Consider the following 57,671-nt stretch of genomic DNA (forward strand, 5'->3'; position numbering starts at 1 on the left):
AAGAGCAGTTGCAACGCGGCTTTACGCTCACCGTTGCGAGGTGGCGTATAATACGCTTTCCTCCTTCAGAGTCAAGCGCTTATTTTCGCTTTTCTCTGGCGGCGTTCCCGAAGGAAGCCTGCTAACCCGGCGGCTTAGAAGCCGTTGTTCCGTGTCAGTGGAGGCGCATTATAGGGAGTTATTTCAGGCAGGCAAGCGTTTATTAAAAAAAAATTACAGTTCGTGCTTTTTTTCACCAATACACATGGTAATACGCCATAAAATGCACTCTTTGGCCTTTTTGCAGCCGATTTTTATCGGTGAATGGCATACTAGAACCAATAACAAGATACAGGACACCTTTATATGTCTTTAAGCGCACAGCAATTAGCAGCTCAAAAAAACATCTCATGGGTATTAGCAGAGAAGTTAGCCCAGAAAATCCTTAAGGGTGAATATGCGCCGGAAAGCATTTTGCCGGGCGAAATGGAATTAGGTGAGATCTTCGGCGTTAGCCGTACCGCCGTTCGTGAAGCGGTCAAAACCCTTTCCGCTAAAGGGATGCTTCTGCCGCGCCCACGTATTGGCACGCGCGTTATGCCCCAATCACACTGGAACTTTCTCGATACCGAGTTGCTTGCCTGGTGGCTGACGGAAGATAATTTTCAGGAAGTGATGAAACACTTTCTGGTACTCCGCCACAGCCTTGAGCCACAGGCCTGCTTACTGGCCGCTATGTTAGGCACTGCAGAGCAAAAAGCGGAGCTCAATACGTTAATGAAGGAGATGGCGATTCTGAAAAAGAACTTCGATCGCCAACGCTGGATTGATGTGGATACCGCCTGGCACGAGCATATCTACGAAATGACGGCCAACCCGTTCCTCATATCCTTCGCTAAACTTTTCCATTCGGTCTATCACACATACTTTACCTCGATTACTCAGGATGAAGTGATCGAACTGGAAAAGCATCAGGCAATTGTTAACGCTATTCAGGAAAGCGATAGCCAAAAAGCGTTTATTGCCTGCCAGGCGCTATTAAGCGCACCGCATATTCGACCTGGAGTATAAAAGCATCGCATGATAAAGAAAAAAGCGCGGAGTATGGCCGGGTTGCCGTGGATAGCCGCCATGGCATTTTTTATGCAGGCCCTGGATGCGACAATACTGAATACCGCGCTCCCCGCCATCGCGCACAGCCTCAACCGTTCACCGCTCGCCATGCAGTCCGCTATTATCAGTTACACCCTGACGGTAGCCATGCTGATACCAGTAAGCGGCTGGTTGGCCGACCGTTTCGGTACCCGCCGCATCTTTATGATTGCCGTGACGCTTTTCACGCTGGGTTCGCTGGCCTGCGCCCTCTCAACATCATTATTAGAGCTGGTTATCTTCCGCGTCATTCAGGGCATCGGCGGGGCGATGATGATGCCCGTCGCGCGTCTGGCGCTCCTGCGCGCGTACCCACGCAGCGAACTCCTGCCGGTGCTTAACTTCGTCACTATGCCGGGACTGGTGGGGCCGATACTCGGTCCGGTACTTGGCGGCGTGCTGGTCACGTGGGCCAGTTGGCATTGGATTTTCCTTATCAATATTCCGATTGGAATTACGGGTCTCTTCTATGCCCGCAAATACATGCCTAACTTCACCACGCCGAAGCGCAGCTTTGATATGTCAGGATTCCTGCTGTTTGGCCTGAGCCTGGTGCTGTTCTCCAGCGGGATGGAGCTGTTCGGCGAACGTATTGTGGCAAGCTGGATAGCTTTCGCGATTATCGGCATCAGTATTCTGTTGTTGATGGCTTATATTCGCCATGCCCGCCGTCATCCGACGCCGCTTATCTCTCTGTCACTCTTTAAGACGCGCACGTTTTCCGTCGGCATTGCCGGAAACCTGGCTACGCGTTTAGGCACCGGCTGCGTGCCCTTTCTGATGCCCTTGATGCTGCAGGTCGGTTTTGGCTATCCGGCGCTAATTGCTGGTTGCATGATGGCCCCGACCGCGCTCGGGTCTATTCTGGCAAAATCGACGGTTACGCAGGTACTGCGCTGGCTCGGTTATCGGAAAACACTGGTGGGAATTACGCTATTTATCGGCGTGATGATTGCACAGTTCTCGCTGCAATCACCCTCAATGCCGATTTGGATGTTGATCCTGCCGCTGTTTGTGCTCGGGATGGCGATGTCAACGCAGTTTACGTCGATGAATACCATTACGCTTGCCGATCTGACGGATGAGAACGCCAGCAGCGGCAACAGCATGCTGGCCGTAACGCAACAGCTCTCAATCAGTTTGGGGGTGGCGATCAGCGCCGCCGTGTTAAGGGTGTACCAGGGAATGGAAGGCTCGAACACCATCGAGCAGTTCCACTACACCTTTATTACGATGGGCGGGATAACGGTAGTGTCAGCCTTCATGTTTATGCTGCTGAAGCCGAAAGATGGCCGCAACCTGATTAAGGAGCGGCACAAAGCTTAAACGGAGCCGCGAACCACCAGCTCGGGCGTCAGCTGTACACGCTGCTGTTTTTGTCCGGGCTGGGCCATACGGTGGATCAACACATCAATCGCCAGTTCGCCCAGTTCATCTTTGGGCTGATGAATGGTGGTGAGCGGCGGCGTCATGTAGCGCGCCAGTTCAATATCGTCATAACCAATCACCGCCATATCCTGCGGAATGCGCAACCCGGCCTGATAAAGCGCCTGATAAGCCCCGACCGCCATCGCATCATTACCGATAAATACCGCCTGCGGCAATTCTGGTTGCGCCAGCAACTGCTGCATGGCATCAAAGCCACCGCCAAATTCAAAGTTACTGATGATCACATAACCGTCAGGAACATCCAGCCCGGCATGCTGCATGGCAGCCTGATATCCTTCCAGACGCAAACGTGCAGGCGTTTTATCCAGCGGCCCGGCGATACAGGCGATGCGGGTGTGGCCCTGTTCGATGAGATAGCGTGTCGCCATGTCACCGCCCAGCAAAGAGTTATCCTGAATCAGATCGCTGTCGCCATCAAACGGTGCCCAGTCCATCATCACCGTCGGAATGGACGGATAACGCTGCATAATCTCCTGCGACGGCTGGTGCGTTTCGGTGCATAACAGCAATAACCCATCAACGCGTTTTTGCATTAGCGTCTCAAGATTGCGGTTCATCCGCTGCTCGTCACCTTCGGTATTACACAGCACCAGGCTGTAGCCGCGTTCAAAACAGCTGCGCTCGACGCCGCGCACCAGCTCCGAATAGAACGGATTGGTACTGGCGGTGATCAGCATGCCAATAGTGCGGGTTTGATTCAGTTTGAGACTACGCGCTATCGCAGATGGCGCGTAGTTCAGGCTTTTGATGGCCGCATCGACTTTTTCAGTGATTGCTTCACTGACGTAGCGGTCTTTATTAATGACGTGAGAAACGGTAGAGGTTGAAACGCCCGCCACGCGAGCGACATCTTTCATGGTAGCCAAACATTACCTCTGCTGATTCAGAAATTCGTCGATCTCTTCACGCCAGGGAACGGAAGGCTGCGCGCCTTTGCGGGTAACGGCAATGGCCGCCGCCGCGTGCGCGAAACGAATCGCCTCGTTCAGCGGTTTTTCTTCCAGCAGTGCGGTGATCAGCGCGCCGTTGAAGGTATCTCCGGCGGCGATGGTATCAATGGCCTGCACTTTAAAGCCAGGCACGCGTTGACCTTCGCCCTTCACGCTTGCCCATACGCCACGGCTACCCAGGGTGATGATAACGGTGTCGATGCCTTTGGCATGGAGTGCCTGCGCCGCTTTCGCCGCATCGTCATCATTTTCCACGCGGATACCCGTCAGCTTCTCGGCTTCGGTTTCATTCGGCGTGATAATGTCCACCAGCGCCAGCAGTTCATCAGAAAGCTCACGCGCCGGGGCCGGGTTTAAAATCACCTGCGTCTGGTGCTGATGGGCAATTTTAGCCGCCAGCAGGACGCTTTCCAGCGGTGATTCAAGCTGCATCAGCAGTGCATCCGCCTGCGCAATACGCGTTTTCTGTGCTTCAACCAATGCAGGCGACAGCGCTGCATTGGCGCCCGCGTGAATACCAATGACGTTTTCGCCTTCGCCGTTAACGAAAATCAGCGCCACACCGGTCGACTCACCGGGGATAACACTGACAGGAGCAACGTCGATACGGTCGCCAGCTAACTGTTTACGTACTCGCTCGCCAGTATCATCTTCGCCTGTACAGGCAATAAACGCGATATTTGCGCCGCTGCGCCCGGCAGCCACCGCCTGGTTTGCACCTTTGCCACCAAACGCGACCTGATACTGGTTACCGGTGACGGTTTCACCCGGCGTCGGGAAGGATTCGAGATTAAGGATGTGATCGGCATTGATGCTGCCAAGAACGACGAGTTTGCCTGCGGTTTTCATTTCAGCGTGTCCGATAAGTGCGCCACCCGTTGCCGGGTGGCGCGTGCCCTGCTTTTCTTTATAGGTTGTCCCTCAAGCCTTTTGTGGCCCGATGGTGACTTATTGCTTAATGACCAGTTTCAGGTCAACCGGATATTTAGCCTGAACTTTCTGGCCTTTCAGGACCTTATCCGCAGTTTCAACGCCTTTCGCGCCGATCTGCTCTGGCAACTGAGCAATAGTCGCTGACAGTTTGCCATCATTTACTGCTTTTTCGCCATCTGGCGTGCCGTCAAACCCGACAACCATCACATCAGATTTACCTGCGGTTTGCAGCGCACGCAGTGCACCCAGCGCCATTTCATCGTTCTGAGCAAATACCGCCTGTACATCCGGATGAGCGGTCAGCAGGTTCTGCATGACGTTCAGGCCCTTGGTGCGGTCGAAGTCAGCCGGTTGGCTCGCCAGCACGTTAAATTTGTGCGCGGCCACAGCCTGCTGGAAACCTTCACCACGCTCACGCGCGGCAGATGTTCCGGCGATACCTTGTAATTCAATCACCTTCGCGCCTTCACCGGCTTTTTTCGCGATGTAATCACCGGCGATTTTCCCGCCCAGCACGTTATCAGACGCGATATGGCTGACCACTTCGCCTTTCGACGCTACGCGGTCGAGGGTGATAACCGGGATTTTAGACTGGTTAGCCATTTTGATGGCGTTACCCACTGCGTCGGAATCCGTTGGGTTGACCAGCAGAATTTTCGCGCCGCGCACGGTCAGATCCTGCACGTTCGCCAGCTCTTTCGCCGGGTTGTTCTGCGAATCCAGTACCACCAGGTTGTAACCCAGTTTGTCGGCTTCTTTCTGCGCGCCATCTTTCAGGGACACGAAGAACGGGTTATTCAGGGTAGAGATGACCAGCGCGATAGTGTCTTTCGCCATCGCGTTTGCGCTGACAGTGGCGCTCAGCGCAACAGCAGAAACCAGGGTAGCCAGTTTTTTCATATTCATAGTTAAGATGTCCTGTAGAGTCGTGAGTTACTGCTTTTTGTTGTCTACCAGCACCGCCAGCAAAATCACCACTGCTTTAACGATCATCTGGTAATAGGAAGAAACACCCAGCAAATTCAAACCATTATTCAGGAAACCGAGGATCAGTGCGCCGATCAGCGTCCCAACAATACGACCTTTACCGCCCGCAAGGCTGGTGCCACCCAGCACAACCGCCGCGATAGCATCCAGCTCGTAGCCGGTACCCGCTGTCGGCTGCGCAGAAGAGAGACGCGCCACTTCGATAACCCCCGCCAGCGACGCCAGCAAGCCGCACAAAGCGTAGACGATAATTTTGATTTTATTGACGCTGATACCAGAAAGACGCGTTGCCGCTTCGTTACCGCCCAGCGCATAGATATAGCGACCAAGACGCGTGTGATGCAGCATGTACCAGGCCGCCAGGAAGACAATCGCCATGATCCACACCGGCGTCGGGATGCCCAGCGGGCGGCCAATCCCGAACCAGCCGAACAGATCGGCGTTATCGGTAAAGCCGGTGTTCACCGGGCTACCGTTGGTGTACACCATCGTTACGCCGCGCAGCAGTAGCATCATCACCAGCGTGGCGATAAACGCCTGCACGCGACCTTTCGCCACAATCACCCCGGTCACCGCGCCAATAGCGCCGCCTAACGCCAGCGCGACAGCCACCGCCACCAGCGCATTGACTTCAAGGCCGACAATCGAGGCGGCGACAGCGCCGGTGAGCGCCAGCAGGGAACCGACGGACAGGTCAATCCCCGAGGTCAAAATCACCAGCGTCATCCCCACTGCCATAATGGCGTTAACGGAGGTCTGTTGCAGGATGTTGAACAGATTATTGACGGTAAAAAAGTTGGGACTCATGGTCGAGACGATGGCAATCAGCACCAGCAAAGCGATCAGCGATTTTTGCTCCATCAGCCATGCTTTGGTGAAATAGCGGCGACCAGCGACAGCCTGGTTTGTCATCTTCTTTACTCCTGATTCACACGGTTAAGCTTGCCCACAGCGGCAGCCATTAATACTTCCTGGGTGGCCTGCTCGCGTGTGAATTCACCGCCGAGATGCCCTTCATGCATCACAATAATGCGATCGCTCATCCCCAGAACTTCCGGCATCTCGGAGGAGACCAGAATGATGCTCAGGCCATCGGCCTTGAACTGGTTGATAAGCTGATAAATCTCTTTTTTCGCGCCAACATCCACGCCGCGAGTCGGTTCGTCGAGAATCAGCACCTTCGGGCGCGTCATCAGGCCACGTGCGATGGCGACTTTCTGCTGATTACCGCCGGAAAGCAGGCCGATAGCCTGTTCCATTGATGGCGTTTTGACGTTAAACAGACGGATAAAATCACTGACCGCCTGCTGCTCATCTTTATGCTTCAGGCTGCCGCCCGCATGGCTGAAGTAGCGCAGCGCCGTCAGCGACATGTTCTCTTTTACCGACATGCCGAGCACCAAGCCATCACGTTTGCGGTCTTCAGAGATATAGACGATGCCGTTCGCCAGCCCATCCTGCGGGGAGCGCGCCACCACTTCGTGGCCGTCGAGGGTGACATAGCCGCTGCTGCGTGGCAGCGCGCCGTAAAGCACTTTCATCAGTTCCGTACGCCCTGCCCCCATCAGCCCCGCAACGCCAAGAATTTCGCCTTTGCGCAGCGTGAAGGAGACGTTTTCAACGCCGGATCCGCACAGGTTATCGACCTTCAGGCGGATCTCACCAGGCGCTTTATCGAGGCGCGGATATTGATCTTCGAGCTTACGCCCTACCATCATTTCGATCAGCGAATCTTCCGTTAGCGAGGAAACTTCCCGCTCAGCGATAAACTGCCCATCGCGGAATACGGTCACGTCATCGCAAATCTCGAAGATTTCTTTCATGCGGTGGGAGATATAGACAATGCCGCGCCCCTGCGATTTCAGCTCGCGAATAACGCGGAACAGGGATTCGGTTTCGGTATCCGTTAACGCATCGGTCGGTTCATCCATCACGATGACCTTCGACTCAAAGCTCAGCACTTTGGCAATTTCCACCATCTGCTGATCGCCGATAGAGAGTTCCCCCACCAGCCTGTCGCTTTTAAAGCGCAGATTGAGTTTTGCCAGCAAGACATCCGCTTCAGCGTACATCTTCTTCCAGTCAATTTTGCCAAAGCGATTCACAAACTCGCGGCCCAGGAAGATGTTTTCCGCAATAGTGAGCTGCGGGATCAGGTTCAGTTCCTGGTGGATGATACCTATCCCGGCTTCCTGCGACGATTTCGGCCCGCTAAAGGTGGTTTCTTTGCCCAGCCATAAAAGCGAACCAGCATCACGAGAGTAGATACCGGTTAGCACTTTCATCATCGTGGATTTGCCCGCGCCGTTTTCGCCAACCAGCGCCATCACGCGGCCCGCATAAACATTTAACGCCGCGCCAGAGAGGGCTTTCACGCCCGGGAAGGATTTATCGATACCTTTTAATTGCAGTAATGCGTCCATGTTGGCCTCAGAAGGTGACGCCAGCACAGAGAATAATGTTCGCATACGGGGAGCACTCCCCGCTGCGAATCACCGCCTGACTGTCTGCGGTTTGTTTTTTAAACTGCTCATGGGTGGTGTAACGAATTTCTATGGTGTTTCCCTGGTGTTGTTGCAGTTGCCCGATGAATTTGAGCAACGTTTCGTGGAGTTGCGGATTATGTTGTTTAATCTCCGAGGCGAGAATGGCGGCCTCAACCTGCATTTCACGGGTCACCACGTCCAGCACCTGCATAAAAGTGGGAACGCCCTGGGTTAACGCCATATCAATACGCGTTGTACTGCGTGGGATGGGTAAACCCGCATCACACACCACCAGCGTATCGGTATGCCCCAGGCGGGAGATGACCGATGAGATCTCAGAATTAAGTACCGTGCCTTTCTTCATTTTCTTGCTCCACTAGCGAAACGTTTCGCTGATGTAAGTTTAATCTTAAGAGTGAGCAGAAAACCAACATGGCGTAACAGAATTGTGATCGCCGTCGAAACGTTTCGCTCGCGACGAAAAAGCGAAGGGTAGAAAGAGAAACGCCGGGAGGTGATAAAACGACCCGGCGTTTTGACAGCCTTTAAATCTCGACCTGGGTGCCCAGCTCGATAACCCTGTTAGGCGGGATTTCAAACTGATCCGGCGCACGCAGGGCGTTTCGTTGCAGCAGCAGATAGAGCTTACCGCGCAGGCGCAAATACCATGGGCGTTTGCCAACAATCAGCGACTCATGCGACATAAAGAACGACGTTTCCATCATTCGGCAGCTTAAACCTTCCAGACCGCAACGGTGGAAGACCTCTTCCACGTTTGGCGTTTCGCGCCAGCCGTAGCTGGCCACCACGCGCCAGAAGGTTGGCGAAAGCTGTTCAATCTGCACACGACGCACGTTATGGACGTAAGGCGCATCTTCCGTGCGCAGCGTCAGTAAGATCACACGCTCATGCAGTACTTTGTTGTGCTTAAGGTTGTGCATCATGGCAAACGGAATCACGTTCAACGCACGCGACATATACACCGCAGTGCCCGGTACGCGAACCGGCGGTGATTTCTCCAGCGAGGCGATCATCGCCTCCAGAGAGTTGCCATGCTCATGCATACGACGCAGCAGACGGAAACGTTCGCTTTTCCAGGTCGTCATCACGATAAACATCACCGTACCGAGGCTCAGCGGCAGCCAGCCGCCGGAGACGATTTTATCGAGGTTTGCCGAGAACAGCGGAATATCGATGCACAGGAAGGCGACCAGAATGAATGCCACCAGGAACTTGTTCCAGTGCCAGTTTTTACGCGCCACGGTAGTCGACAGAATCGAGGTCAGCACCATCGTACCGGTTACCGCAATACCGTATGCCGCCGCCAGATTGCTGGAGTGCTCGAAATTGATAATGACAATCACCACCGAGAAATAGAGCAGCCAGTTGATGAACGGGATGTAAATCTGCCCGGACTCCATTTCAGAGGTGTGAATAATGCGCATCGGCGAAAGATACCCCAGACGCACCGCCTGGCGTGTCAGCGAGAAGACACCGGAAATAACCGCCTGCGAGGCGATAACCGTCGCCAGCGCCGCCAGAATCAACAGCGGGATCAGCGCCCATTCCGGCGCGAGCAGGAAAAACGGGTTCTTAATCGCTTCCGGATGCTTCAAAAGCAGCGCGCCCTGCCCGAAGTAGTTCAGCGTCAAAGACGGCAGAACCACCGAGAACCAGGCCAAACGAATAGGGAATTTACCGAAGTGGCCCATATCCGCGTACAGCGCTTCTACCCCGGTGATGGAGAGGACAACCGCCCCCAGCGCCACAAACGACACCATCTTATATTCAAGGAAGAAACGCACTGCCCATATTGGATTCAGCGCCTGAAGGACTTCCGGGTTGCCCATAATGCTGCGCACGCCCAGCACCGCCAGAATCAGGAACCACGCCAGCATAATCGGCGCGAAGAGCTTGCCGACCATCCCGGTACCGTGTTTCTGAATCATAAACAGCAGCGTCAGTACCAGTATCGAGAGTGGCACTATCCAGCTATCCAGCTGTGGCGCGACGATTTCCAGACCTTCAATGGCCGACATCACCGAAATCGCAGGCGTGATGACCACTTCCCCATAGAAGAAGCTGCCGCCGATCAATCCAATTATCACCAGGAAAGAGGTCGTTTTAGCTGACGTGTTGCGCCCCGCCAAAGACATTAGCGTCAGAATCCCCCCCTCACCGGCGTTATCCGCACGCATAACGAAGGTCAGGTACTTAATAGAGACAACAAAGATCAGCAGCCAGAAGATTAATGACAGAAAGCCAAAAACCGCGTCACGTTCAACGCCAAAACCAAACTGCCCGGACAAACATTCTCGAAGAGTATAAAGAGGGCTGGTGCCGATATCGCCGTATACCACCCCAATGGCGGCGAGGGTTATCGCCGACAAAGATTGCTTCTTATCAGTGCTCATAGACTAGTCTTTCGTTTGTAAAACAAATGAGTGCCTGGTCCCTTGGCCCACGAAAAGCGCACAGTATGCACGATTAATCGCAAAATCGTACCCTTATGTGAATTCATATTAACCTGGCGCAAAGAAAATGAAGCGCTTCTTCAGCCTATTATCCTCGTCCATGAAACGTCTATACTCGCTCAGTTAGCCGTATGTTCGGCGAAAGGATGCAACTCAATTATGGCCCAATCACATTTATTAGCAGAAAGAATTTCGCGTCTGAGTAGCGCACTTGAGAAAGGGCTGTATGAACGCAGTCACGCTATCCGCCTGTGCCTGCTGGCAGCGCTCAGCGGCGAGAGCGTGTTTTTGCTTGGCCCGCCTGGTATCGCCAAGAGCCTGATTGCGCGACGCATTAAGTTCGCTTTTGAACACGCCCGCGCCTTTGAATATCTGATGACCCGCTTCTCCACGCCGGAAGAAGTCTTTGGCCCACTTTCCATCCAGGCGTTGAAAGATGAAGGACGCTATGAGCGTCTGACCGCAGGCTATTTGCCGGAAGCGGAAATCGTCTTTCTTGATGAGATCTGGAAAGCTGGCCCGGCGATTCTGAACACCTTGTTAACCGCCATTAACGAACGCCACTTCCGTAACGGCGCGACGGTCGAGAAAATCCCGATGCGCCTGCTGGTGGCCGCATCGAACGAACTGCCTGAAGCAGAAAGCAGCCTTGAAGCGCTATATGACCGCATGCTGATTCGTTTGTGGCTCGACAAGGTACAGGAAAAAGGCAACTTCCGTTCCATGCTGGTGAGCCAGCAGGATGAGAACGAAAACCCGGTATCACCAGGGCTTCAGGTCTCCGATGAAGAGTTTTTCCAGTGGCAGAAAGACATCGCCGCTATCAAGCTACCGGATACGGTTTTTGAACTGATCTTCACCCTGCGCCAGCAGCTCGATACGCTGCCCAATGCACCTTATGTCTCTGACCGTCGCTGGAAGAAAGCGATTCGCCTGCTACAGGCCAGTGCATTCTTCAGCGGGCGCGATGCCATTGCGCCTATCGATCTGATTCTGCTTAAAGAGTGCCTGTGGCACGACGCGCAAAGCCGCAACTTGATGCAGCAACAGCTCGAAATATTGATGACCGGGCACGCCTGGCAACAGCAATCGATGCTAAATCGCCTGAGCGCTATTACTCAGCATCGCTTGCAGCTTCAGCAGCAGGAAAGCGATAAAACCGCGCTCAAAGTGACGCGTCTGGGCGGTATGTTCAGCCGTAAACCGCACTATGAGCTTCCGGCGGAAGTTCAGGGCCCAATGGTCACGTTACTGCTGCAAAAACCGCTCAAATTGCACGATATCGATGTTATTCACATCACCTTCGAGCGTCAGGTGCTGGCACACTGGCTGGAGAAAGGCGGTGAAATTCGCGGCAAACTCAATGGCATCGGTTTTGCGCTAACGTTGAATTTGGAGGTTGATAACGCGCAGCATCTGGTCGTGCGTGATATCAGTTTGCAGGGCTCACGGCTGGCGCTGCCGGGAACCGAAAGCCAGCAGAACATGCCAGCAGAAATCAAACAGCAGCTCGACGAACTGGCGGAAGAGTGGCATCGACAGCATCTGAGCTTTAACGATCAGCAAAAATGCCTGTTCATTCATAGCGACTGGCTGGCGCAGATTGAAGCCAGCCTGCAGGATGTCGCGGCGCAGATCAAACAGGCTCAGCAATGCTGACTATCGATACGCTCAACGTGATGCTGGCGGTCAGCGAAGAGGGATTGATCGAAGAGACGATCATCGCCCTGCTGGCGTCACCACAGCTATCGGCATTCTTTAAGAAATTCCCGCGCCTGAAAAGCGCTATTACGGAAGATCTGCCCCGCTGGCGCGAAAACCTGAAAAGCACACTTAAAGGTACACACGTACCGCCGGAGCTGGAAGAAGAAGTGCTCTGCTATCAGCAGTGCCAGACCTTCTCCACGCCGCAAATCAATGCCCAGTTGCCGCAGATCCTGGCGCTGCTGAAGAAGGTGCGCTCACCCTACGCCGAACAGGCGCAGCAGCTGGCGGCGCATAATCCTACCTTCACCCCGGCGCTGCATACGCTGTTCCTGCAACGCTGGCGGCTAAGCCTGGTAGTGCAGGCGACATCGCTCAACCAACAGTTACTGGAAGGCGAACGGGAACAACTGCTGAGCGAGGTTCAGGAGCGAATGACCCTGAGCGGCCAACTGGAACCGGTGCTGGTCGAGAACGAAAACGCCGCCGGTCGCCTGTGGGATATGAGTGCCGGGCAGCTTAAGCGCGGTGACTATCAGTTGATCGTGAAGTACGGCGATTTTCTCAGCCAGCAGCCGGAACTGATGCAACTGGCGGATCAACTGGGTCGATCGCGTGAAGCAAAATCGGTGCCCAAAAAAGATGCGCCAATGGAAACCTTCCGCACGCTGGTGCGCGAACCCTCAACCGTACCGGAGCAGGTTGATGGCATTCAGCAAAGCGATGACATCCTGCGTCTGCTGCCGCCGGAACTGGCTACGCTCGGCATTACCGAGCTGGAGTATGAGTTTTACCGGCGGCTGGTGGAGAAACAATTACTCACCTATCGACTACACGGCGATGCGTGGCATGAGAAAGTTACTGAGCGCCCGGTGATACACCAGGACGTTGACGAACAACCGCGCGGCCCGTTTGTCGTCTGCGTGGACACGTCAGGATCAATGGGCGGCTTTAATGAGCAGTGCGCGAAAGCCTTTTGCCTCGCGATGATGCGCGTGGCGCTGGCGGATAACCGCCGTTGCTTCATTATGCTGTTTTCCAGCGAAGTGGTGCGTTACGAGCTGACTGGCCCGCAGGGGATAGAGCAGGCGATCCGTTTCCTGAGCCAGCGTTTTCGCGGCGGTACCGACATGGCGAGCTGTTTTCGCGCCATCATTGAACGCCTGGAAAACCCGACCTGGCAGGATGCCGATGCGGTGGTGATTTCAGACTTTATCGCCCAGCGTCTGCCGGATGAGGTGGTGAGTAGGGTCGGGGAGTTACAGCGAAAACATCAGCACCGTTTTCATGCGGTAGCGATGTCTGCACACGGCAAGCCCGGCATCATGCGCATCTTTGACCACATCTGGCGCTTCGATACCGGTTTGCGTAGCCGCCTGCTCAGACGCTGGCGGCGTTAAATCTTACAGCAGAGAAGAGACGCCTTCACGAACCTGTGCTGGCCACACACCGCACTGAACCTGTCCGATGTGGGAGAGTTGCAGCAGCAGCATGGTCAGACGCGACTGGCCAATCCCACCGCCGATGGTCTGCGGCATTTCACCACGCAGCAGCGCCTGGTGCCACTCCAGTTGCAGGCGCTCTTCGTCGCCGGTCAGCTGAAGCTGGTGTTGCAGCGCTTTTGCATCAACGCGGATCCCCATAGAAGAGAGCTCGAACGCATCTTCCAGAATCGGGTTCCAGACCAGGATATCGCCGTTCAGACCCGCCAGACCAGATTCCGCCTGGGTGCTCCAGTCATCGTAATCCGGCGCACGGACATCATGGCGCTGACCATCAGAGAGTTTGCCGCCGATCCCAATCAGGAAGACGGCACCCAATTCTTTGGCAATCGCACGTTCACGACCTTTCGCGTCGAGATCCGGATAACGGCTTAACAGCGTCTGGCTGTGCACAAAGTGGATCTGTTCTGGCAGGAACGGTGCCAGGCCAAACTCTTTGCTTACGGCTTCTTCTGTTGCTTTGATCCCCGCCCAAATCGCCTTCACGGTACTTTCCAGGGTACCGAGATGACGCTCGCCATCACCCATCACGCGTTCCCAGTCCCACTGGTCAACGTAAACGGAGTGGATCGGCGAAAGGCGGTCTTCATCGGGGCGAAGGGCTTTCATGTGCGTGTAGAGCCCTTCACCCGCGCTGAAGTCGTGCTGTCCCAGGGTTTGACGTTTCCACTTCGCCAGAGAGTGCACCACTTCAAACTGGGCCTCTGGCAGGGCTTTCACTTTTACCTGTACCGCTTTTTCGCAACCAGACAGGTTGTCCTGCGTCCCATCCCCTACGCGGCTCAGCAGCGGTGCCTGAACTTCAATCAGACCCAACTTTTCTTCTAGCTGACGAGAGAAAAAGGATTTTACGAAACTAATCTGGCGTTGTTTTGCGATGTAAGCGGTTTTCATTTTTTATTACTCCTGCGTCCTGTTGGTTATGATTAAGCAACAGAATGCGGGTCATATTCAATAATCAACAGATAAAAAGGCGACTTAACTTTTGATTCGTTAAAAATAGGCGCTAAAATAGAAAGAATCATCATTCTTCATAAGAAAAAGCTATGGAAAATTATCAGATCGACAATCTGGACCGCGGCATCCTTGACGCCTTAATGGCGAATGCCCGCACCGCTTACGCCGAATTAGCCAAACAGTTCGGCGTCAGCCCCGGCACCATTCACGTTCGCGTCGAGAAAATGAAACAGGCGGGCATCATTACCGGGGCCCGCGTCGATGTCAGCCCAAAACAGCTCGGATACGATGTCGGCTGCTTTATCGGTATTATATTGAAGAGTGCAAAAGACTATCCGTCAGCGCTGGCGCGGCTGGAAAGCCTGGATGAAGTCACCGAGGCGTACTACACCACCGGCCATTACAGCATCTTTATTAAAGTGATGTGCCGTTCGATCGACGCTTTGCAGCACGTACTTATCAACAAGATCCAAACAATTGATGAAATTCAGTCCACCGAAACCCTGATCGTCCTGCAGAACCCGATCATGCGTACCATCAAGCCGTGATCGGCTTTTTTAATCCCATACTTTTCCACAGGTAGATCCCAGACCGTTCACAGCGTACAATACGCCACTCTTAATAAAGGTGGCGGTTATGGCAGATATCACACTCATCAGCGGAAGCACACTTGGCAGCGCCGAGTATGTGGCGGAACACCTGGCTGAAAAGCTGGAAGACGCGGGTTTTTCGACCGAAACGCTGCATGGTCCTTTATTAGAGGATCTCTCTGCATCGGGTATCTGGCTGATTATCAGCTCCACACACGGTGCGGGTGACATTCCCGACAACCTGCTGCCTTTTTATAACGATCTCCGCGAGCAGAAACCCGACCTCTCTCAGGTTCGTTTCGGTTCAATCGGTATTGGCAGTCGTGAATATGACACTTTCTGTGGTGCCATCGATAAAATCGACACTGAATTGACCGCCTGCGGCGCGAAACAGATTGGTGAAACACTCAAGATCAATGTCCTTGAACATGACATTCCTGAAGATCCTGCGGAAATTTGGGTCGGATCATGGGCCGATCGGCTCAGAGATTTGTAAAGATCCAACTTTATTCTGTGGATAACACTGGTTAAAACCTTGGAACAACCGGTAGTTATCCAAAGAACAACGTATGGTTAGTTTTTGAGTTGTGTATAACTCCCCGTTTTGATCCCAGCTTATACGGAACAGGATCACCGATCATTCACAGATAGTGATCCTTCTTAAGCTTATGATCTTAAATACGGGATCGCACTTATCCACAGTAACTGGCGATCCTAATAAGAGATCACAATAGAACAGATCTCTAAATAAAAAGATCTTCTTTTAAATAGCAAAGATCCAGACGCTTTCTCCATCGACTAAAGTTGAGTAGAATCCACGCCCGGGCTTCAATCCATCATCAAACCGCTTTATGCGAGGCAGACCACCATGTTTTATCAGGATCCTTTTGACGTCATCATCATTGGCGGGGGTCATGCAGGCACTGAGGCCGCGATGGCCGCTGCGCGAATGGGTCAGCAGACCCTGCTTTTGACACACAATATCGACACGCTGGGACAGATGAGCTGCAACCCGGCGATTGGCGGCATTGGGAAAGGACACCTGGTAAAAGAAGTGGATGCACTTGGCGGCCTGATGGCCACCGCGATCGACCATGCGGGTATCCAGTTTAGGATACTAAACGCGAGCAAAGGGCCGGCGGTACGCGCCACGCGTGCTCAGGCGGATCGCGTGCTCTATCGCCAGGCGGTACGTACCGCACTTGAGAACCAACCGAACCTGATGATCTTCCAGCAGGCGGTTGAAGATCTGATTGTGGAAAACGATCGCGTGGTTGGCGCGGTTACCCAGATGGGGCTGAAATTCCGCGCCAAAGCAGTCGTACTCACCGTCGGGACTTTCCTTGATGGCAAAATTCATATCGGGCTGGATAACTACAGCGGTGGCCGTGCTGGCGATCCGCCGTCCATTCCGCTCTCTCGTCGTCTGCGTGAACTGCCGCTGCGCGTGAGCCGTCTCAAAACCGGTACCCCGCCGCGTATCGACGCGCGCACTATCGACTTCAGCGTACTGGCGCAGCAGCACGGTGATAACCCGATGCCCGTTTTCTCGTTCCTTGGCGATGCGTCCCAGCATCCGCGCCAGGTACCGTGCTATGTCACGCATACCAATGAGAAAACCCATGACGTGATCCGCAATAACCTCGACCGTAGCCCAATGTATGCTGGCGTGATTGAAGGAATTGGCCCGCGTTACTGCCCGTCTATCGAAGATAAAGTGATGCGCTTCGCCGACCGAAACCAGCACCAGATCTTCCTGGAGCCGGAAGGGCTGACCTCCAATGAAATTTACCCGAACGGTATCTCCACCAGCCTGCCGTTCGATGTGCAGATGCAAATCGTCCGCTCTATGCAGGGGATGGAAAACGCGAAGATCGTCCGTCCTGGCTATGCTATCGAGTACGATTTCTTCGATCCTCGCGACCTGAAACCGACGCTGGAAAGCAAATTTATCCACGGTCTGTTCTTTGCCGGCCAGATCAACGGCACCACCGGTTATGAAGAAGCCGCTGCGCAGGGCCTGCTTGCCGGTTTGAACGCCGCGCGTTTCTCCGCTGAGAAAGAGGGCTGGGCGCCGCGCCGCGATCAGGCCTACCTGGGTGTGCTGGTTGACGATCTCTGTACGCTGGGAACCAAAGAACCGTACCGCATGTTTACCTCACGTGCGGAATATCGCCTGATGCTGCGCGAAGACAATGCTGATCTGCGTCTGACTGAAGCTGGCCGTGAGCTGGGGCTGGTGGATGACGTGCGTTGGGCGCGCTTCAACGAGAAGCTGGAAAATATCGAACGTGAACGTCAACGTCTGAAAACGACCTGGATTGCACCGTCTTCCGAGTCTGCGGGCGAAGTGAACGCTCACCTGAGTGCGCCGCTGTCACGTGAAGCCAGCGGGGAAGATCTGCTGCGTCGGCCGGAAATGACCTACGAACAGCTGACCGCGCTGACGCCGTTCGCGCCTGCGCTGGGCGATGCTCAGGCCGCTGAACAGGTTGAGATTCAGGTGAAATACGAAGGTTATATCGCGCGTCAGCAGGATGAGATTGAAAAACAACAGCGTAACGAAAATACGCTCCTGCCTGCGACGCTCGATTATCGTCAGGTTAACGGTCTCTCCAACGAAGTGATCGCCAAACTGAACGATCATAAACCGGTTTCTATTGGCCAGGCGTCGCGTATTTCCGGGATTACCCCTGCCGCCATCTCGATTTTGCTGGTTTGGCTGAAAAAACAAGGTATGCTGCGCCGCAGCGCGTAATAACGGTTTTGGGCGGCGGTATTTTGCTTGCCGCCCGGCAAATTATCCCCAACAGGTAACTTTCGTGATTAACAAACTCTCTCGTCTGCTGGATGAAGCAGGTATTTCGCTCACCGATCACCAGAAAACGCAACTGGTGGCCTATGTGGATATGCTGAACAAATGGAATAAAGCGTACAACCTGACCTCCGTACGCGATCCTAACGAGATGTTAATTCGCCATATTCTGGACAGCATCGTGGTTGCGCCGCATTTGCAGGGGCAACGTTTTATCGATGTTGGTACGGGCCCTGGGTTGCCGGGTATCCCGCTTTCGATCGTGCGTCCGGAATCGCATTTTACGTTGCTCGACAGCCTGGGTAAGCGTGTACGCTTCCTGCGTCAGGTGCAGCATGAGCTGAAACTGGAAAACATCACGCCGGTGCAAAGCCGTGTGGAAGAATTCCCTGCAGAGCCGCCGTTTGACGGCGTCATCAGCCGTGCATTCGCTTCTCTGACTGACATGGTGACCTGGTGTAAGCACTTACCAGCGGAAAATGGCCGCTTCTATGCGCTGAAAGGGCAGAGGCCAGATGATGAAATCAGTCAGTTACCGACTGAATTTTCCGTGGAAAATATCGTTGAGCTACGTGTGCCACACCTGGAAGGCGAGCGCCATCTGGTGACAATTAGAGCAAACAAAAGTTAACTTTTATCAAAAAATATCGGAAAAAACCGACCTCGATTTTGTTAAAAAGAAGCGACAAAAACGATGGAACATTCAGTTACATTTAACGAGGTTTTAACTAGGGTTTATCTGGCATTTAACGTGGCTCTTTTTGTTAACAATAAAAATAGTCAACATGGAAAATATCAGTCTACTAGCAGTCGATTCGCTGAATGAAAATCGAATGTTAAATTATTATTATAAATGTCAATAAGCTGTTTTTACGGTGTGTGTGTCATTTTTGAAAAGAGTTGTCTCTAATTGCCTTTAAGATCAAAACGCTGGCAAGTTATGAATTGAGGCTAATCTTAATCGAGTATCATCAAAAATGTTTATTATGTGATCTGGAGCACGCTTTATAGTCAGCGTTTTCGCGGTATTTGCACTTTTGTTCGATCGTTCACACTTTCAGAAAAATCGCGAAAATAGAGGTGAGGAAAAATATTTAAACATTTATTCACCTTTTTGCTACTTATTGTTTGAAATCACGAGGCGTCACCGTATAATTTGACCGCTTTTTGATGCTTGACTCTGAGCCTTAAAGAACGTTTTATACGACACGCGGCATACCTCAAAGGGAGCAGGAGTAATAACGTGATGTCATTGTCGCTCGTGAGTCGAAACGTTGCTCGTAAGCTTCTGTTCATTCAGCTCCTGGCAGTAATAGCAAGTGGACTGCTGTTCAGCCTCAAAGACCCCTTCTGGGGCATTTCCTCCGCGTGCGGAGGTATGGCAGTATTCCTGCCTAACATGTTGTTTATGATTTTTGCCTGGCGCCACCAGGTACATACACCGGCCAAAGGCCGAGTCGCCTGGACGTTCGCGTTTGGTGAAGCGTTCAAGGTGTTAGCGATGCTGGTGTTGATGGTCGTGGCGTTGGCCGTTTTGAAGGCGGTGTTCTTGCCGCTAATCGTGACATGGATTTTGGTGCTGGTGGTTCAGATACTGGCACCCGCTGTAATTAACAACAAAGGGTAAAAGGCATCATGGCTTCTGAAAATATGACGCCGCAGGATTACATAGGTCACCACCTGAATAACCTTCAGTTGGACCTGCGTACATTCTCGCTGGTAGATCCGCATAACCCCCCAGCCACCTTCTGGACGCTCAATATTGACTCCATGTTCTTCTCGGTGGTGCTGGGTCTGTTGTTCCTGCTTATGTTCCGTAGTGTTGCTAAACGAGCAACCAGCGGCGTACCAGGCAAATTTCAGACCGCGATTGAGCTGGTAATTGGCTTCGTTCATGGCAGTGTCAAAGACATGTACCATGGCAAAAGCAAACTCATCGCTCCTCTGGCTCTGACGATTTTCGTCTGGGTCTTCCTGATGAACCTGATGGACCTTCTGCCTATCGACCTGCTGCCGTACATTGCTGAGCATGTACTGGGCCTGCCGGCGCTGCGCGTGGTACCGTCTGCGGATGTGAACATTACCCTGTCTATGGCATTGGGCGTGTTTATCCTGATTCTGTTCTACAGCATCAAAATGAAAGGCATCGGCGGCTTCACGAAAGAGTTGACGCTGCAGCCGTTCAATCACTGGGCTTTCATTCCTGTCAACTTAATCCTTGAAGGGGTCAGCCTGCTGTCCAAACCGGTTTCTCTCGGTCTGCGACTGTTCGGTAACATGTATGCCGGTGAGCTGATTTTCATTCTGATTGCTGGTCTGTTGCCGTGGTGGTCACAGTGGATTCTGAATGTGCCATGGGCCATTTTCCACATCCTGATCATTACGCTGCAAGCCTTCATCTTCATGGTTCTGACGATTGTCTATCTGTCGATGGCGTCTGAAGAGCATTAATTTACCAACACTACTACGTTTTAACTGAAACAAACTGGAGACTGTCATGGAAAACCTGAATATGGATCTGCTGTACATGGCTGCCGCTGTGATGATGGGTCTGGCGGCAATCGGTGCTGCGATCGGTATCGGCATCCTCGGGGGCAAATTCCTGGAAGGCGCAGCGCGTCAACCGGATCTGATTCCACTGCTGCGTACTCAGTTCTTTATCGTTATGGGTCTGGTGGATGCTATCCCAATGATCGCTGTAGGTCTGGGTCTGTACGTGATGTTTGCTGTCGCGTAGTAAGCGTTGCTTGAATTAGTAAGCAATATCAGAACGTTAACTAGATAAGAGGCATTGTGCTGTGAATCTTAACGCAACAATCCTCGGCCAGGCCATCGCGTTTGTCCTGTTCGTTCTGTTCTGCATGAAGTACGTATGGCCGCCGTTAATGGCTGCCATCGAAAAACGTCAAAAAGAGATTGCTGACGGTCTTGCTTCTGCTGAACGAGCTAAAAAGGATTTGGACCTTGCACAGGCCAACGCGACCGACCAGCTGAAAAAAGCGAAAGCGGAAGCCCAGGTTATCATCGAGCAGGCGAATAAACGTCGCGCCCAGATCCTGGACGAAGTGAAAGCTGAAGCAGAACAGGAACGTACTAAAATCGTGGCGCAGGCTCAGGCGGAAATTGACGCCGAGCGTAAACGTGCTCGCGAAGAACTGCGTAAGCAAGTTGCTATCCTGGCTGTTGCTGGCGCCGAGAAGATCATCGAACGTTCCGTGGATGAAGCTGCTAACAGCGACATCGTGGACAAACTTGTCGCTGAACTGTAAGGAGGGAGGGGCTGATGTCTGAATTTGTTACTGTAGCTCGCCCCTACGCCAAAGCAGCTTTTGACTTTGCCGTCGAACACAACAGTGTAGAGCGCTGGCAGGACATGCTGGCGTTTACCGCTGAAGTGACGAAAAACGAACAAATGGCAGAGCTTCTGTCTGGCGCGATGGCGCCGGAAACGCTCGCTAAGTCGTTTATCGCCGTCTGTGGTGAGCAACTGGACGAAAACGGTCAGAACCTGATTAAGGTTATGGCTGAGAATGGTCGTCTGCGAGTGCTCCCGGATGTTCTTGAGCAGTTTATTCATTTACGTGCCGCCAGCGAGGCGGTTGCTGAAGTCGAAGTGACTTCCGCGACAGCACTGAGTGAAGAACAGCTTGCGAAAATCAGCGCAGCGATGGAAAAACGTCTGTCACGCAAAGTGAAGCTGAATTGCAATATCGATAAGTCTGTAATGGCAGGCATTATCATCCGCTCGGGTGATATGGTCATTGATGGCAGCGTACGCGGCCGTCTTGAACGCCTTGCAGACGTCTTGCAGTCTTAAGGGGACTGGAGCATGCAACTGAATTCCACCGAAATCAGCGAACTGATCAAGCAGCGCATTGCTCAGTTCAGTGTTGTGAGTGAAGCTCACAACGAAGGTACTATTGTTTCTGTAAGTGACGGTGTTATCCGCATCCACGGCCTGGCCGATTGTATGCAGGGTGAAATGATCTCCCTGCCGGGGAACCGTTACGCTATCGCACTGAACCTGGAGCGCGACTCCGTTGGTGCAGTCGTTATGGGTCCGTATGCTGACCTTGCCGAAGGCATGAAAGTTAAGTGTACGGGTCGTATCCTGGAAGTTCCGGTTGGCCGTGGCCTGCTGGGTCGTGTGGTTAACACCCTGGGTGCGCCAATCGACGGTAAAGGTGCGCTGGATAACGACGGCTTCTCCGCTGTTGAAGCGATCGCGCCGGGCGTAATCGAACGTCAGTCCGTTGATCAGCCAGTGCAGACTGGTTATAAGTCCGTTGATGCCATGATCCCAATCGGTCGTGGTCAGCGTGAACTGATCATCGGTGACCGTCAGACCGGTAAAACTGCGCTGGCAATCGATGCCATCATCAACCAGCGTGATTCCGGTATCAAATGTGTCTACGTTGCTATCGGCCAGAAAGCGTCCACTATTTCTAACGTGGTACGTAAACTGGAAGAACACGGCGCGCTGGCTAACACCATCGTTGTTGTGGCAACCGCGTCTGAATCCGCTGCACTGCAATACCTGGCACCGTATGCCGGTTGTGCAATGGGCGAATACTTCCGTGACCGTGGTGAAGATGCACTGATCATTTATGATGACCTGTCTAAACAGGCAGTCGCTTACCGTCAGATCTCCCTGCTGCTCCGTCGTCCGCCAGGACGTGAAGCATTCCCGGGCGACGTATTCTATCTCCACTCCCGTCTGCTGGAGCGTGCTGCGCGTGTTAACGCCGAATACGTTGAAGCCTTCACCAAAGGTGAAGTGAAAGGGAAAACCGGTTCTCTGACCGCGCTGCCGATTATCGAAACTCAGGCAGGTGACGTTTCTGCGTTCGTTCCGACTAACGTAATCTCCATTACCGATGGTCAGATCTTCCTGGAAACCAACCTGTTTAACGCCGGTATTCGTCCTGCGGTTAACCCGGGTATCTCCGTATCCCGTGTAGGTGGTGCAGCGCAGACCAAGATCATGAAAAAACTGTCCGGTGGTATCCGTACCGCACTGGCGCAGTATCGTGAACTGGCGGCGTTCTCCCAGTTTGCATCCGACCTTGACGATGCAACCCGTAAGCAGCTTGACCACGGTCAGAAAGTGACCGAACTGCTGAAACAGAAACAGTATGCGCCGATGTCTGTTGCGCAGCAGTCTCTGGTTCTGTTCGCAGCAGAACGTGGTTACCTGGCAGATGTTGAATTGTCGAAAATCGGTAGCTTCGAAGCCGCTCTGCTGGCTTACGTCGACCGTGATCACGCTCCACTGATGCAAGAGATCAACCAGTCCGGTGGCTATAACGACGAAATCGAAGGCAAGCTGAAAGGCATCCTCGATTCCTTCAAAGCAACCCAATCCTGGTAACGTCTGGTGGCCTGCCTTAAGGCAGGCCGCAAGGCATTGAGGAGAAGCTCATGGCCGGCGCAAAAGAGATACGTAGTAAGATCGCAAGCGTCCAGAACACGCAGAAGATCACTAAAGCGATGGAAATGGTCGCCGCTTCCAAAATGCGTAAATCGCAGGAACGTATGGCGGCCAGCCGTCCTTATGCAGAAACCATGCGCAAAGTGATTGGTCACCTTGCAAACGGTAATCTGGAATATAAGCACCCGTACCTGGAAGAACGCGACGTTAAACGCGTGGGCTACCTGGTGGTGTCGACAGACCGTGGTCTGTGTGGTGGCTTGAACATTAACCTGTTCAAAAAAATTCTGGCGGAAATGAAAGGTTGGTCTGATAAAGGCGTTCAGTGCGATATCGCAATGATCGGCTCTAAAGGCGTCTCTTTCTTCAATTCCGTTGGCGGCAACATCGTCGCGCAGGTCACTGGCATGGGGGATAACCCTTCCCTGTCCGAACTGATCGGCCCGGTAAAAGTGATGTTGCAGGCTTACGATGAAGGCCGTCTGGACAAGCTTTATATTGTAAACAACAAATTTATCAACACCATGTCTCAGGTTCCTACCATCACTCAGCTGCTGCCGCTGCCTGCGTCAGAAGATGAGGATCTGAAGCGTAAATCCTGGGATTACCTGTATGAACCCGATCCGAAAGCGTTGCTGGATACCCTCCTGCGCCGCTACGTAGAGTCTCAGGTTTATCAAGGTGTTGTAGAAAACCTGGCCAGCGAGCAGGCCGCACGTATGGTGGCGATGAAAGCCGCGACCGACAATGGCGGCAGCCTGATTAAAGAGCTGCAGTTGGTATACAACAAAGCTCGTCAGGCCAGCATTACTCAGGAACTCACCGAGATCGTCGGTGGTGCATCCGCGGTATAACCAGGTTAATTCGTAGAGGATTCAAGATGGCTACTGGAAAAATTGTCCAGGTAATCGGCGCCGTAGTTGACGTCGAATTCCCTCAGGATGCCGTACCGCGCGTGTACGAAGCTCTTGAGGTACAGAATGGTAATGAAGTGCTGGTGCTGGAAGTTCAGCAGCAGCTCGGCGGCGGTATCGTGCGTACCATCGCAATGGGTTCTTCTGACGGCCTGCGCCGTGGTCTGGATGTAAAAGACCTCGAGCACCCGATCGAAGTCCCGGTAGGTAAAGCAACACTGGGTCGTATCATGAACGTACTGGGTCAACCGGTCGACATGAAAGGCGACATCGGTGAAGAAGAGCGTTGGGCGATTCACCGCGCAGCACCGTCCTATGAAGAGCTGTCAAACTCTCAGGAACTGCTGGAAACCGGTATCAAAGTAATCGATCTGATGTGTCCGTTCGCGAAGGGCGGTAAAGTCGGTCTGTTCGGTGGTGCGGGTGTAGGTAAAACCGTAAACATGATGGAGCTTATTCGTAACATCGCGATCGAGCACTCCGGTTACTCTGTGTTTGCGGGCGTAGGTGAACGTACTCGTGAGGGTAACGACTTCTACCACGAAATGACCGAATCCAACGTTATCGATAAAGTATCCCTGGTGTATGGCCAGATGAACGAGCCGCCGGGAAACCGTCTGCGCGTTGCTCTGACCGGCCTGACCATGGCTGAGAAATTCCGTGACGAAGGCCGTGACGTACTGCTGTTCGTCGATAACATCTATCGTTATACCTTGGCCGGTACGGAAGTATCCGCACTGCTGGGCCGTATGCCTTCAGCGGTAGGTTATCAGCCGACCCTGGCGGAAGAGATGGGTGTTCTTCAGGAACGTATCACCTCCACCAAAACCGGTTCTATCACCTCCGTACAGGCGGTATACGTACCTGCGGATGACTTGACTGACCCATCCCCAGCCACCACCTTTGCGCACTTAGACGCAACCGTGGTACTGAGCCGTCAGATCGCGTCTCTGGGTATCTACCCGGCCGTTGACCCGCTGGACTCCACCAGCCGTCAGCTGGACCCGCTGGTTGTTGGTCAGGAACACTACGACACTGCGCGTGGCGTTCAGTCCATCCTGCAGCGTTATCAGGAACTGAAAGACATCATCGCCATCCTGGGTATGGATGAACTGTCTGAAGAAGATAAACTGGTGGTAGCACGCGCACGTAAAATTCAGCGCTTCCTGTCCCAGCCGTTCTTCGTAGCGGAAGTATTCACCGGTTCTCCGGGTAAATACGTTTCCCTGAAAGACACCATCCGTGGCTTTAAAGGCATCATGGACGGCGAATACGATCACCTGCCAGAGCAGGCGTTCTACATGGTCGGTTCTATCGACGAAGCCGTGGAAAAAGCCAAAAAACTTTAACGCCTTAATCGGAGGGTGATATGGCAATGACTTACCACCTGGACGTCGTCAGCGCAGAGCAACAAATGTTCTCTGGTCTGGTCGAGAAAATCCAGGTAACGGGTAGCGAAGGTGAACTGGGTATTTACCCGGGTCACGCCCCGCTGCTCACCGCCATTAAGCCTGGTATGATCCGCATCGTGAAACAGCACGGTCATGAGGAGTTTATCTACCTGTCTGGCGGCATTCTTGAAGTGCAGCCTGGTAGCACGACCGTTCTGGCTGATACCGCCATTCGTGGCCAGGATCTCGACGAAGCGCGAGCCCTGGAAGCGAAACGCAAAGCGGAAGAGCACATCAAGAGCTCTCACGGCGACGTGGATTACGCTCAGGCGTCTGCGGAACTGGCCAAAGCGATCGCGCAGCTGCGCGTTATCGAGCTGACCAAGAAAGCGATGTAACACCGGCTTGAAAAGTCAAAAGCCAGTCTGGTTTCCAGGCTGGCTTTTTTTATAATTGCGCCCCGTTATATACATAATATTTATTAATATTCAAAAAGTTATCCAATTACTCTAACGCTAATTGTCTCCCTCTTTACGCAGTGTTATTTTGTTCGTAATGTAACTATTACAGCCGTAACTATATGAGGGATCATTAGCATGTCATTTAAACCGTTATTTGAAGGCCCACAATCTGCTCACCAGGCCGATCGTGCCACGTTTATTCGTCAAACCTACATTCACCTTGCCGTTTCGGTGCTGGGCTTTATTTTGCTGAGTGCGGTATTTATGAATCAGGGCGTGGGCGAGATGATGCTGGCAAAACTGGCGGCGGGCGGCCGGTATGGCTGGCTGGTGGTACTGGGGGCATTTATGCTGGTGAGCATGCTGGCAACGCGTATGGCCGATAACGTGGAGTCCAATAATACTCAGCAGATTGGCCTTGGGATCTACGTGCTCGCCGAAGCGTTAATCTTCGCGCCGTTGCTCACCATGGCCAGATACATCAATCCGGATATCATCCCATCCGCTGCGATTACCACGTTGCTGCTGGTGTGTGGCCTGACTTTTACCGCTTTCACCACGCGTAAAGACTTCTCTTTTATGCGCTCTTTTTTGAATATGGCGGGCTTTATCGCGTTGGGGGCGATTGTGGCAAGCGTGCTGCTCGGGTTCTCGCTCGGGATTTGGTTTAGCGCCGCGATGGTGCTGCTGTGTGCTGGATTTATTCTGTACGATACCTCTAACATCATTCATCACTATCCAACTAACCGTCCCGCTGGCGCGGCGCTGCATCTGTTCGCGTCGATCGCCACGATGTTCTGGTATGTCCTGCGTCTGTTTATGTCGCGTAACTGAGATTGTGCGGTAAATCTTGCTTAGCAGGTTTTACCGTGCTGTTTCAATTTGACTGAAACTGAAAAGCGGTTTTGATATTTTGTGATGAACATCACAAAAAATGTTGATCGATTAAAAAATGAGGCGTAGACTTCTTTTTGTGAGTTGAGTCACAAAAATTATTCTCCTACAAAGGTGCCATCATGAAACTGATCAACAAAATCATCGCTCTTTTCAGCTCTATGAATATCTCTTTCGGTACTATCAACCACTAAGGTTGCATGGCTGAAAGCCTCGTTTGCTGTGTTTCGTTTTGCGCTGTACCGCTAACTAAAACCACAACACATGCGGTGTGAACGAGAACCAAACGAAGAAGGTCGCCTGATGGCGACCTTTTTGTTTATGAGCGGCATTAGTTTTTCGTCAGAAAATCCCCGGTCTTAAAGCTGCCATCCGCGTTACGCTCCAGCGGTTGTGGCAGGTCCAGCGAGAGATACTCTTTGCTGTTAACGCTTTTCCCTTCAGCAATAAAGATGTTACTGGCATCAATATTCCCCACCACCGCGTCATCATATTTTCCGGGCGTCGTCCGCAGCGACAGGTTATCACTGAAGATACCCTGCGTTGACGCATCGCCGTAAGGGCTCGGGCGGAAAATGTAGTTGAAGCGTTGATTGTCGACGGCAACGTTGTTCACCACCACCAGCTTGCCCGGGTTAAAGTTATCGGTGAAGCCATCAAGGTGGTTACCAATCGCAATACTGTTGCGGATCTCGTGCGCGACGGGCTGCCCTTCGCCACCTAACTTGAAGCCGTTACTGGTGTTGTTACGGGCGATGGAGTTCTCAATGACCACCACCCCGTTAGCACCGTCTTCGATTTTGTTGAACAGATCGTAGCCGTCATCAATGTTGTCGTGTGAATAACATCCTTCCAGCCGGTTGCCTTCCCCCACGCGCATCTTCACCGCAAAGCCGTCGGCATTGATCTTGCCGGGATCTTCATTGCTAAACGATTCCGAATTCACGACCCGGTTGTAGCTGGCCCACAGTGGGCGACCCAGTTTATCCGGTGAGGAGATTTGAATCCCGGTATCGTCGTTGTGATAGGCCACAACGTTCTCGATAAGATTATGGCTGCCCTGAATACGCAAACTCTTATCAGTAATATCGATACCGTTGAGATGCCAGTAGTCCGCGTCCAGCAACATACCGTGGATCACGGCTTTGCCGTTGGCCGTCAGCGTTTTCGGCTTCTCCTTCAGGCCGCTGGCGCTGAGGGGAATATCCGTTTTCGGGTAGCTTCCCGCAGCAAGAATAATTGTTCCGCCTGGCGGCAGCAGACTTATGGCCGTATTGAGATCCAACGGCGATGCTTGCGTACCTTTTCCCTCTGCTTTTCCATCAGGGGAAACATGCAACGTGTTGCCCGTGATGGTCGTGACGAGCTGCACGACCATGCTCTGGGTTACCGGTTTGCCATTTACAGGCGTCCAGCTAATCTGGAAATTATTGTTCTCCTGAAGCTGAGTGGGCAGGGTAAACATCTCGCCAGCCTTCACCGCTTTATCAAGCCCGATCACCACTTCGTTCTGACGCACGGTAAAGTTTCCGTCACTATTGGCGCGTGCCTGGAGGATGTAATCCTTGCTCAGACTCTTATCCGCGGAAGCAATCTGCATCACCGGCGGCCAGCTTTTCGCCACAAAAGGCGCGGATGCTACGGTTTGCGCTGGAGACGTGGTGAGTGACGCATCGCGAACGGTGATTTTGGCATTGCGCGAGGCAAAGAATCCGACATAGTAATGTTGCTTATCCTGCACTGAAATAAGATCGGCTCGCGGCAGTTTTTCGCTGACCCACTCTTCGCTGCCCGCAGGCGCCCATGCAGTAATGAAGCCTTCGTTGGTACGCTCAAGCTTCAGGCGAAAGGTCGGCGTCTTTTGCAGATCAACTTCTTCTTTGTAGCTCACCTTATTTATCGCTGACCCGGCATTACCCCACGGTTGTGTGATGCCTTCTCGCGCGATGGCCTGTAGCTTCACACGCTGAGCATCTTTTTTGTCCTGCGTCATGATGGCATTCATCACCATGTTGGCCGCAGCCGGGAACTCCTCGTAGCCCTCTTTCAGCGGCTCCTGACGCGGAGTGCCAATTACATCGCGTACCAGTAAACCCGCACCCTCCTGTGCCGCCGGTTTGGCGCCGTTTTCCGGGCCAAACTGATCGACGGTCACCGTGGCTTGCAGCATAAAGTTTTCATCTGCAGGGAGTTGGGTGTAGAAGAACGTCAGGCCATCATGCGAGTTAGCAATCTTGCCGCCGCGGCTCTCAAGGGTAATCGGTTTGCTCAAATCCGCCGTGCTGTCCGGGCTGAGCGTTTTTCCCTCAATGGTGACGTTATTCACGCCAACTTTTTCCGGAAGGACGTTAGAGGAGAAATTGACATCGGTCGATTGCCCAAAGGCGACCGCTTTCCAGAGTGGTGTGTCTGCGGCCAGTGCTGGTAGGGTGATAGCAGCGCTGCACAGAGTTAAAGCCAGAGGTAATTTGTTTTTCATATTATGTTCCTGAATGGTTTTCCGCTGCGATTATCACCAAAATGAAATACTGTTTCTTTTTCGTGTATCACAAAACCGCTCAAATAAAACGCTGTTTTATTTCTATGCGATCTTTATTCAGGTGGCAAAAGAAGAGTCTAAGCAGTGGCATAGCGCGTAATTCGGCGTTCTGGCTAAACTTTTACAAGACAAAACGTTTTATGATGGTCGAAAATGGGCTCAGAAAGGCGCGTAACAACATACGGTTGACCGTTTTAACAGCAGACCATTTCATGATGAAAAATATGTAGAAATTTCAAGGTGAAATGGGGTTTACTTCCTACTTAATTTACAGACAGGATGCATATGTCTAACAGTACAATGAGCGTCGTGATCCTTGCCGCTGGCAAAGGCACCCGCATGTATTCCGAACTTCCAAAAGTGCTGCACACCCTGGCAGGAAAGCCAATGGTGCAACACGTCATTGATGCTGCCAATAAATTAGGCGCAGCGCAGGTTCATCTGGTGTATGGCCATGGCGGCGAGCTGCTCAAAAAGACACTCACCGACGGCAATCTGAACTGGGTGCTTCAGGCTGAACAACTGGGTACGGGCCATGCCATGCAGCAGGCCGCGCCGTTCTTTGCCGATGATGAAGACATCATGATGCTGTATGGCGATGTACCGCTGATTTCCATCGAGACGCTGCAACGTCTGCGCGATGCGAAACCGCAGGGCGGCATTGGCCTGCTGACCGTCAAGCTCGACGATCCTACTGGCTATGGCCGCATCACCCGTGAAAATGGCAAGGTGACCGGCATTGTTGAGCATAAAGATGCCAGCGATGAACAGCGTCAGATTCAGGAAATTAACACCGGCATTCTGATTGCCAGCGGCGCGGATATGAAACGCTGGTTGGCGAAGCTGAATAACAACAATGCGCAGGGCGAGTTCTATATCACCGACATCATCGCAATGGCTTATCAGGAAGGGCGTGAAATTGCCGCCGTGCATCCTGATCGCCTGAGCGAAGTTGAAGGCGTCAACAACCGTCTGCAACTCTCTCGCCTCGAACGTGTTTACCAGTCTGAGCAGGCCGAAAAGCTGCTGCTGGCTGGCGTAATGCTGCGCGACCCGGCGCGTTTTGATCTTCGTGGCACCCTGGTTCATGGGCGCGATGTAGAAATTGACGCTAACGTTATTCTGGAAGGCGACGTTACGCTTGGCAACCGCGTGAAAATTGGTGCGGGCTGCGTGATTAAAAACGCGGTGATTGGCGACGATTGCGAAATCAGCCCGTACAGCGTGGTGGAAGATGCGCGTCTTGACGCTGCCTGCACCATCGGCCCGTTCGCTCGTCTGCGTCCTGGCGCGGAACTGCTGGAAGGCGCGCACGTCGGCAACTTCGTTGAAATGAAAAAAGCGCGACTGGGTAAAGGCTCGAAAGCCGGTCATCTGACCTATCTGGGCGATGCAGAAATTGGCGACAACGTAAATATCGGCGCGGGTACTATCACCTGTAACTACGATGGCGCGAATAAATTCAAAACCATCATCGGCAACGATGTGTTTGTCGGTTCCGACACGCAGCTGGTGGCGCCGGTTACCGTCGGCAATGGCGTGACTATCGCCGCAGGCACTACCGTAACGCGCAATGTTGCTGATAACGAACTGGTTTTAAGCCGTGTGCCGCAGGTCCATAAACAGGGCTGGCAGCGTCCGGTGAAGAAGAAGTAAGTTTCGTGGCGGGCTAGCCCGCCAACAAATTTGTAGGCCTGATAAGGCGAAGCCGCCATCAGGCAGATAGGGGATGAGGAGATAACATAATCTCCCGCCCAAAATGCAGTACTCAAAATAATAACCCCACTCTCTACAAAGGCTCGGGGCGCCCGAAAATACGGGCATACAGGTTGACCGACAACGACTGGCATATCGCCAAAATCGGAATTAAAAAACTATGTGTGGAATTGTAGGCGCAGTCGCGCAACGTGATGTAGCTGAGATCCTTCTCGAAGGTTTACGTCGTCTGGAATACCGTGGTTACGACTCCGCGGGTCTGGCGGTTGTTGATGAAAAGGGCAATATGACCCGTCTGCGTCGTCTGGGTAAAGTCCAGATGCTCTCTCAGGCGGCGGAAGAACACCCGCTTCACGGTGGCACCGGTATTGCTCACACCCGTTGGGCAACGCATGGCGAACCATCAGAAACCAACGCGCATCCGCATGTTTCTGAACACATTGTGGTGGTGCATAACGGCATCATCGAAAACCACGAACCGCTGCGCGAAATGTTGCAGGGCCGTGGCTATACCTTCGTGTCCGAAACGGATACCGAAGTGATCGCGCACCTGGTGCATTGGGAAATGGAGCAGGGCGGCACGCTGCGTGAAGCTGTGCTGCGTGCTATCCCGCAACTGCGTGGCGCATACGGCACCGTGATTATGGATACCCGTAACCCGGAAACCCTGTTGGCCGCGCGTTCGGGTAGCCCGCTGGTTATCGGCCTCGGCATGGGCGAAAACTTTATCGCCTCTGACCAGCTGGCGCTGCTGCCGGTTACTCGTCGTTTTATCTTCCTCGAAGAGGGCGATATTGCTGAAGTGACCCGCCGTTCTGTAACCGTATTCGACAAATCTGGCGCAGAAGTAAAACGTCAGGATATCGAATCCAATCTTCAGTATGACGCTGGCGATAAAGGTATTTACCGCCACTACATGCAGAAAGAGATTTACGAGCAGCCGAACGCCATCAAAAACACCCTGACCGGCCGCATCAGCCACGGCCAGGTAGATTTAAGCGAACTGGGCCCCAACGCCGACGAATTGCTGTCTAAAGTTGAGCACATCCAGATTATCGCCTGTGGCACCTCCTATAACTCCGGGATGGTTTCTCGCTACTGGTTTGAATCGCTGGCGGGCGTACCGTGCGACGTGGAAATCGCGTCTGAATTCCGCTATCGCAAATCCGCGGTGCGTCGCAACAGCCTGATGATCACCCTGTCGCAGTCTGGCGAAACGGCAGATACCCTTGCGGGCCTGCGTCTGTCGAAAGAGCTGGGTTACCTGGGGTCTCTGGCTATTTGTAACGTGCCGGGCTCTTCGCTGGTCCGTGAATCCGACCTGTCGATGATGACCAATGCCGGCACAGAAATCGGGGTAGCATCCACCAAAGCCTTCACCACGCAGTTAACGGTTCTGTTAATGCTGGTGGCAAAACTGGCGAGCCTGAAAGGTCTGGATGCATCCATCGAACACGATATCGTTCACGGCCTGCAAGCACTGCCGAGCCGTATCGAGCAGATGTTGTCGCAGGACAAACGCATTGAAGCGCTGGCAGAAGATTTCTCTGACAAGCATCACGCACTGTTCCTCGGCCGTGGCGATCAGTACCCGATCGCCCTGGAAGGCGCGCTGAAGCTGAAAGAGATCTCCTACATTCACGCGGAAGCTTACGCCGCAGGCGAGCTGAAACACGGCCCGCTGGCGCTGATTGATGCGGATATGCCGGTTATCGTCGTTGCGCCGAACAACGAACTGCTGGAAAAACTGAAGTCCAACATTGAAGAAGTTCGCGCACGCGGCGGCCAGCTGTATGTCTTCGCCGACCAGGATGCCGCTTTCACCAACAGCGACAACATGCACATCATCGAGATGCCGCACGTTGAAGAGGTGATTGCGCCAATCTTCTACACCGTGCCGCTGCAACTGCTGGCATACCACGTGGCACTGATCAAAGGCACTGACGTTGACCAGCCGCGTAACCTGGCGAAATCGGTGACGGTAGAATAATTTTCGTCAATTGCGAAAAGGCTCCGGAAGGAGCCTTTTTTATTATTTTAGATTTATCTTTTTTATGAATTAATATAATTAAATTAATTCTCTATATGGTTATATTCTGAAAAATTAAAATTCTTTTATTTTCTATTTGATAAGCGTTGTTTTAAAAGTTAATAGATATAAATATATATCTGGCTATTTTTATCTAAATAATATTATTTGTATGTTAATTCGTTCTGTTGGTGTAGTATGCCTGCGAATCATAAATACACTTATTAATTTAAGTGATGATTTGGACTGAAGGATATATTATATCAATGGAGTTTGTATGAAACGTAATATTATTGGCGGTGCACTTACGCTGGCATCTTTAATGTTAGCCGGAAATGCACTTGCAGAAGATGGCGTTGTTCACTTTGTCGGTGAGATTGTCGATAGCACTTGTGAAGTGACTTCCGATACCGCCGATCAAACTGTTCCTCTTGGAAAAGTCAGTAAAAGCGCATTTGTCGCTGTAGGAAGCGTGGCATCACCACAGGAATTTAGTATTAAACTGGAAAAATGCCCGGCAACCTACACTCAGGCTGCTGTTCGTTTCGATGGTACTGAAGATCCTGCCGGAAACGGCGATCTCAAGGTGGGAACGCCGATGACTTCAGGCAACCCGGGTGATTACCCTGGCACAGGGGCAGCCATTGCTGCGACGGGTGTAGCTATTCGTATCTTTAACCGAGAGGATAACTCCCAGGTTAAACTTTATAATGATTCGGCTTATACCCCTATCGCTGCTGACGGCACCGCTGAAATGAAGTTTATTGCACGCTATGTTGCAACCAGTGCGACCGTAACGGCGGGTACAGCAAACGCAGATTCACAATTCACCGTCGAATATAAGAAATAATTAATTCAGGGCCTTTTTATTCAGTTGGCTTTGGCCAGGGAGTCGTTATGTCCAGAAAAAGTTGTCTAATCAGGCTCTTTAACGCAATAATATCTCATAACTTATTAGTTTTAATTCTACTAAGCGCCTTATTAGTCCGCCCGGCATTAACCTATGCTGGTGTTGTTATTGGCGGTACACGAGTCGTTTATGTGAGCATTGATGCAGATAAATCTATTTCTGTATTGAGTAAAGAAGTAAAAATTCCTTATCTCATCCAGGCGTGGGTGGACCCGTTTAATAAAGATGATAAAACTAAAGCGCCATTTATTGTAATTCCTCCGGTATCACGGTTAGAACCCGCGCAAGAAAAAATATTACGTATTGTCCATACTAAAGGATTGTCATTGCCAAAGGATCGTGAGTCTGTCTTCTGGCTAAATATCAAAAATATTCCGCCCTCTGCGAGCAACAAAGAAGCGAACTCGCTGGAAATCGCCGTTAAAACGCGAATTAAGCTGTTCTGGAGACCGGCATCTATCCACATGATTCCCGAAGATGCCGCACCAAAGGTGAAGTGGCATCGGGAAGGCCGAAATCTTATTGCTGAGAACCCTAACCCTATTCATATCAGCGTGATGGATGTCATTGTTGATGGCCATGATGTACCTCTCAACATGATCCGTCCTTTCGAGACGCTCACGTTACCGTTGCCTGCTAATTCTTCGGGAAGCCAAATGACCTGGCGATTTATTAATGATTACGGCGCGATAAGCGAACCATTAAAGCAAGCGTTGTAAGTATTGCATAAGGATAGGCGAATTATGGTTACGACCAGAATAGCGGTTGGCCTGACGGCAGGGACGTGTCTTGTTTTCTCGCAAAGCCTGATGGCCGAGGTCAGCGTATTTAATCCGGCACTGCTGGAAATTGACCATCAATCCGGAGTCGATATTCGCCAGTTTAACAAAGCGAATCACATACCTCCCGGCGTCTACAGTGTTGATATTATTATCAATGGCAAAATGTTCGAGCGTCAGGATGTGACTTTTGTTCAGGATAACCCTGATGCCGATCTGCACGCTTGCTTTGTCGCGGTTAAGAAAACGCTGACTTCCTTTGGCGTAAAAGTTGACGCGCTGAAAGCGCTCAATAAGGTGGATGACAAGGCCTGTATTGACCCTGCACCACGCATTGAAGGCTCAACCTGGCAACTGGACAGTGATAAGCTGCAACTGAATATCACCATTCCCCAGATCTATATGGATGCGATGGCTTACGATTACATAAGCCCCACGCGTTGGGATGAGGGAATTAACGCACTGACTATCAACTACGATTTTTCCGGTTCACATACCCTGCGCTCGGATTACAGCTCTCAGGAGACCGATACCAGTTATCTCAACCTGCGTAACGGACTCAATATTGGGCCGTGGCGACTACGCAATTACAGCACCTTAAACACCACCGATGGTCGTGTGGAATACAACTCTATCAGTACCTGGATACAACGTGATATTGCTGCGTTAAGAAGCCAGATTATGATCGGCGATACGTGGACGGCGAGCGATATTTTCGACAGCACGCAAATCCGTGGTGCACGACTATATACTGATAAAGATATGTTACCCGCCAGCCAGAATGGCTTCGCGCCAGTGGTTCGTGGGATTGCAAAATCCAACGCCACCGTCATCATTCGGCAAAACGGCTACGTAATTTATCAGTCAGCCGTTCCACAAGGCGCCTTTGAAATCACCGACTTGAATACTGCCAGCTCAGGCGGCGACCTGGATGTAACTATCAAGGAAGAAGATGGTAGTGAACAACGATTCATCCAGCCTTATGCGTCGCTGGCTATCCTCAAACGTGAAGGTCAGACCGATGTAGATGTTAGCGTGGGGGAACTGCGCGATGAAGATGGTTTTACTCCTGACGTGCTTCAGGCACAGATCCTTCATGGCTTGCCCCACGGTTTTACCTTGTATGGCGGCGTACAGGCTGCTGAAATGTATGGTTCTGTTGCTTTAGGGGTAGGTAAAGATCTCGGTTCTCTGGGAGCCATCTCCTTAGATGTAACACATGCCAGAGCGAAATTTGCTGATGATACGGAAACGGGTCAATCATATCGTTTTCTGTATTCAAAACGTTTTGACGATACAGACACCAGCTTACGCCTGGTTGGTTATCGTTATTCCACCGAAGGCTATTATACCCTTAATGAATGGGCCTCCCGGCAAAATAGTCCGGAAGATTTCTGGCAAACCGGAAACCGTCGCAGCCGTGTGGAAGGAACGTTAACGCAATCGCTGGGCAGAGATTATGGCAACTTATACCTGACATTAAGCCGCCAGCAATATTGGCACACAGATGATGTCGAACGATTAATCCAATTTGGTTACAGCAGTAGCTGGAAGCGCCTCTCGTGGAATGTCTCGTGGAGTTATTCCAATACGGCCCGGCAAGGGACGAGTAATAGTTATGCCAGTGATAACACCAGCGAACAAATCTACATGCTCTCTTTATCAGTTCCATTATCGGGCTGGTGGGGAAATAGTTATGCCACCTATTCGGTTTCGCAAAATGATGATTCTGGTAGCTCGCATCAACTTGGCCTAAGTGGTACGGCTCTGGAGAAAAATAATCTCTCCTGGAATCTCATGCAGTCCTATAACAGCCGCGATGATCAAGTAGGCGGTAATATGTCGCTGACCTATGACGGTATCTACGGCACGTTAAACGGCAGTTATAACTACAGCCAAAATTCTCAGCGACTCAATTATGGTATCCGGGGTGGCATTCTGGCGCACAGTGAAGGGGTAACGTTTAGCCAGGAACTGGGTGAAACCATCGCTCTTATTAAAGCACCGGGAGCCGCAGGTCTGGAAATTGATAATATGCGCGGGGCGGCAACAGACTGGCGTGGTTACACGGTTAAGACACAGCTAAATCCTTATGATGAAAACCGGGTAGCGATCAGCGACAACTATTTCTCTAAGTCGAATGTTGAACTCGATAATACCGTCGTTACGATGGTTCCCACTCGCGGCGCGGTGGTTAAAGCGGAATTTGTGACGCATGTGGGTTACCGCGTTCTTTTCAGAGTGGTAAATGCAAATGGTAAACCGGCACCTTTTGGCGCCATTGCCTCCGTTCAAAATGTAAGTACCGCCGATTCAGGAATAGTTGGTGATTATGGTGAGCTTTATCTCTCGGGTCTGCCAGATAAAGGGCAGGTCACTTTGTCCTGGGGAGAAGATGCCGTCACGAAATGTACCTTTGGCTACTCACTTTCAGTACCAGAAAATGAGAATGGTTTAATTGAACAGAGTGTCACCTGTAAATAAAGGTTTTTTATGAAAAATAATATTCTGGTGTGGTTTTTTTCTATTGTTGCCATTTTTTACACGAGTACGACGCTTGCGGCTCCTAAAGGTATCTGTACTCCGGATAATGGCGTTTTTCATAGCGTGCTTGATTTTCCTGGATATGTTATTACGGCAGCTCAAAATAAAGCGGGGGGCACATTTAATACGACAGTAACTAATGGTGGGTCTTATCCGGCACACTGTCATTGTGATACTGGAACAGTCGGTGAATTTCCCTATATTTACTACACAGCAAGAATAAATGAATCTTTAAGTTATGCAGGCGTTCATTCTAATTTAAATTACTATAATCTTAATTCTCATCTTGATGTAGGTATGGCAATCGATCTTTTGGGAGTCGGATTTGTTAATGCACCATTCGAGTATCATGCTAACAATCCCTCTGGAACAACAGTATATAAGTGTAGTAGAGTCGATCCATTAAGTATTTCCAGTGGCGCTAAGGCTCAGGTTTATTTTTATATCAAAAAGCCATTTGCAGGAAAGTTAATTATTCCCGAGACGCTTATCGCAAAGTTGTATGGAACTATCAGTCGTGATACACCGGTTGATTATTCTAAACCGATGGCTGATGTTTATATTCGTGGAGACATTACTGCACCACAAAGTTGTGAAATTAATAGTTTGCAGCCTATTAATTTTGATTTTAGTACTATTCCAGCCTCAGATTTTTCATCTGTTGTCGGGAGTGCTGTGTCAGCGCATAAAATCACCAAAACTGTCACCATTAAGTGTGAGTATTTAGGAATACTGAATACGGATGATATCACTACCTCTTTTTACGCTACTGAATCCAGTAGCGATAATTCAATGGTTGTAACATCAAACCCAAATGTAGGGGTAAAAATCTACGATAAAAATAACAGGGAAATCAACGTCAACGGTGGAGAACTGTCAACTGATATGGGAGCAACAAGCGTTTATGGCGAGAAAGCTGGAAGCGTGACGTTTTCTGCTGCGCCTGCAAGCCTCACGGGTGCTCGACCCGCGCCAGGAACATTTACTGCTACGGCAACAATTACCATCGAAATTGTTCGCTAATCAAACTGACAGCGGTGCTCCACGCACCGTTGTCATCTTATGCCTCATCTTCACCTAATCTCATATGACATGACAAAAAGATGACAGTGTTTTTCTTTTTGATGGTGTGTAAATCAAGGAGTTACTGATAAAAATTTTCTTGTCATAAAACTGTCATATTCCATACATATAACTGTCACCTGTTTGTCCTATTTTGCTCATCGTAGCCACTAAACAATGCTTTATGAATCCTTCCAGGAGACATTATGAAAGTTATGCGTACCACCGTCGCAACTGTTGTCGCCGCGACCTTATCGATGAGTGCTTTCTCTGCGTTTGCTGCAGCAAGCCTGACGGGTGCGGGTGCAACCTTCCCTGCGCCGGTGTATGCCAAATGGGCTGACACCTACCAGAAAGAGACCGGTAATAAGGTGAACTATCAGGGTATTGGTTCTTCTGGCGGCGTAAAACAAATTACCGCTAACACCGTGGATTTCGGCGCATCTGATGCCCCGCTGTCTGACGAAAAACTGGCGCAGGAAGGCCTGTTCCAGTTCCCGACCGTGATCGGCGGTGTGGTTCTGGCTGTAAATATTCCGGGTCTGAAATCTGGCGAACTGGTGCTGGATGGTAAAACTCTGGGTGACATCTACCTGGGTAAAATCAAGAAGTGGGATGACGAAGCCATCACCAAACTGAACCCGGGCGTGAAGCTGCCTTCGCAGAATATCGCCGTCGTGCGTCGTGCGGATGGCTCTGGTACCTCCTTCGTCTTCACCAGCTACCTGGCGAAAGTGAACGAAGAGTGGAAATCCAAAGTCGGTGCAGGCTCTACCGTATACTGGCCGACCGGCCTCGGCGGTAAGGGCAACGACGGTATTGCGGCGTTCGTACAGCGTCTGCCGGGTGCGATTGGTTATGTCGAATACGCTTATGCGAAACAGAATAACCTGGCCTACACCAAAATTGTTTCTGCCGACGGTAAGCCGGTAAGCCCGACCGAAGAGAGCTTCTCTAACGCTGCCAAAGGCGTCGACTGGAGCAAATCCTTCGCCCAGGACCTGACCAACCAGAAAGGTGATGACGTGTGGCCGATTACCTCCACCACCTTCATCCTGGTGCACAAAGAGCAGAAAAAACCGGAGCAGGGCGTAGAAGTACTGAAGTTCTTCGACTGGGCTTACAAAAACGGCGCGAAACAAGCTAACGACCTGGATTACGCGTCACTGCCGGACAGCGTGGTTGAGCAGGTTCGTGCCGCATGGAAGACCAGCGTGAAAGACAGCAGCGGTAAAGCGCTGTACTAACAGGATATTTTGACGAAAATGGCGGGTAGCGCTGCGCTTGCCCGCCCTACGGTTCACACTGTAGGCCCGATAAGCGTTTGCGCCATCGGGCAACTTCGTAAAACGCGTTTAACGGAAAGAGTGATTTATGGCTGCAACCAAGCCTGCTTTTAACCCACCGGGTAAAAAGGGTGACATGATCTTCAGCGCGCTGGTAAAACTGGCTGCGCTGATTGTGCTATTGATGTTGGGCGGCATTATCGTGTCCCTGATCATCTCCTCCTGGCCGAGCATCGAAAAATTCGGCTTCTCATTCCTGTGGACCAAAGAGTGGGATGCACCGAACGATATTTACGGTGCGCTGGTTCCCATCTACGGCACCCTCGTCACCTCAATTATCGCGCTGCTGATCGCCGTTCCGGTGAGTTTCGGCATCGCGCTGTTCCTGACGGAACTGGCTCCCAACTGGCTGCGTCGCCCGTTGGGTATCGCCATTGAACTGCTGGCGGCGATCCCGAGTATCGTTTACGGCATGTGGGGCCTGTTTATCTTTGCCCCGCTGTTTGCGACCTATTTCCAGGAGCCGGTTGGCAACGTTCTCTCCAACATCCCGTTTGTTGGCGCGCTGTTCTCCGGCCCGGCTTTTGGTATCGGGATTCTGGCGGCAGGGGTGATCCTCGCCATCATGATCATCCCGTACATCGCGGCGGTCATGCGCGATGTGTTCGAACAAACGCCGGTAATGATGAAAGAGTCGGCCTACGGTATCGGCTGCACCACCTGGGAAGTAATCTGGCGCATTGTCCTTCCGTTCACCAAAAACGGCGTCATCGGCGGCATCATGCTGGGGCTGGGGCGTGCGCTCGGTGAAACCATGGCGGTGACCTTTATTATCGGTAACACCTACCAACTCGACAGCGCCTCGCTGTACATGCCGGGCAACAGTATTACCTCGGCGCTGGCGAATGAATTCGCTGAAGCGGAATCTGGCCTGCACGTCGCGGCGCTGATGGAACTGGGCCTGATCCTGTTTGTGATTACCTTTATCGTACTGGCGGCATCTAAATTCATGGTTATGCGCCTGGCGAAAAACGAGGGGGCGCGTTAATGGCTACGCTCGAAATGCAAAACACGGCGGCCCTGGCGGAATCTCGCCGCAAAATGCAGGCGCGTCGCCGTCTGAAAAACCGTATCGCGCTGACGCTTTCCATGGCGACGATGGCGTTCGGTCTGTTCTGGCTGGTGTGGATTTTGATGTCCACCGTAACGCGCGGTGTCGACGGGATGTCGCTGGCGCTGTTCACCGAAATGACGCCGCCGCCGAACACGGCGGGCGGTGGCCTGGCGAATGCCCTGGCGGGGAGCGGGTTGTTAATCCTGTGGGCGACCGTTTTTGGTACGCCGCTCGGCATCATGGCGGGTATCTACCTGGCAGAATATGGCCGTAAATCCTGGCTGGCGGAAGTCATTCGTTTCATCAACGATATCCTGCTTTCAGCACCGTCGATTGTGGTCGGTCTGTTTGTTTACACCATCGTGGTGGCGCAGATGCAGCACTTCTCCGGTTGGGCCGGGGTGATCGCGCTGGCGCTGTTGCAGGTGCCAATCGTCATTCGTACCACGGAAAACATGCTCAAACTGGTGCCGGACAGCCTGCGTGAAGCGGCTTATGCGCTGGGTACGCCGAAGTGGAAGATGATCTCGGCGATTACGCTTAAGGCGTCCGTGCCGGGGATCATGACCGGTATTCTGCTGGCGATTGCCCGTATCGCGGGTGAGACCGCGCCGCTGCTGTTTACCGCGCTCTCGAATCAGTTCTGGAGCACCGACATGATGCAGCCGATCGCTAACCTGCCGGTCACCATCTTTAAATTTGCGATGAGCCCGTTTGCTGAGTGGCAGCAACTGGCCTGGGCAGGGGTGTTGATTATTACCCTGTGCGTACTGCTACTGAACATTCTGGCGCGCGTAGTTTTCGCGAAGAAGAAACACGGTTAACACTTTGCCGGATGGCGGCGTGAACGCCTTATCCGGCCTACGGTAAGCCTGATAAGCGAAGCGCTATCAGGCACGATGAGGAAGAGATTGAGATGAGTATGGTCAATACTGCCCCGGGTAAAATTCAGGTTCGTGATTTGAACTTCTACTACGGCAAATTCCATGCCCTGAAGAACATCAACCTGGATATCGCGAAAAACCAGGTGACGGCGTTTATCGGGCCGTCCGGCTGCGGGAAATCCACACTGCTGCGTACCTTCAATAAAATGTTCGCGCTCTACCCGGATCAGCGTGCGGAAGGGGAAATTCTGCTCGATGGCGACAACATCCTGACCAACACCCAGGATATCGCCCTGCTGCGTGCGAAAGTGGGCATGGTATTCCAGAAACCAACGCCGTTCCCGATGTCGATTTACGACAATATCGCCTTTGGCGTGCGCCTGTTTGAAAAGCTCTCGCGCACTGATATGGACGAGCGCGTACAGTGGGCGTTGACCAAGGCCGCATTATGGAACGAAACCAAAGATAAACTGCATCAGAGCGGGTACTCTCTTTCTGGTGGTCAGCAGCAGCGTCTGTGCATCGCACGCGGTATCGCTATTCGCCCGGAAGTGCTGTTACTTGATGAACCTTGCTCCGCGCTGGACCCGATCTCCACCGGGCGTATCGAAGAACTGATCACCGAACTGAAGCAGGATTACACCGTGGTGATTGTAACCCACAACATGCAGCAGGCTGCGCGTTGCTCGGATCACACGGCGTTTATGTACCTGGGCGAGCTGATTGAGTTCAGCGACACGGATGCACTGTTCACCCGCCCGGCGAAGAAACAGACTGAAGATTACATTACTGGCCGCTACGGTTGATTTGGAGTTAACCATGGACAACCTCAATCTTAATAAACACATTTCCGGCCAGTTCAATGCTGAGCTGGAAAGCATCCGCACCCAGGTGATGACCATGGGCGGCATGGTCGAACAGCAGCTCTCCGACGCCATTACCGCGATGCACAACCAGGACAGCGAACTGGCCAAACGCGTGGTGGAAGGTGACAAACAGGTCAACATGATGGAAGTCGCCATCGATGAAGCCTGTGTGCGCATTATCGCCAAACGCCAGCCGACGGCGAGCGACCTGCGTCTGGTGATGGCTATTATCAAAACCATCGCCGAGCTGGAACGTATTGGTGATGTTGCCGATAAAATCTGCCGCACCGCGCTGGAGAAGTTTTCTTCTCAGCACCAGCCGCTGCTGGTGAGCCTGGAATCGCTGGGCCGCCACACGGTGCAGATGCTGCATGACGTGCTGGACGCGTTTGCGCGTATGGATCTCGACGAAGCGGTGCGTATCTACCGCGAAGATAAGAAAGTCGACCAGGAATATGAAGGCATCGTGCGTCAGCTGATGACGTATATGATGGAAGATCCGCGAACTATCCCGAGCGTGTTAACGGCGCTGTTCTGCGCGCGCTCTATCGAGCGTATTGGTGACCGCTGCCAGAATATCTGCGAATACATCTTCTACTTCGTGAAGGGGCAGGATTTCCGTCACGTGGGCGGCGATGAGCTTGATAAACTGCTGGCGGGGAAAGATCCGAAAGAGTAACGCTGAGCGTGCGTTGCATTTGACACTTTGCCCGATAATACACCTCTATCGGGCAAAAACGCTTTCACTCAGGATAAATCGGCCCATAGCCTCAATTTACCGCAGTGTAGACAACGGAACAGATAACCCTGGCAATCACCGTCATTGTGCAGGCATTTGGCCAGATCTGCGAAATTCACCCCAAAATTCTCGCAATCTTCTTCAATATTGGCAAATTCATCGAGACGATCTTTTATCTCATCCCAGCCAACGTAGCCGATAAATGCACAGAAATCGCCACAATGGGCTAGCCAGTATTCTTGCTGCCATCCATGATAACCTGGGGTGCGTTCAACCAACTCCTTCAGCATTTCATCAGGATAAGGAATTGTGACGCCTGTAAACTCGCCTTCTTCATCATACTGTGATTCAACACCGTCGATGCTGGCATCATCCTGAAAACAACCTGCAAACTTTTCTGCCGCAGCACCATTGGCAATGCACCAGGGGCAAAGGTATTCCATTTCGGCAGCACAATAAAATGGACCAGAGTAATAAACTGACGTCTCTTGTTTACAGCAATCGCACTCTACGGTTTTGTCCTGCTTAAGTGCGCCAGTTTCCAGCGGTTTTGGATGATATTTGAAGATAGGTAACGGTCTGATAGGTAGGGTCATAGAAATATCCTGTCTGCTATAGAGAAATTAGAAGATAAAGCATCCCGCTTAACTTTAAGAGTCTGTTTTCAGACATTGGCCCTGGCAAACTCCCTTCGCTTAAACAATTTTCACCAAATTATGTAGAGCAGCGAAGGGAGTATGACGTGTTATGCTATATCCCACCCGCAGGCCTTCCAGAGTGCCGGTAGCTGTGCCAAATCGGTAAACGTCGTCACTTTCGGATGGTTAATCGGCTTGTTATGCGGGTCGGCGCAGAAGTAGAACACCTCCATTCCCGCATCTATTCCCGACTGCGCGCCCGCAGAAGAGTCATCCACCAGGATGCAGTTCTCAACGTTGACGTTCATCGCCTTTGCCGCGTGGAACATCAGCGCCGGGTCCGGCTTCCAGCGCTGAATATCGTAGCCGCTGAACAGTTTTTCCGGGAAATGGTGCAACATCTGAAGTTTGCCCAGTGAGTGCTGCATTTTGCTGACCGGGCCGTTAGAGACCACGCACATCGGCACTTTCATGGCATTCAGCAGCGTATCTGCCCCGGCGATAATTTCAAGTTCCGAGTCGAACAGGCGTGCGACCTCAGCGCGATAAACCGGTTCCAGATCTGCGCGGGCGAGATTCACCCCGTGCTCTGCGTTAATGATGTCGATGATCTCGTAGAGTTTCACGCCTTTGAAGCGTTTAAAGATCTCTTCCAGATCAAGCGTAATGCCAAATTCTTTGAACATATGGACATACGCGCGAGAACAAATCACTTCGCTGTCGACCAGCGTGCCGTCACAGTCGAAAAATACTGCTTCAATCCCGGACATATCATTCCCTTAATAACAAGTTTAACGTTTTCGTACTGCTGAATTGAGAGACGCAATCGTTGCCGTATAAGCAAAACAGATGAAAAAAAGTATCTCGCAACCGCGCCTATTGTCGCATTTTGGTATAGGATAGCGACGAATTTTCCTTCCTTTCTGCGGAAATAGATGATGAGCCAACAACAAACTACCCAGACCTCCGGTCAGGGTATGCTGGAACGCGTGTTCAAACTGCGCGAACACGGCACAACGGCACGTACTGAAGTGATTGCCGGTTTCACCACTTTCCTGACGATGGTCTACATCGTTTTTGTAAACCCACAAATTCTTGGCGTGGCGGGCATGGACACCAGCGCGGTGTTTGTCACCACCTGCCTGATTGCTGCGCTGGGCAGTATCCTGATGGGCGTTTTCGCGAACCTGCCGGTGGCACTGGCCCCCGCGATGGGTCTGAACGCTTTCTTTGCCTTTGTGGTGGTTCAGGCAATGGGCCTGCCGTGGCAAGTTGGCATGGGCGCAATCTTCTGGGGCGCAATCGGCCTGCTGTTGCTGACTATCTTCCGCGTGCGTTACTGGATGATTGCCAATATCCCGGTTAGTCTGCGCGTGGGCATCACCAGCGGTATTGGCCTGTTCATCGGTATGATGGGCCTGAAAAACGCGGGTGTCATCGTGGCGAACTCCGAAACGCTGGTGGCGATTGGTAACCTGACGTCTCACAGCGTTCTGCTGGGCGTGCTGGGCTTCTTCATTATCGCCATTCTGGCCTCGCGTAACATTCATGCTGCCGTACTGGTCTCCATCGTGGTTACCACGCTGCTGGGCTGGATGCTGGGCGACGTGCATTACAACGGTATCGTTTCTGCGCCACCTAGCGTCATGACGGTTGTCGGTCATGTTGACCTGGCGGGGTCGTTTAACCTGGGCCTGGCGGGCGTGATTTTCTCCTTCATGCTGGTGAACCTGTTCGACTCCTCCGGTACGCTGATTGGCGTGACCGATAAAGCGGGTCTGACCGACGAAAAGGGCAAATTCCCGCGCATGAAACAAGCGCTGTATGTGGATAGCGTCTCGTCCGTCGCCGGTTCCTTTATTGGTACCTCGTCCGTTACCGCGTACATCGAATCCTCTTCCGGTGTTTCCGTCGGTGGCCGTACCGGCCTGACAGCGGTCGTTGTAGGTCTGTTATTCCTGCTGGTTATCTTCCTGTCTCCGCTGGCCGGAATGGTTCCAGGCTATGCGGCTGCGGGTGCGTTGATTTACGTTGGTGTGCTGATGACCTCAAGCCTCGCGCGCGTGAAATGGGAAGACCTGACCGAATCCGTTCCGGCGTTCATTACCGCCGTGATGATGCCGTTTAGCTTCTCGATCACTGAAGGTATTGCGCTGGGTTTCATCTCTTACTGCGTGATGAAAATCGGTACCGGTCGTTTCCGCGACCTCAGCCCGTGCGTGATTATCGTTGCGCTGCTGTTTGTACTGAAGATCGTATTTATCGACGGGCATTAATGCCTTCACCGTAACCCTCTCCCTGTGGGAGAGGGCCGGGGTGAGGGGAAATTTTTTACGCCTTAACCCGCGAAATATACTCGCCAAACGCGGTCAACTGACCGGTCAAATGATCCAGCGTGCCCTGCTCAATTACTTCACCCAACTGCGGGTCGACCTTGTTCTGAATCACGCCACCCATAAATTCAGGCTTGTTCATCACCATCGCATCCAGGAAGACCAGAATCTGACGCAGATGATATTGACAGCGTGCGCCGCCAATCGCGCCCATAGAGCTGGTCTGAATCAGCACCGGCTTACCGGCCAGCGGCTGTTCCGGCAGGCGTGACAGCCAGTCGATGGCGTTTTTCAGGCCACCCGGCACCGAGTAGTTATATTCCGGCGTCACAATCACCACGCCATCTGCCTGACGAATCTGCTCCGCCAGCGCTAATACGCTTTGCGGAAAACCGTCTTCCTGCTGAACGTCGGCGTCATACAGCGGGATATCGCCAATCGACGGCAGCGGAGAAACGTCCATTCCCGCCGGCGCAATTTTCGGCAGGGTGCGCGCAACCATACCGTTAAATGAACCTTTGCGCAGGCTTCCCAGTAACGTAACAACTTTCAACGCTTCGGACATGATTACTCCTGTTTATCTACTGGCCAACGACGGCCAGGCTAATTGAGTATAAGAGCCTTATCAGCCGACAGGCTGGTGAATCGCATCAGACGGGCATCTTCGGCATTCGCGCGTGTCTGTGCGTCGGGCAGGCTCTGCCAGCCGTACTTACCGTCATATTGCCAGATTTTGAGCTTCTCGATGGCGGGCGTCGCGGCGAGCGACCAGACCAGCACATCCTCCGCATCGCTCAGCGCTTCCAGCTGCGCCAGACGAGCCGATCGCAAACGCCCCGAGCCCGGTAATAACTGGAGCAGTTCAGGCTTATCTTCATGGATTTCACCGGTGAGTTTCAGAATACTGTGGCGCAGAGTCAGCAACTGAACTTGCGCTTCATTTGCGTCATTTTGATTTTTAATCCATAGCTTCTCGTTGCTGGTGAAGCCGTCACTTTCCGGATTCTGGGCACGGGAAAGTGAATAGGCAGAGCGCTGTAATTCAATATCGAGCCCGCATTGTCCTTCGGTAGTCAGGGCGATGCCGACAATGTTTCCGGCGTAGGCCAGCGAAAAATCGGGAAGGTTGGGGTCACGAAAAACCGGCCGGCCATCAGGTTGATTGATGATTTCTGGCAATTCGCTGATACCGTAGAGCATGAACACCAGTTCGGCGAGCAGGGCGCGTGACGCCAGAAATCGTGTTCGTCGGTGTGATGGTAACTCGCGGGCCGCATTATGACAGGCTGTTGATAGCCTGACCGAGAGCATATGCCCGTCGTTCAGTATCCCTCTTGCAAAATGTATCGCCATTTTTCGCTCCGTGATTAATGGTCCGTTAATAAATTTCACCCTTATATTATCGGTGAAACGTATACGTTTTAATGCGGAAGCGCAGACATTGAAAGGGTCAGGACAGGACTTTTACAATTCCTTAGCCGTAACAGTTAAAGATCTCGCAAAAATGACATAAATAAGCAGGATCATTTAATATTCCGGTATAACGATTTGATGGTCTCCTTAAGCCAAACGATTTTGGGGTTATGGCTATTACGCTTGTGCCACAGAAGCGTAAAAGGCACCATCAACTTTTCTCGTTGACTCTCATCAAAGGGTAACGGGCGGGCAACCAATGGTAGATGATGCTGCTGATTGTAGTGCTGACAGTAGAGCGGCGCGGTAGCGATCAGCGAATGATCCGGTTGGGCGGCCATAAACAGCGATTGCTCAAACCCCGGCAGGCTCAGGGCAATAGTGCGTTCGCGTCCCAGTTCCTGCAATACGTTATCCAGCGCCCAGGTGTCGCTCTGTTCCCAGCAGATGCTAATGTGTGGATAACGCAGGAAGGTCTCCAGATTCCACTCTTCGCGCAGCGCCGGATGATCCTCGCGCAACCAGACCCAGGGAAGATCGGTAAACAGCACCTCGAAGTCGATAGACAGGGGCAGGGCGCTAAGCAGCTCTCGTGAGCGCGGGTGGGTTTCGCGACCGGTAAATCCGATATCGACCTCGCCACGCGTGATGGCATCCAGCGAGTCGTAATCCCAGTTACGCACTTTTATCGACGCCTGCGGGTAACGCTGATAAATCTGCTGTGACAGCGCATTAAATTTCAGCATCATCAGCGGCGACTCCGCTGCCAGCTCAAATTTCAGCCCTTCCGGCGTCTCGTTATGTGGCTTATCAAGGATTTGCTTACCCATCTGCATCCAGTCCGCCAGGTCCTGCTCAATGCTCACCATCATCGGCGTCGGCGTCAGCCCTAATGGCGTATTGATAAACAGCGGGTCGTCAAACCAGGCGCGCAGCTTGGCCAGAGACTTACTGACCGCCGACGGCGTCACGCTCATCCGCTTCGCCGCTTTGGTCACGCTGCGCTCCTGCGCCAGCAGTTGCAGGCATAACAGCAGGTTAAGATCGAGGCTGGTGATGGATTTCTTCATGGCGATGCGCGGTCCTGTTGGGCGTGACGGCGATAATCAGCAATAGACTCAGTATGCTACAGGCAATCAGAATCCCGATCAGCATATTCAGCGCATTGAGGCCGAGCACCGCCGCTAGCCAAATCCACAGTGACGACCCACAAACCTGAGCAATTCCCAGCACCGAACTGGCGACGCCCGCGCGCAGGGCGAACGGACCGAGTGCCTGGCTCATCGCCACGCCAAAGCCGACCGAGAACCCTGCGCAAATCAGCGTAATGCCAAACAGCGTAACAGCATGGGTTGGCGCAAGGATGAGCACCACGCCCGCCGCCAGAAACAGGCACTGCGAGGCCATCATCAGCGTGCGCGGCTTAAAGATGCTCAACGCAAACGGCGTTGAGAACGAGACCGCCATACTTACGCCCGCCGTTAACGCCATGGTGGTGGCATACTCGCCGCGCGCAAAACCCATCATCTCCATTAACAGCACCGGCGACGTATTCACAAAAGTGAGGATCACCGACACGCTGAGCGTGGTGATGACCAGGCGGCTGAGGAAGAATCGGTCGAGCAGGGATTCGGCGGCTGGCGCAGAATGGGTGGTGGCATTTTGTAGTTTATCGGGCCGCGTCTCTTTCAGCACCAGCAGTGAGAGCAGGAACACCACTACGCCCATGGTTAACATGGTCCAGAACAGGCTCTGCCAGGGATAGCTGAGCATAATCAGATGTCCCATCACGGGGGCCAGTACGGGCACAATACAGGTGATACCGTTCAGCAGCGACAGTACTTTTGCCCGTCGCTGGTCATCCAGGGTATCGCGCAGAATTGCAAAGGCGACGACGTAGCAGTTCCCGGCACCGAACCCCTGCACGAAACGCCCCAGCAGAAACAGTGAGCTCTCCTGCGCCAGCGCACACAGCGCGGAGGCCAGCACAAACACCACCGCGCCAAACAGCGCGACAGGCCGACGCCCTGAGCGATCGGCGACGCGTCCGGCAAACAGCATCGCGGTTGCCATTCCAGCCAGATAAACCGAGAAGGCAATATGCAGCTGCGCCTCGCTGGCGTTGAGATCGACGGCAATACGCGGTAAACCCACCAGATACATATCGATGCCCGCGGGATAAAGCAAAACAAGGGCGAAACTACACAGGAGATAACGGGCCATAGCGTCCTCACATTAAGCGTGGCGCTCAGGATACGGGGAGGGAGATTAGCTGGCGAGTTGCCATTTGGACAAGTGTGATTTCCTGTGGGGAAAACTCACATGGCGGGCAGTGGTGCTAAACGCCCGGTGGCGCTGCGCTTACCGGGCCTACAGGGGGTCCCCGTAGGCCGGATAAGGCGTTTACGCCGCCATCCGGCGATGGGCACCAGAGCCTGATGAAAATACCTTACTTGCCAATACAAAAACTCGAGAAAATCCGCCCCAGCAAATCATCGGAGGTGAATTCCCCGGTTATCTCGCTCAGGGCCTGCTGGGCGAGGCGCAGCTCTTCAGCCAGCAGTTCACCCGCCCAGGCGCCCAACAGCTGCGCCTTGCCCTGCTGAAGGTGCTCTGCGGCCTGCTCCAGCGCCTGCAAGTGTCGACGACGTGCCAGGAAACCGCCTTCCATATTGGTTTCAAAGCCCATGCTCTGTTTGAGATGGTTGCGCAGCACTTCCACGCCATCGCCGGTACGCGCGGAAAGACGAACCAGTGAGTGACCATTCACCTCGCTCAGTCCCTGCGGCTCGCCAGTGATATCCGCTTTGTTACGGACCACCGTTATCGGCAGATTTGCCGGCAGGCGGGCGATAAAGTCAGGCCAGATAGCCGCCGGGTCAACGGCGTCAGTGGTGGTGCCATCAACCATAAACAGCACACGGTCGGCCTGTTCAATCTCCTGCCAGGCGCGCTCAATACCGATGCGTTCCACTTCATCACTGGCTTCACGCAGGCCCGCCGTATCGATGATATGTAGCGGCATGCCGTCGATGTGAATATGTTCACGCAGCACGTCGCGCGTGGTGCCTGCTATATCGGTAACAATAGCCGCCTCACGCCCTGCCAGCGCATTCAGCAGGCTCGATTTCCCGGCATTAGGGCGTCCGGCAATCACCACTTTCATCCCTTCACGCAGCAGGCTGCCCTGACGCGCTTCGGCACGCACGGCGTCGAGATCGGTCATCACATTGTTCAGTTGTGCTTCGATTTTACCGTCCGAGAGGAAATCAATTTCTTCGTCCGGGAAGTCGATGGCGGCTTCCACGTAGATGCGCAGGTGAGTGAGTGCTTCCACCAGGTGGTTTACGCGTGCAGAAAACGCCCCCTGTAACGAGTTCAGGGCTGAGCGCGCCGCCTGTTCGGAGCTGGCGTCAATCAGATCGGCAATCGCTTCTGCCTGCGCTAAATCAAGCTTGTCGTTCAGGAATGCACGCTCGGAGAATTCTCCCGGCTTTGCGATACGCACGCCCGGGATCGCCAGAATACGTTTGAGCAGCAGGTCCAGAATCACCGGGCCGCCGTGTCCCTGAAGTTCCAACACGTCTTCACCGGTAAACGAGTTTGGTCCGGGGAACCACAGGGCGATGCCCTGATCCAGCGCGGTACCATCGACATCTTTGAACGGCAAATAGTCGGCGTAGCGAGGTTTAGGCAGTTTGCCCAGTACGGCTTCTGCTACTTCACGCGCTTTCAGGCCAGAGATGCGCAGAATACCCACCCCACCGCGTCCCGGAGGGGTGGCCTGGGCGATGATCGTGTCGTTATGGCTCATGATATGTCTCGTCCAATACAAATAAAAAAAGGCGGTCATGAGACCGCCCTATCATTATTGTTCCGATTGCCGGGAGGCGCTACGCTTACCCGGCCTACACCGAATCAGGAGCTTTTCTTCTCGCGGCTATGCAGGCCACGTTTCTCCAGACCACGGTAAATCAGCTGCTGCTGAATAATGGTCACCAGGTTGCTGACGATATAGTACAGCACCAGACCTGACGGGAACCACAGGAAGAACACGGTGAAGATGACCGGCATAAAGGTCATGATCTTCTGCTGCATCGGGTCGGTTACAGTGGTCGGCGACATCTTCTGAATGAAGAACATCGTCACGCCCATCAGAATCGGCAGGATGTAGTACGGGTCCTGTGCAGACAAGTCGTGGATCCAGAGTGCGAACGGCGCATGACGCAGTTCAACGGAGCCCATCAGCATGTAGTACAGCGCAAGGAAGATTGGCATCTGGATCAGCAGCGGGAAGCAACCGCCCAGTGGGTTAACTTTCTCTGCTTTGTACAGGGCCATCATTTCCTGGCTCTGACGCTGTTTGTCATCGCCCAGACGCTCACGCATTGCCTGAATCTTCGGCTGCAGCATACGCATCTTCGCCATGGAGGTGTACTGCGCTTTAGTCAGCGGGTACATGATGCCACGAACGATGAAGGTGATAACGATGATGGAGAAGCCCCAGTTACCCAGGAAGCTGTGGATCCATTTCAGCAGTTTGAACAGCGGCTGAGAGATGAACCACAACCAACCGTAATCAACGGTCAGATCCAGGTGCGGCGCAACGGCTGCCATTTTATCCTGAATTTCCGGGCCAACCCACAGGGTGCTGCCCAGGGTACCGGTTTGACCCGGTTGAACCAGAACAGGCTGAGATTTGTAGCCGATTGCTGCAACGCCATTACCGAGGTTAGCGGTATAGAAGTTGTTGGAGCCATCGTTACGCGGAACCCATGCCGTTGCAAAGTACTGTTGCAGCATCGCCACCCAACCGCCTTTAGAGCTGACGTTCAGGTTTTCGTTATCTGCAATGGTATCGAATTTGTATTTTTCATACTTCGCGTCAGGCGTAGAGTACGCGGCGCCGCGGAAGGTGTGCAGCGCAAAGTTGCTGCTGCCCGTATCGCGGTGAGTCGGCAGATTGATGGACTGCTTAAGCTGACCAAAGGTGGACAACTCTAACGGTTTCTCGCTGCTGTTCTGTACGCTGTAGCCCACGTTCACCGTATACTCGCCCTTTTTCAGGGTGAAGGTTTTGGTGAAGGTGTTGCCCGCTTTATCGGTATAGGTCATCGGGATAACCAGTTCGTTCTGGCCATCGGCCATCACAAAGGTATCGCTGGTGACGTTATACAGCGGACGATCGCCATTAGCCGGGTTATCCGGGCCATCACGACCGGTCAGGCCGCTTTGTGCCTGATAGATAAACTGCGGCGTCGTTTCCAGTAACTGGAACGGCTCAGAAGATTTGAGTTCTTTCGGGTAAGCCAACAGGAGTGCCTGCTCAACATCACCACCACGGGTGTTGATGGTCAGCTCGAGCACATCGGTTTTCACCGTAATCAGTTTCCCCTGGCCACTGGCCGGTACGCCCTGGTCGGCGGCGCTACCCGCTGCGGTGGTCGTAGTCTGCGTGGTCTGCTGCTGAGGTTGAGGATTTTTATCCTGCTCCCAAGCCTGCCAGATCATGAAAGACACGAACAACAAAGCGATGATGAGAAGATTGCGTTGCGAATCCATCGTTAGTGTTCTCTGGTATTAAAAGGTCCGGGGGGGACGGGGTCGTCTCCACCTGGGTGTAAAGGGTGGCATTTTAATACGCGTTTCACTGTCAACCAACTGCCTTTTATCACTCCAAACCTGCGCAATGCCTCAATTCCGTATTGTGAACAGGTAGGAGTGAAACGGCAATGCGGCCCGAGTAGCGGACTAATCAGGCGTTGATAGACCCGAATGAGGGCTATCAGGAGCCGTGAGCCAGGCGACAATGGCGGCGCCATAATTTTTCCAACGCTTCCGAAAGAGCACGGTTATCGAGGTCTGCAACCCCTTTCTTCGCCACCACCACGAAATCCATAGACGGAAGTTCATGTTGACGTAAACGGAAGCTTTCACGCGTCAGACGTTTAATCCGATTGCGTTCATGCGCACGCTTAACATTTTTCTTGGCGACTGTAAGACCGATACGGGGATGCCCCAGCGAATTTTGGCGGCCGAGGATGGTGATTTGCGGCGTGCCAGCCCGTTGTGGCTGCTGGAAGACGAATGTGAAATGAGTGGGAGTTAACAAACGTAACTCCCTGGGAAATGCGAGCTTAACCACTCAGGGGTTAGCTTTATTACTTGGAAACGGTCAGACGAGCGCGGCCTTTAGCACGACGACGTGCCAGAACCTGACGACCATTTTTAGTAGCCATACGAGCACGGAAGCCGTGAGAACGGTTGCGCTTCAGTACAGACGGTTGAAAAGTGCGTTTCATGGCGATTTCTACCTAAACTTGAATAAATTCAATGGCTTTATTGGATATCCGCCCGAAAATCGAACGATGGACACCGAAGCCATGGGTGATTAAAGAGGCCGGATTGTAATAATTGTACACTCCGGAGTCAATTCTCTTTCCTTATTTACCGCGCAATTTACCACGTTTTTTTGTAGCGATTAGCACGGAAAATGAGCAACATCTGACGCCTGTAGGCACGTAGCATGCGCTGGGTCGGGGATTATACGGCCTGACCATCAAAGCGCAAGGATCATCCAGGATCTTTATTAGATCATTTAAGCAAAAATTTGTCGGTACTCATTAATTTTTCCAATATGCGGCGTAAATCGTCCCTCCTTCTCTTGCGGATCGTTTACACTTAGCCGGTCTCGATCCTTCCTGTGGATAAATCGGGAAGAATCTGTGAGAAACAGAAGATCTCTGGCTCAGTTTAGGCTATGATCCGCGGTCCTGATCGGATCCACGGATCCTGGTCAGGAAAACACACTGAACGCTTCCGGTGTTTCTGGTTGCGCTACTGCCCACGGGCAGCCGAGGTGTTTTGTGGAAAACCGCAAAGAGCGGTTCGCACGTCACCCTTGTGCATTGGGTCTTTTCGACGTGTGCCAATAATCACGAACTTTTTAATCTTATACACAGCACTATTCAGGCTGCATCTGCGGCTACTGAGTGAGTCCCCGACAGTTTATGTCAGGCCGGTTCATCAACAGCACCCTGACAGGGTCGCCTGAACGATGATGTGTATCGACTTTTTTTCGAGTGGAGTCCGCCGTGTCACTTTCGCTTTGGCAGCAGTGTCTTGCCCGATTGCAGGATGAGTTACCAGCCACAGAATTCAGCATGTGGATCCGCCCGTTGCAGGCGGAACTGAGCGATAACACGCTGGCCCTGTACGCGCCAAATCGTTTTGTGCTTGATTGGGTAAGAGATAAATACCTGAACAATATCAACGGGCTGCTGAATGATTTCTGCGGTTCTGACGCCCCACAGCTGCGCTTTGAAGTGGGCACCAAACCGGTCACCCCTACGCTCAAAGAGACGGCAAACGTCGCGATCCCAGCACAGGCCGCGCAGGTGCATACGCCACGTGCCGTGCCCGCACCGCGTCAGGGTTGGGATAACGTACCGGCCCCGGCTGAGCCTTCTTACCGCTCCAACGTCAACGTAAAACATACCTTCGATAACTTCGTTGAAGGTAAGTCTAACCAGCTGGCACGCGCGGCGGCGCGCCAGGTGGCGGACAATCCTGGCGGCGCCTATAACCCGCTGTTTCTATACGGCGGTACGGGCCTCGGTAAAACGCACTTATTACATGCGGTCGGTAACGGCATCATCGCGCGTAAACCGAACGCCAAAGTGGTGTACATGCACTCCGAGCGTTTTGTGCAGGACATGGTAAAAGCCCTGCAAAACAACGCCATTGAAGAGTTCAAACGCTACTATCGCTCTGTCGATGCGCTGCTTATCGATGACATCCAGTTCTTTGCCAATAAAGAACGATCCCAGGAAGAATTTTTCCACACCTTTAATGCCCTGTTGGAAGGTAATCAACAGATCATCCTGACATCGGATCGCTATCCAAAAGAGATCAACGGCGTGGAAGATCGTCTGAAATCCCGCTTTGGCTGGGGCCTGACGGTGGCGATTGAGCCGCCGGAACTGGAAACCCGCGTGGCTATTCTGATGAAAAAAGCCGACGAGAACGATATTCGACTGCCGGGTGAGGTGGCGTTCTTTATTGCCAAGCGTCTACGCTCTAACGTGCGTGAGCTGGAAGGGGCATTGAATCGCGTGATTGCCAACGCCAACTTTACGGGCCGGGCTATCACTATCGACTTCGTTCGCGAAGCGCTGCGCGATTTGCTCGCGCTGCAGGAAAAACTGGTCACTATCGACAATATTCAGAAGACGGTGGCCGAGTACTACAAGATTAAGGTGGCGGATTTGCTCTCCAAACGGCGTTCCCGTTCGGTGGCGCGTCCGCGTCAAATGGCGATGGCGCTGGCTAAAGAGCTGACCAACCACAGTCTGCCAGAAATTGGCGACGCATTTGGTGGTCGTGACCATACTACCGTGCTTCATGCCTGCCGTAAGATTGAGCAGCTGCGTGAAGAGAGCCACGATATCAAAGAAGATTTTTCAAATTTAATCAGAACATTATCGTCGTGACGCTATGAAATTTACCGTAGAACGTGAACATTTATTAAAACCGTTACAACAGGTGAGTGGCCCGTTAGGTGGCCGCCCGACGCTGCCTATTCTCGGAAACCTGTTGTTGCAGGTCGCTGACGGTACGCTGTCATTGACCGGTACCGATTTAGAAATGGAGATGGTCGCTCGCGTGGCGCTGGTACAGGCGCACGAACCCGGCGCGACCACCGTCCCGGCGCGTAAATTCTTCGATATCTGCCGTGGTCTGCCGGAAGGCGCCGAGATCGCCGTGCAGCTGGAAGGCGACCGCATGCTGGTCCGTTCTGGCCGTAGCCGCTTCTCGCTTTCCACATTGCCTGCCGCAGATTTCCCGAATCTGGACGACTGGCAGAGCGAGGTGGAATTCACCCTGCCACAGGCGACCATGAAACGTCTGATTGAAGCGACCCAGTTCTCGATGGCGCATCAGGACGTTCGCTATTACTTAAACGGCATGCTGTTCGAAACCGAAGGTGAAGAGCTGCGCACCGTGGCGACCGATGGTCACCGTCTGGCGGTATGCTCTATGCCGATCGGCGAATCGCTGCCAAACCATTCGGTGATCGTGCCGCGTAAAGGCGTAATTGAACTGATGCGTATGCTCGACGGTGGTGATAACCCGCTGCGCGTACAAATTGGCAGTAATAACATCCGCGCGCACGTCGGCGATTTTATCTTCACTTCTAAGCTGGTTGATGGCCGTTTCCCGGATTATCGCCGCGTATTGCCGAAGAACCCGGACAAACATCTGGATGCCGGCTGCGATATTCTCAAGCAGGCGTTCGCACGTGCGGCCATTCTTTCCAACGAAAAATTCCGCGGCGTGCGTCTGTTTGTCAGCGAAAATCAGCTGAAAATCACCGCCAACAACCCGGAACAGGAAGAAGCGGAAGAGATTCTGGACGTCAACTATTCCGGCACCGAGATGGAAATTGGCTTTAACGTCAGTTACGTCCTCGACGTGCTGAATGCGCTGAAATGTGAAAACGTACGTATTTTGCTGACGGACTCTGTTTCCAGCGTTCAGATTGAAGATGCCGCATCACAGTCGGCTGCCTATGTTGTCATGCCAATGAGACTGTAATGTCGCTCACCCGCTTGTTGATCCGCGACTTTCGCAACATCGAAAGCGCGGATCTCGCCTTATCTCCCGGCTTTAACTTCCTGGTTGGCGCAAACGGCAGTGGCAAAACCAGCGTGCTGGAAGCCATCTATACGCTCGGCCATGGCCGGGCGT

General features: G+C 52.6%; 53 protein-coding genes (1 of these 53 running past the window's edge). 33 read left to right on the forward strand and 20 right to left on the reverse strand.

From position 1 onward, the window contains the following. The first annotated feature begins 345 nt into the window (after positions 1–345). The gene (locus NMC31_RS04600; RefSeq protein ID WP_149463823.1) at positions 346–1,050 is read left to right on the forward strand and encodes a FadR/GntR family transcriptional regulator; all 705 of its coding nucleotides are present in this window, start codon (positions 346–348) and stop codon (positions 1,048–1,050) included. A gap of 9 nt (positions 1,051–1,059) precedes the next feature. Beyond that, the gene (gene mdtD, locus NMC31_RS04605; RefSeq protein WP_149463822.1) at positions 1,060–2,457 is read left to right on the forward strand and encodes a multidrug transporter subunit MdtD; all 1,398 of its coding nucleotides are present in this window, start codon (positions 1,060–1,062) and stop codon (positions 2,455–2,457) included. On the opposite strand, the gene rbsR is transcribed toward mdtD, so the two are convergent. The 7 genes from rbsR to kup form a co-directional block, all read right to left on the reverse strand. After that, complete coding sequence (gene rbsR, locus NMC31_RS04610) at positions 2,454–3,446, reverse strand: ribose operon transcriptional repressor RbsR (RefSeq protein WP_149463821.1); 993 nt, start codon at positions 3,444–3,446, stop codon at positions 2,454–2,456. The two genes, mdtD and rbsR, sit on opposite strands and share 4 nt — an antisense overlap. Positions 3,447–3,449: 3 nt before the next feature. Further along, on the reverse strand, positions 3,450–4,379 hold the full coding sequence (gene rbsK / locus NMC31_RS04615) for a ribokinase (RefSeq protein ID WP_253897125.1): 930 nt from the start codon (positions 4,377–4,379) through the stop codon (positions 3,450–3,452). 99 nt (positions 4,380–4,478) lie between these two features. Continuing rightward, positions 4,479–5,369, reverse strand: coding sequence for a ribose ABC transporter substrate-binding protein RbsB (gene rbsB, locus NMC31_RS04620; RefSeq protein ID WP_253897126.1), 891 nt, complete (start codon positions 5,367–5,369; stop codon positions 4,479–4,481). Positions 5,370–5,396: 27 nt separating this feature from the next. Then, positions 5,397–6,362: a ribose ABC transporter permease gene (gene rbsC, locus NMC31_RS04625; protein ID WP_253897127.1), complete on the reverse strand. Its 966-nt coding sequence runs from the start codon at positions 6,360–6,362 to the stop codon at positions 5,397–5,399. 5 nt (positions 6,363–6,367) lie between these two features. Further along, a complete protein-coding gene (gene rbsA / locus NMC31_RS04630) occupies positions 6,368–7,873 on the reverse strand; it encodes a ribose ABC transporter ATP-binding protein RbsA (RefSeq protein ID WP_253897310.1) in 1,506 nt (501 codons plus the stop codon). Between the two features lie 7 nt (positions 7,874–7,880). Further along, positions 7,881–8,300, reverse strand: coding sequence for a D-ribose pyranase (gene rbsD / locus NMC31_RS04635; protein WP_108476235.1), 420 nt, complete (start codon positions 8,298–8,300; stop codon positions 7,881–7,883). Positions 8,301–8,481: 181 nt separating this feature from the next. Beyond that, positions 8,482–10,350: a low affinity potassium transporter Kup gene (gene kup, locus NMC31_RS04640; protein WP_253897128.1), complete on the reverse strand. Its 1,869-nt coding sequence runs from the start codon at positions 10,348–10,350 to the stop codon at positions 8,482–8,484. Positions 10,351–10,569: 219 nt separating this feature from the next. Here kup and ravA point away from each other — a divergent pair, with 219 nt between their 5' ends. Next, positions 10,570–12,069, forward strand: a complete 1,500-nt coding sequence (gene ravA, locus NMC31_RS04645; protein ID WP_253897129.1) for an ATPase RavA — start codon at positions 10,570–10,572, stop codon at positions 12,067–12,069. Then, entirely contained in the window at positions 12,063–13,514 is a 1,452-nt protein-coding gene (gene viaA, locus NMC31_RS04650; protein WP_253897130.1) for an ATPase RavA stimulator ViaA, read from the forward strand. The genes ravA and viaA overlap by 7 nt, the downstream gene beginning before the upstream one ends. A 3-nt stretch (positions 13,515–13,517) precedes the next feature. On the opposite strand, the gene asnA is transcribed toward viaA, so the two are convergent. After that, positions 13,518–14,510, reverse strand: coding sequence for an aspartate--ammonia ligase (asnA, locus tag NMC31_RS04655; protein ID WP_149463816.1), 993 nt, complete (start codon positions 14,508–14,510; stop codon positions 13,518–13,520). A 152-nt stretch (positions 14,511–14,662) separates the two neighbouring features. Between asnA and asnC the strand changes: the two genes are divergently transcribed. From asnC to NMC31_RS04725, 14 genes are all read left to right on the forward strand, one after another. Further along, positions 14,663–15,121, forward strand: a complete 459-nt coding sequence (gene asnC / locus NMC31_RS04660) for a transcriptional regulator AsnC (RefSeq protein ID WP_015966586.1) — start codon at positions 14,663–14,665, stop codon at positions 15,119–15,121. 88 nt (positions 15,122–15,209) lie between these two features. Beyond that, on the forward strand, positions 15,210–15,659 hold the full coding sequence (mioC, locus tag NMC31_RS04665; RefSeq protein WP_253897131.1) for an FMN-binding protein MioC: 450 nt from the start codon (positions 15,210–15,212) through the stop codon (positions 15,657–15,659). Between the two features lie 372 nt (positions 15,660–16,031). Then, positions 16,032–17,921 carry a tRNA uridine-5-carboxymethylaminomethyl(34) synthesis enzyme MnmG gene (gene mnmG / locus NMC31_RS04670; protein ID WP_149463814.1) on the forward strand — a complete coding sequence of 630 codons (1,890 nt, stop codon included), beginning with the start codon at positions 16,032–16,034 and terminating at the stop codon, positions 17,919–17,921. Between the two features lie 64 nt (positions 17,922–17,985). Then, entirely contained in the window at positions 17,986–18,609 is a 624-nt protein-coding gene (gene rsmG / locus NMC31_RS04675) for a 16S rRNA (guanine(527)-N(7))-methyltransferase RsmG (protein ID WP_149463813.1), read from the forward strand. Between the two features lie 615 nt (positions 18,610–19,224). Continuing rightward, positions 19,225–19,605 carry a F0F1 ATP synthase subunit I gene (atpI, locus tag NMC31_RS04680; protein WP_253897311.1) on the forward strand — a complete coding sequence of 127 codons (381 nt, stop codon included), beginning with the start codon at positions 19,225–19,227 and terminating at the stop codon, positions 19,603–19,605. Between the two features lie 8 nt (positions 19,606–19,613). Beyond that, on the forward strand, positions 19,614–20,429 hold the full coding sequence (atpB, locus tag NMC31_RS04685) for a F0F1 ATP synthase subunit A (RefSeq protein WP_149463812.1): 816 nt from the start codon (positions 19,614–19,616) through the stop codon (positions 20,427–20,429). A gap of 46 nt (positions 20,430–20,475) precedes the next feature. After that, positions 20,476–20,715, forward strand: coding sequence for a F0F1 ATP synthase subunit C (atpE, locus tag NMC31_RS04690; RefSeq protein WP_000429386.1), 240 nt, complete (start codon positions 20,476–20,478; stop codon positions 20,713–20,715). Positions 20,716–20,776: 61 nt separating this feature from the next. Next, a complete protein-coding gene (atpF, locus tag NMC31_RS04695) occupies positions 20,777–21,247 on the forward strand; it encodes a F0F1 ATP synthase subunit B (protein ID WP_015966592.1) in 471 nt (156 codons plus the stop codon). A 14-nt stretch (positions 21,248–21,261) separates the two neighbouring features. Next, a complete protein-coding gene (gene atpH, locus NMC31_RS04700; protein ID WP_015966593.1) occupies positions 21,262–21,795 on the forward strand; it encodes a F0F1 ATP synthase subunit delta in 534 nt (177 codons plus the stop codon). A gap of 12 nt (positions 21,796–21,807) precedes the next feature. Further along, positions 21,808–23,349 (forward strand): F0F1 ATP synthase subunit alpha, encoded by a 1,542-nt coding sequence (gene atpA / locus NMC31_RS04705; RefSeq protein ID WP_015966594.1) that lies wholly within the window; start codon positions 21,808–21,810, stop codon positions 23,347–23,349. Positions 23,350–23,399: 50 nt separating this feature from the next. Further along, positions 23,400–24,263: a F0F1 ATP synthase subunit gamma gene (gene atpG / locus NMC31_RS04710; protein WP_015966595.1), complete on the forward strand. Its 864-nt coding sequence runs from the start codon at positions 23,400–23,402 to the stop codon at positions 24,261–24,263. A gap of 26 nt (positions 24,264–24,289) precedes the next feature. Next, positions 24,290–25,672: a F0F1 ATP synthase subunit beta gene (atpD, locus tag NMC31_RS04715; protein WP_015966596.1), complete on the forward strand. Its 1,383-nt coding sequence runs from the start codon at positions 24,290–24,292 to the stop codon at positions 25,670–25,672. Between the two features lie 20 nt (positions 25,673–25,692). Further along, the gene (locus NMC31_RS04720) at positions 25,693–26,112 is read left to right on the forward strand and encodes a F0F1 ATP synthase subunit epsilon (protein ID WP_015966597.1); all 420 of its coding nucleotides are present in this window, start codon (positions 25,693–25,695) and stop codon (positions 26,110–26,112) included. A 198-nt stretch (positions 26,113–26,310) separates the two neighbouring features. Next, positions 26,311–27,009 (forward strand): Bax inhibitor-1/YccA family protein, encoded by a 699-nt coding sequence (locus NMC31_RS04725; protein ID WP_253897132.1) that lies wholly within the window; start codon positions 26,311–26,313, stop codon positions 27,007–27,009. 391 nt (positions 27,010–27,400) lie between these two features. Here NMC31_RS04725 and NMC31_RS04730 read toward each other — a convergent pair whose 3' ends face one another. Further along, positions 27,401–29,548 carry a right-handed parallel beta-helix repeat-containing protein gene (locus tag NMC31_RS04730; protein ID WP_253897133.1) on the reverse strand — a complete coding sequence of 716 codons (2,148 nt, stop codon included), beginning with the start codon at positions 29,546–29,548 and terminating at the stop codon, positions 27,401–27,403. Positions 29,549–29,893: 345 nt separating this feature from the next. Between NMC31_RS04730 and glmU the strand changes: the two genes are divergently transcribed. The 11 genes from glmU to phoU all read left to right on the forward strand — a co-directional run bounded on the left by glmU (position 29,894) and on the right by phoU (position 43,477). Further along, entirely contained in the window at positions 29,894–31,264 is a 1,371-nt protein-coding gene (gene glmU, locus NMC31_RS04735) for a bifunctional UDP-N-acetylglucosamine diphosphorylase/glucosamine-1-phosphate N-acetyltransferase GlmU (RefSeq protein WP_149463808.1), read from the forward strand. A gap of 220 nt (positions 31,265–31,484) precedes the next feature. Continuing rightward, the gene (gene glmS / locus NMC31_RS04740) at positions 31,485–33,314 is read left to right on the forward strand and encodes a glutamine--fructose-6-phosphate transaminase (isomerizing) (RefSeq protein WP_149463807.1); all 1,830 of its coding nucleotides are present in this window, start codon (positions 31,485–31,487) and stop codon (positions 33,312–33,314) included. A 316-nt stretch (positions 33,315–33,630) separates the two neighbouring features. After that, entirely contained in the window at positions 33,631–34,203 is a 573-nt protein-coding gene (locus NMC31_RS04745; protein WP_253897134.1) for a chaperone-usher fimbrial major subunit, read from the forward strand. Positions 34,204–34,250: 47 nt separating this feature from the next. Further along, entirely contained in the window at positions 34,251–34,982 is a 732-nt protein-coding gene (locus NMC31_RS04750; RefSeq protein ID WP_253897135.1) for a fimbrial chaperone, read from the forward strand. Between the two features lie 24 nt (positions 34,983–35,006). Continuing rightward, the gene (gene lpfC-O113, locus NMC31_RS04755) at positions 35,007–37,526 is read left to right on the forward strand and encodes a long polar fimbrial usher protein LpfC-O113 (protein ID WP_253897136.1); all 2,520 of its coding nucleotides are present in this window, start codon (positions 35,007–35,009) and stop codon (positions 37,524–37,526) included. Between the two features lie 9 nt (positions 37,527–37,535). After that, on the forward strand, positions 37,536–38,609 hold the full coding sequence (locus NMC31_RS04760; protein ID WP_253897137.1) for a fimbrial protein: 1,074 nt from the start codon (positions 37,536–37,538) through the stop codon (positions 38,607–38,609). Between the two features lie 245 nt (positions 38,610–38,854). After that, positions 38,855–39,895 carry a phosphate ABC transporter substrate-binding protein PstS gene (gene pstS, locus NMC31_RS04765; RefSeq protein WP_253897138.1) on the forward strand — a complete coding sequence of 347 codons (1,041 nt, stop codon included), beginning with the start codon at positions 38,855–38,857 and terminating at the stop codon, positions 39,893–39,895. Between the two features lie 127 nt (positions 39,896–40,022). Beyond that, positions 40,023–40,982 carry a phosphate ABC transporter permease PstC gene (pstC, locus tag NMC31_RS04770; RefSeq protein WP_108476249.1) on the forward strand — a complete coding sequence of 320 codons (960 nt, stop codon included), beginning with the start codon at positions 40,023–40,025 and terminating at the stop codon, positions 40,980–40,982. Continuing rightward, positions 40,982–41,872, forward strand: a complete 891-nt coding sequence (gene pstA / locus NMC31_RS04775) for a phosphate ABC transporter permease PstA (RefSeq protein WP_253897139.1) — start codon at positions 40,982–40,984, stop codon at positions 41,870–41,872. Before pstC ends, pstA begins: the two co-directional genes overlap by 1 nt. Before the next feature lie 92 nt (positions 41,873–41,964). Then, on the forward strand, positions 41,965–42,738 hold the full coding sequence (gene pstB, locus NMC31_RS04780; RefSeq protein WP_253897140.1) for a phosphate ABC transporter ATP-binding protein PstB: 774 nt from the start codon (positions 41,965–41,967) through the stop codon (positions 42,736–42,738). Between the two features lie 13 nt (positions 42,739–42,751). Then, positions 42,752–43,477, forward strand: coding sequence for a phosphate signaling complex protein PhoU (phoU, locus tag NMC31_RS04785; RefSeq protein WP_149463804.1), 726 nt, complete (start codon positions 42,752–42,754; stop codon positions 43,475–43,477). A gap of 68 nt (positions 43,478–43,545) precedes the next feature. Here the strand turns inward: phoU and cbrC are convergent, their stop codons facing one another. Together cbrC and yieH are read right to left on the reverse strand one after the other, a co-directional pair. Continuing rightward, entirely contained in the window at positions 43,546–44,133 is a 588-nt protein-coding gene (cbrC, locus tag NMC31_RS04790) for a PF03691 family colicin E2 tolerance protein CbrC (protein ID WP_253897141.1), read from the reverse strand. 149 nt (positions 44,134–44,282) lie between these two features. Beyond that, a complete protein-coding gene (gene yieH, locus NMC31_RS04795) occupies positions 44,283–44,945 on the reverse strand; it encodes a 6-phosphogluconate phosphatase (RefSeq protein WP_253897142.1) in 663 nt (220 codons plus the stop codon). A gap of 168 nt (positions 44,946–45,113) precedes the next feature. Between yieH and adeP the strand changes: the two genes are divergently transcribed. Beyond that, entirely contained in the window at positions 45,114–46,451 is a 1,338-nt protein-coding gene (gene adeP / locus NMC31_RS04800) for an adenine permease AdeP (protein ID WP_149463801.1), read from the forward strand. A 55-nt stretch (positions 46,452–46,506) separates the two neighbouring features. On the opposite strand, the gene NMC31_RS04805 is transcribed toward adeP, so the two are convergent. From NMC31_RS04805 to rpmH, 9 genes are all read right to left on the reverse strand, one after another. Then, on the reverse strand, positions 46,507–47,073 hold the full coding sequence (locus tag NMC31_RS04805) for an NADPH-dependent FMN reductase (RefSeq protein WP_149463800.1): 567 nt from the start codon (positions 47,071–47,073) through the stop codon (positions 46,507–46,509). A 38-nt stretch (positions 47,074–47,111) separates the two neighbouring features. Next, positions 47,112–47,861, reverse strand: coding sequence for a 4'-phosphopantetheinyl transferase family protein (locus NMC31_RS04810; protein WP_253897143.1), 750 nt, complete (start codon positions 47,859–47,861; stop codon positions 47,112–47,114). A gap of 170 nt (positions 47,862–48,031) precedes the next feature. After that, the gene (yidZ, locus tag NMC31_RS04815) at positions 48,032–48,991 is read right to left on the reverse strand and encodes an HTH-type transcriptional regulator YidZ (RefSeq protein ID WP_253897144.1); all 960 of its coding nucleotides are present in this window, start codon (positions 48,989–48,991) and stop codon (positions 48,032–48,034) included. Then, complete coding sequence (locus NMC31_RS04820) at positions 48,960–50,144, reverse strand: MFS transporter (protein ID WP_253897145.1); 1,185 nt, start codon at positions 50,142–50,144, stop codon at positions 48,960–48,962. The genes yidZ and NMC31_RS04820 overlap by 32 nt, the downstream gene beginning before the upstream one ends. Positions 50,145–50,370: 226 nt before the next feature. Next, positions 50,371–51,735, reverse strand: a complete 1,365-nt coding sequence (gene mnmE, locus NMC31_RS04825) for a tRNA uridine-5-carboxymethylaminomethyl(34) synthesis GTPase MnmE (protein WP_149463789.1) — start codon at positions 51,733–51,735, stop codon at positions 50,371–50,373. Between the two features lie 104 nt (positions 51,736–51,839). Next, the gene (gene yidC, locus NMC31_RS04830; protein ID WP_253897146.1) at positions 51,840–53,483 is read right to left on the reverse strand and encodes a membrane protein insertase YidC; all 1,644 of its coding nucleotides are present in this window, start codon (positions 53,481–53,483) and stop codon (positions 51,840–51,842) included. 2 nt (positions 53,484–53,485) lie between these two features. Beyond that, the gene (gene yidD / locus NMC31_RS04835) at positions 53,486–53,743 is read right to left on the reverse strand and encodes a membrane protein insertion efficiency factor YidD (RefSeq protein WP_015966614.1); all 258 of its coding nucleotides are present in this window, start codon (positions 53,741–53,743) and stop codon (positions 53,486–53,488) included. Further along, positions 53,707–54,066 carry a ribonuclease P protein component gene (gene rnpA, locus NMC31_RS04840; RefSeq protein WP_014072458.1) on the reverse strand — a complete coding sequence of 120 codons (360 nt, stop codon included), beginning with the start codon at positions 54,064–54,066 and terminating at the stop codon, positions 53,707–53,709. The genes yidD and rnpA overlap by 37 nt, the downstream gene beginning before the upstream one ends. A 16-nt stretch (positions 54,067–54,082) precedes the next feature. Beyond that, positions 54,083–54,223: a 50S ribosomal protein L34 gene (gene rpmH, locus NMC31_RS04845; RefSeq protein ID WP_000831330.1), complete on the reverse strand. Its 141-nt coding sequence runs from the start codon at positions 54,221–54,223 to the stop codon at positions 54,083–54,085. A 792-nt stretch (positions 54,224–55,015) separates the two neighbouring features. Here rpmH and dnaA point away from each other — a divergent pair. The 3 genes in view from dnaA to recF are tightly spaced (at most 4 nt apart) and all read left to right on the forward strand, a layout consistent with a single transcriptional unit that may run on beyond the window. Next, positions 55,016–56,413 carry a chromosomal replication initiator protein DnaA gene (gene dnaA, locus NMC31_RS04850; RefSeq protein ID WP_253897147.1) on the forward strand — a complete coding sequence of 466 codons (1,398 nt, stop codon included), beginning with the start codon at positions 55,016–55,018 and terminating at the stop codon, positions 56,411–56,413. 4 nt (positions 56,414–56,417) lie between these two features. Then, positions 56,418–57,518: a DNA polymerase III subunit beta gene (gene dnaN, locus NMC31_RS04855; protein ID WP_149463787.1), complete on the forward strand. Its 1,101-nt coding sequence runs from the start codon at positions 56,418–56,420 to the stop codon at positions 57,516–57,518. Further along, positions 57,518–57,671: the 5' portion of a DNA replication/repair protein RecF gene (gene recF / locus NMC31_RS04860; protein WP_253897148.1), read on the forward strand. The gene runs 920 nt beyond the window's last position; the window shows 154 of its 1,074 coding nt (coding positions 1–154); the start codon lies at positions 57,518–57,520; the stop codon falls past the right edge of the window. The genes dnaN and recF overlap by 1 nt, the downstream gene beginning before the upstream one ends.

This window comes from Pseudocitrobacter vendiensis (assembly GCF_943590815.1).
GTDB lineage: Bacteria > Pseudomonadota > Gammaproteobacteria > Enterobacterales > Enterobacteriaceae > Pseudocitrobacter > Pseudocitrobacter vendiensis.

Excerpts from the sequence above, each read along its gene's own strand:
- NMC31_RS04730 (WP_253897133.1), bottom strand. The coding sequence starts at position 29,548 with ATGAAAAACAAATTACCTCTGGCTTTAACTCTGTGCAGCGCTGCTATC.
- NMC31_RS04750 (WP_253897135.1), top strand. The coding sequence starts at position 34,251 with ATGTCCAGAAAAAGTTGTCTAATCAGGCTCTTTAACGCAATAATATCT.
- asnC (WP_015966586.1), top strand. The coding sequence starts at position 14,663 with ATGGAAAATTATCAGATCGACAATCTGGACCGCGGCATCCTTGACGCC.
- lpfC-O113 (WP_253897136.1), top strand. The coding sequence starts at position 35,007 with ATGGTTACGACCAGAATAGCGGTTGGCCTGACGGCAGGGACGTGTCTT.
- adeP (WP_149463801.1), top strand. The coding sequence starts at position 45,114 with ATGAGCCAACAACAAACTACCCAGACCTCCGGTCAGGGTATGCTGGAA.
- NMC31_RS04805 (WP_149463800.1), bottom strand. The coding sequence starts at position 47,073 with ATGTCCGAAGCGTTGAAAGTTGTTACGTTACTGGGAAGCCTGCGCAAA.
- atpB (WP_149463812.1), top strand. The coding sequence starts at position 19,614 with ATGGCTTCTGAAAATATGACGCCGCAGGATTACATAGGTCACCACCTG.
- phoU (WP_149463804.1), top strand. The coding sequence starts at position 42,752 with ATGGACAACCTCAATCTTAATAAACACATTTCCGGCCAGTTCAATGCT.
- yieH (WP_253897142.1), bottom strand. The coding sequence starts at position 44,945 with ATGTCCGGGATTGAAGCAGTATTTTTCGACTGTGACGGCACGCTGGTC.
- rpmH (WP_000831330.1), bottom strand. The coding sequence starts at position 54,223 with ATGAAACGCACTTTTCAACCGTCTGTACTGAAGCGCAACCGTTCTCAC.
- viaA (WP_253897130.1), top strand. The coding sequence starts at position 12,063 with ATGCTGACTATCGATACGCTCAACGTGATGCTGGCGGTCAGCGAAGAG.
- atpI (WP_253897311.1), top strand. The coding sequence starts at position 19,225 with ATGTCATTGTCGCTCGTGAGTCGAAACGTTGCTCGTAAGCTTCTGTTC.
- dnaN (WP_149463787.1), top strand. The coding sequence starts at position 56,418 with ATGAAATTTACCGTAGAACGTGAACATTTATTAAAACCGTTACAACAG.
- NMC31_RS04760 (WP_253897137.1), top strand. The coding sequence starts at position 37,536 with ATGAAAAATAATATTCTGGTGTGGTTTTTTTCTATTGTTGCCATTTTT.
- glmU (WP_149463808.1), top strand. The coding sequence starts at position 29,894 with ATGTCTAACAGTACAATGAGCGTCGTGATCCTTGCCGCTGGCAAAGGC.
- NMC31_RS04725 (WP_253897132.1), top strand. The coding sequence starts at position 26,311 with ATGTCATTTAAACCGTTATTTGAAGGCCCACAATCTGCTCACCAGGCC.
- cbrC (WP_253897141.1), bottom strand. The coding sequence starts at position 44,133 with ATGACCCTACCTATCAGACCGTTACCTATCTTCAAATATCATCCAAAA.
- pstS (WP_253897138.1), top strand. The coding sequence starts at position 38,855 with ATGAAAGTTATGCGTACCACCGTCGCAACTGTTGTCGCCGCGACCTTA.
- atpE (WP_000429386.1), top strand. The coding sequence starts at position 20,476 with ATGGAAAACCTGAATATGGATCTGCTGTACATGGCTGCCGCTGTGATG.
- rbsB (WP_253897126.1), bottom strand. The coding sequence starts at position 5,369 with ATGAATATGAAAAAACTGGCTACCCTGGTTTCTGCTGTTGCGCTGAGC.
- atpD (WP_015966596.1), top strand. The coding sequence starts at position 24,290 with ATGGCTACTGGAAAAATTGTCCAGGTAATCGGCGCCGTAGTTGACGTC.
- kup (WP_253897128.1), bottom strand. The coding sequence starts at position 10,350 with ATGAGCACTGATAAGAAGCAATCTTTGTCGGCGATAACCCTCGCCGCC.
- yidZ (WP_253897144.1), bottom strand. The coding sequence starts at position 48,991 with ATGAAGAAATCCATCACCAGCCTCGATCTTAACCTGCTGTTATGCCTG.
- NMC31_RS04745 (WP_253897134.1), top strand. The coding sequence starts at position 33,631 with ATGAAACGTAATATTATTGGCGGTGCACTTACGCTGGCATCTTTAATG.
- glmS (WP_149463807.1), top strand. The coding sequence starts at position 31,485 with ATGTGTGGAATTGTAGGCGCAGTCGCGCAACGTGATGTAGCTGAGATC.
- yidD (WP_015966614.1), bottom strand. The coding sequence starts at position 53,743 with ATGGCGCCGCCATTGTCGCCTGGCTCACGGCTCCTGATAGCCCTCATT.
- mioC (WP_253897131.1), top strand. The coding sequence starts at position 15,210 with ATGGCAGATATCACACTCATCAGCGGAAGCACACTTGGCAGCGCCGAG.
- rbsC (WP_253897127.1), bottom strand. The coding sequence starts at position 6,362 with ATGACAAACCAGGCTGTCGCTGGTCGCCGCTATTTCACCAAAGCATGG.
- NMC31_RS04820 (WP_253897145.1), bottom strand. The coding sequence starts at position 50,144 with ATGGCCCGTTATCTCCTGTGTAGTTTCGCCCTTGTTTTGCTTTATCCC.
- rbsA (WP_253897310.1), bottom strand. The coding sequence starts at position 7,873 with ATGGACGCATTACTGCAATTAAAAGGTATCGATAAATCCTTCCCGGGC.
- rbsD (WP_108476235.1), bottom strand. The coding sequence starts at position 8,300 with ATGAAGAAAGGCACGGTACTTAATTCTGAGATCTCATCGGTCATCTCC.
- pstB (WP_253897140.1), top strand. The coding sequence starts at position 41,965 with ATGAGTATGGTCAATACTGCCCCGGGTAAAATTCAGGTTCGTGATTTG.
- NMC31_RS04810 (WP_253897143.1), bottom strand. The coding sequence starts at position 47,861 with ATGGCGATACATTTTGCAAGAGGGATACTGAACGACGGGCATATGCTC.
- mdtD (WP_149463822.1), top strand. The coding sequence starts at position 1,060 with ATGATAAAGAAAAAAGCGCGGAGTATGGCCGGGTTGCCGTGGATAGCC.
- pstC (WP_108476249.1), top strand. The coding sequence starts at position 40,023 with ATGGCTGCAACCAAGCCTGCTTTTAACCCACCGGGTAAAAAGGGTGAC.
- asnA (WP_149463816.1), bottom strand. The coding sequence starts at position 14,510 with ATGAAAACCGCTTACATCGCAAAACAACGCCAGATTAGTTTCGTAAAA.
- atpH (WP_015966593.1), top strand. The coding sequence starts at position 21,262 with ATGTCTGAATTTGTTACTGTAGCTCGCCCCTACGCCAAAGCAGCTTTT.
- NMC31_RS04600 (WP_149463823.1), top strand. The coding sequence starts at position 346 with ATGTCTTTAAGCGCACAGCAATTAGCAGCTCAAAAAAACATCTCATGG.
- rbsK (WP_253897125.1), bottom strand. The coding sequence starts at position 4,379 with ATGAAAACCGCAGGCAAACTCGTCGTTCTTGGCAGCATCAATGCCGAT.
- atpG (WP_015966595.1), top strand. The coding sequence starts at position 23,400 with ATGGCCGGCGCAAAAGAGATACGTAGTAAGATCGCAAGCGTCCAGAAC.
- mnmG (WP_149463814.1), top strand. The coding sequence starts at position 16,032 with ATGTTTTATCAGGATCCTTTTGACGTCATCATCATTGGCGGGGGTCAT.
- ravA (WP_253897129.1), top strand. The coding sequence starts at position 10,570 with ATGGCCCAATCACATTTATTAGCAGAAAGAATTTCGCGTCTGAGTAGC.
- yidC (WP_253897146.1), bottom strand. The coding sequence starts at position 53,483 with ATGGATTCGCAACGCAATCTTCTCATCATCGCTTTGTTGTTCGTGTCT.
- pstA (WP_253897139.1), top strand. The coding sequence starts at position 40,982 with ATGGCTACGCTCGAAATGCAAAACACGGCGGCCCTGGCGGAATCTCGC.
- NMC31_RS04720 (WP_015966597.1), top strand. The coding sequence starts at position 25,693 with ATGGCAATGACTTACCACCTGGACGTCGTCAGCGCAGAGCAACAAATG.
- mnmE (WP_149463789.1), bottom strand. The coding sequence starts at position 51,735 with ATGAGCCATAACGACACGATCATCGCCCAGGCCACCCCTCCGGGACGC.
- atpA (WP_015966594.1), top strand. The coding sequence starts at position 21,808 with ATGCAACTGAATTCCACCGAAATCAGCGAACTGATCAAGCAGCGCATT.